Below are 57,671 nucleotides of genomic sequence, written 5' to 3' on the forward strand. Positions count from 1 at the left end.
CGTCAGCTGCTGGCGCGGCATATTCTGCAGAAGCAGGCACAGGACATACGCGCCGCCAAATCCACCTGAAAGGACCTCCGAGATGAAAGCTACCCCTTCATTGCTGTTATGCGCCTGCCTGGCTCTGGCCGGCGCCGCCCAGGCAGATACCCTGCGCATTCCCGTCGGCGAGCAGGCCGGCAGCCAGCACACGCCCCTGCCGCAGCGTGGCGCCAGTTTTGACAGCGTCACTGCGCGCTGGGGCGAGCCGAGCAGGCGCCACGCTGCGGTCGGCCAACCGCCAATTACCCGCTGGGACTATCCGGGCTTCAGTGTCTACTTCGAGTATGACAAGGTCATCGACAGCGTGCGTCAGCATACGCCAAAGGCCCCCTGATCCGACATGACACTGATTTACGGCCACCGCGGTGCAAGGGCAGAAGCACCGGAAAACACCCTGCCCAGCTTTCGCAAGGCGCTCGAGGCGGGCGTTACCCGGGTCGAGCTGGACCTTCATCTTTCCGCCGATCAGCAACTGGTCGTCATTCACGACCCGACCCTGAAACGGACAACCGGCCTGCGCGGCAAGGTTGCCCAGCATACGGCAGCGGAGCTGTCGCGCATCGACGCGCGTTTCGGTCTGCCCGGCTGGAAGACGCCCTGTGCTATTCCCACCCTTGCCCAACTCCTGCAGCAATGCCCGGAAATCGAGCATTACCAGCTTGAGGTAAAGAGCGGTTCAGAGCGTCAGTCACGGATCGTGCTGGATGCCATCGCCACGCTGACCGAACGATACAACCTGCACAACAAGGCCGTCGTCACCTCTTCCAGCCGAACATTGCTGCGCTATGCCAGGCGAAGCAACTTCATGCTGCCAACCGGGCTGGTCGAAGAATACGGACTGCTGGATCCGGTAAAAAGCGCTCGCCGCTACGGTTGCGACTATCTGATTCTGAACTGGAAACTATGCAGCCAACAGCGCCTGCGTGCAGCGCAGGCGGCCGGACTTCACGTGTCGGTATGGACAGTCAACGACGCTGCGCTCATGCAGCGACTTGCCGAAATGGGGGTCGACAGCCTGATTACCGACCTGCCGTCACTGGCGGTGAAGGTAATCAATCAGGGGCGCGCATAGCGCCCCGAACACTCAGAACAGCCTGTTCAGGCCATCCAGCGCAGCTACCCGGTAGGCTTCGGCCATGGTCGGATAGTTGAACGTAGTATTGACGAAGTAGTTGATGGTGTTGGCGCCATCTTTCTGGTTCATGATCGCCTGACCGATGTGCACGATCTCGGCGGCCTGGTCGCCAAAGCAATGGATACCCAGTACCTCGAGCGTCTCGCGGTGGAACAGGATCTTCAGCAGGCCGACCGGCTCACCACTGATCTGCGCACGCGCAATACTCTTGAAAAAGGCCTGGCCAATCTCATATGGCACACATGCATCGGTCAGCTCGCGTTCGGTTTTACCCAGCGAGCTGATTTCAGGAATCGTGTAAATGCCTGTCGGCACGTCATCGACAAAGCGCCAGCCGTCGTTGCTGACAATATTGCCCGCCGCTGAACGCCCCTGGTCAAAGGCTGCACTGGCCAGGCTTGGCCAGCCGATCACATCACCGACCGCATAGATATTCGGCACGCTGGTGCGGTAGTTTTCATCCACTTCCAGCTGGCCACGGCCGTTGGGATGCAGAGCCACATTCTCAAGGCCCAGTCCATCGGTGTTGCCGGTACGCCCGTTACACCACAGCAATGCATCGGCCTTCAGCCGCTTGCCGGACTTGAGCTGCAGGACAACGCCTCGGTTGTCCAGCCCTTCGATCTTTTCATACTCCTCGTTATGGCGAATCAGCACACTGCTGTTGCGCAGGTGATAACTCAGCGCATCGGAGATCTCATCGTCGAGGAAGCTGAGCAGCCGATCACGGGTATCGATCAGGTCAACCTTGACCCCAAGACCACAGAAAATCGAAGCGTACTCGCAACCAATGACACCCGCACCATAGATGATCAGCGTGCGCGGTGTATGGTTGAGCTTGAGAATGGTGTCACTGTCATAGATACGCGGGTGACTGAAGTTCACATCAGCCGGACGATATGGACGCGAGCCGGTGGCAATGATCACCTCCTTGGCGATCAGCTTTTCCACCGCGCCGGAGCCGTCTACCACCTCGATGGTATGTTCGTCGGCAAAGCTGCCCTTGCCAAAGAACACGTCAACCCGGTTGCGGGCGTAGTAGCTGGTGCGCGAAGCCACCTGCTTGTTCATCACCTTCTCGGCACTGCGCAGAACGTCCGGAAACGAGAACCAGCGCGGTTCACCAATCTGCCGGAACATCGGATTGGTGTTGAACTGAATGATCTGCTTGACCGAATAACGCAACGCCTTCGACGGGATGGTGCCAAGATGGGTGCAATTACCGCCCACTTCACGACGTTCTTCAACCACAGCCACCTTGCGACCATGCTTGGCGGCATTCATCGCCGCGCCCTCACCCGCCGGGCCGGAGCCCAGCACCACTACGTCGTAGTTGTATACGGCCATTCAGTCTGTTCCTTGTATCTCGCAAAAAGAGGGTGCCACGCGTCACCAACAGCGACTAGTCGACCTTGGTCGCGTCGCGGGCAAGATCAGCATTAAGCGGACGCTGCGGCGCACCGGCGTTGGCACTGGCCTCCTCACACTTGGTGACATCACCACCACAAATGCCGCAGGCCTTGTCGACACCTACCGCACCGATCCCGCCGCAGGAGCCGGCAATCGGCTTGCGGCCCATCATGACACCCACAGCCATGCCGGCCACACACAGCAGCATCACCACAAAGGCCATTAACCAAACCATGTTTTACTCCTTGCCCGGGGTCAGGGCATCAAAGCGGGGCGTCACCCTGGACTCGAACGTGTCACCCTCGCGAACAACAAAAAACGCGGCGATATCATGCGCCAGCGCATATTTCCATCCTGCCTCTTCGCCCATGATCATGAGCACGGTAGATAGCCCGTCAGCCTTCGCGGCAGAAGGATCAAGCACGGTTACCGACGCCAGGCGATGCATTACCGGACGCCCGTTACGCGCATCGAAGGTATGCGAGAACCGCTGTCCGTCGAGCTCGAAATAATTGCGGTAATCTCCAGAGGTCGAGACCCCTTCGCCGTCAAGCGAGACAATGATCTGGGCGACACGGTTGTCATCCCGCGGCTCCTCAACGGCGATACGCCAAGGCCGGTCACCGGGCTTGCGGCCAACGGCCTTTAGCTCACCGGTCAACTCCACCATATAACTTTTGATGCCGAACTGCTCAAGTCGTTCAGCTACCCGGTCAACCATGTAGCCAGCTCCCACACTGCTCAGGTCGACGGTTAACGCACGATCCTTGCAGAGCTGGGTGCCCTGCAGGTGCAGATGCTGCTGGCCAACCGATTGCATTGTCTCGGCAAGTGCCTGCGGGTCTGGCACGCTCTGTAACTGAGGGTCGCCGTGGAAGCCCCAAAGCTGGAGCAATGGCGCCACGGTAATATCGAATGCTCCGCCACTCTCCTTATGCAGCTGGTCTGTCAGAGCAACCAGTGTCAGAACCGACTCCGGCATATCCATACAGGTCCCGGCCGGTGCCGCATTGAAACGCGCCAGGTCGGAATCGGAGCGCCAGGTCGATACTTCATCGTCAAAACGCGCCAGCATGGCGTCAATATCGGCCTGCAGGGTCTCGACATCCGGCGAATCATCAACCGGCACCCACTTGATCGAATAGGTACTGCCCATGGTTGCACCATATATTTCCGCAACCGGGTCCACAGAATTGAAACAGCCCGTTAGGGCTGTTGCCAGGGCAACAGCAATAACGGGCCGGATAACGCTCAGCCGCATACTAGCCGCCGAAGTCGTCGAGCAGGATATTCTCGGGCTCGACACCCAGGTCCTGCAGCATCTTGATCACGGATGCGTTCATCATCGGCGGTCCACACATGTAGAACTCGCAGTCCTCGGGCGCCGGATGGTCCTTCAGATAGTTCTCGAACAGGACATTGTGGATAAAGCCGGTCGGGCCTTCCCAGTTGTCTTCAGGCAGCGGATCGGACAAAGCCAGATGCCACTCGAAGTTGTCGTTCTCGGCCGCCAGTTGATCGTACTCTTCGACATAGAACGCCTCGCGCAGCGAGCGCGCGCCGTACCAGAAGCTCATCTTGCGCGTGGAGTGCAGGCGCTTGAGCTGGTCGAAGATGTGCGAACGCATCGGAGCCATGCCGGCACCGCCACCGATAAAGACCATCTCGGCGTCGGTATCACGCGCAAAGAACTCACCAAAGGGACCGTACACGGTAACCTTGTCACCCGGTTTCAGCGAGAACACCCAAGAGGACATCTTGCCGGGCGGCAGGTCATCACGACCGGGCGGCGGCGAAGCCACACGGATATTGAACTTCACCAGCCCCTTTTCTTCCGGATAGTTCGCCATGGAATAGGCACGAATAGTCGTCTCATCGACCTTCGATACGTACTTCCACAGGTTGAACTTGTCCCAGTCACCACGGAATTCCGGCTGAATGTCGAAATCCTTGTAGTGGACGGTGTGCGGCGGACATTCCAGCTGCACATAACCACCGGCACGGAAGTCAACGTTCTCACCTTCGGGCAGCTTCAGGGTCAGTTCCTTGATGAAGGTTGCGACGTTCGGGTTGGAAGCGACAGTGCACTCCCACTTCTTCACGCCGAAGACTTCTTCAGGCACTTCAATTTCCATATCCTGCTTGACCGGAGTCTGGCAGGACAGGCGCCAGCCTTCCTTCGCTTCGCGCTTGGTGAAATGCGACTCCTCGGTCGGCAGCATCTCGCCGCCACCGCTTTTCACAATGCACTTGCACTGGGCACAGGTACCGCCACCGCCACAGGCAGAGGACAGGAACACGCCATTGCTGGCGAGGGTATTGAGCAGCTTGGAGCCGGCAGCCACAGTGACCTTGCGCTCACCGTTGATGTCGATGGTGACATCGCCGCTGCTGACCAGCTTGGAACGGGCGATCAGAATGATGGCCACCAGCGACAGCACGATCGCGGTAAACATTCCGACGCCCAGATAGATTTCCATGTTCATCAGTTACAGCTCCTCTTACAGTTGAACGCCGGAGAAGGACATGAAGCCCAGCGACATCAGACCAACAGTAATGAAGGTGATGCCCAGGCCACGAAGCCCGTCCGGTACATCGCTGTACTTGAGCTTTTCACGGATGCCCGCCAGGGCAACGATGGCCAGCGCCCAGCCGATACCGGCACCGGCGCCATACACCACGCTTTCACCGAAGGCGTAGTCACGTTCAACCATGAACAGGGAGGCACCCATGATCGCGCAGTTAACGGTAATCAGCGGCAGGAACACACCCAGCGCGTTGTAGAGCGCAGGCACGAACTTGTCGAGCAGCATCTCGAGGATCTGCACGATCGCCGCGATGACACCGATATAGCTGAGCAGACCCAGGAAGCTCAGATCAACGTTCGGCATGCCGGCCCAGGCCAGTGCACCATCCTTGAGCAAGTAGGTGTAGATCAGGTTGTTGGCCGGAACCGTGATGGTCAATACCACAACCACCGCAATACCCAAGCCCAGCGCAGTCTGAACCTTCTTGGAGATGGCGATAAAGGTACACATCCCCAGGAAGAAGGCCAGCGCCATGTTTTCGACGAAAATCGCCCGCACCAGCAGGCTGATGTAATGTTCAATCATGGCTTACATGGCCTCCTTCATGGCACGGCTTTGCGGCGCCATCTTGAACTCTGCAGCTTCCACCTGATCCTTCTTCCAGGAGCGCAGCGCCCAGATGATCAGACCAATGATGAAGAACGCAGACGGCGGCAGCAGCAGCAGGCCGTTGGGCTGATACCAGCCACCGGCACTGACCAGCGGCAGAACTTCGATGCCGAACAGCTTGCCGGCACCAAACAGCTCACGGATGACCGCAACGCAGATCAGAATGAAGCTGTAGCCCAGACCGTTACCCACACCATCAAGGAAGCTCATGTGCGGCGGATTCTGCATGGCAAAGGCTTCGGCGCGACCCATCACGATACAGTTGGTGATGATCAGACCGACGAAGACCGACAGCTGCTTGCTGATGCTGTAGGCGTAGGCCTTGAGCACCTGGTCTACCACGATTACCAGCGACGCGATGATCACCATCTGCACGATCATACGAATCGAGCTGGGGATCTGGTTACGCACGATCGAGATAAAGAAGTTCGACAGTGCCGTTACCGAGGTCAGCGCGATACACATGACCAGGGTCACGCTCAGGCTGGTGGTAACCGCCAGTGCCGAGCAGATCCCGAGGATCTGCAGGGCAATCGGGTTGTTGCTGAAAATAGGCTCGAACAGAACCTGTTTTGCAGTGGCCTTAGCCATGATTATGCCTCCCCTGCACGAAGATGTTCGAGGAACGGACCAAAGCCGTCTTCACCCAGCCAGAAACGCACCAGGTTTTCTACGCCCCGGCTGGTCAGTGTGGCGCCAGCCAGACCGTCCACCTGGTGTTCGGCATTGGGGTTACTCGGATCAACCGAACCCTTGACTACGCTAATCGCAGGCTTGCCGGACTCGTCAAAGACAACCTTGCCGGTCCATTGCGCCTTCCAGTTCGGGTTATCCACCTCACCGCCCAGACCGGGGGTTTCGGCATGCTGATAGAAGCCCAGACCCACGACGGTTTTCAGATCGCTTTCTAGCGCCATAAAGCCGTAGAGGGTGGACCACAGGCCATAACCGTGGATCGGCAGAATCAGGGTCTTGATGCTGCCATCGGGGTTTTCCACTACATACACAGTGGAGTAGTCAGCGCGGCGACGGATGCTGGCAATGTCCTGTTCGCCATCCAGCTGCTGGGACATGGCCGGATCTTTCGACGCTTTCTGCTGATCGAAGGTCAGCGCATCAAAGGCGTCACTGAACTCGCCGGTGCGCAGATCAACCAGACGCGGAGTAATCAGGGAAAACTGCTCCTGGATACTGCGGCCCTCATCATACAGACCGGCGATCTGCAGAATGTTGCGCTGCTTGTCCTGCAGTTTGTTGGTCGTCTGTACCGGTTTGAGCGCAACCGCGGCGGCGGATACCACGACGGAGCAGACCAGACAGACAAGCAGCGCGACCGTCAGCGTGCGGGCAACGGATTCTTTCTTAGCGGACATTACGTGCAAGCCTCCGTTTGATGTTGGCCTGAACCACGAAGTGGTCGATGAGCGGAGCAAACAGGTTGGCGAACAGAATCGCCAGCATCATGCCCTCGGGGAACGCCGGGTTGACGACACGGATCAAGATAACCATCAGACCGATCAGGGCACCAAAGAACCACTTGCCGGTGTTGGTCATCGACGCCGATACTGGATCGGTCGCCATGAAGATCATGCCGAAAGCGAACCCGCCCACAACCATGTGCCAGTACCAGGGCATGGCGAACATCGGGTTGGTGTCGGAGCCAATCATGTTGAACAGCAGGCTGGTGGCGACCATACCGAGCATCACGCCGGCAACGATGCGCCAGTTGGCGATCTTGGTCAGCAGCAGCACCGCACCACCGATGAAGATGGCCAGGGTAGACACTTCGCCCATGGAACCCTGCATGTTGCCGTAGAAGGCGTCCAGCCAGGTCAGGCCGCTGGCAACGATCTGCTCAACGCCGCCGGAGGCAGCCATGCTCAGCGCTGTAGCACCCGCGAAGCCGTCGACAGCAGTCCAGACCGCGTCACCAGACATCTGCGCCGGATAGGCGAAGAACAGGAACGCACGACCGGTCAGTGCCGGGTTGAGGAAGTTTTTACCGGTGCCGCCGAACACTTCCTTACCGATCACAACACCAAAGCTGATACCCAGCGCGACCTGCCACAGCGGAATGCTCGGCGGCACGATCAGGGCAAACAGGATGGAGGTCACGAAGAAACCTTCGTTGACTTCATGCTTGCGGATTGAGGCAAATACCACTTCCCAGAAACCGCCGACCAGGAAGGTCACGGCATAGACCGGGAGGAAGTAGGCTGCACCGTGGATCAGATTGTCCCACAGGCTGGCCGGATCAAATCCGGCGAACATGGCGATCAGCGCCAGACGCCAGTTATCCTGGGCAGCCAGCAGATCCGGGTTGCCGGCATAAATGCTGTTGGCCTGGAAACCGATGTTGTACATCCCGTAGAAAATTACCGGGAAGGTGCACAGCCATACGGTAATCATCATGCGCTTGAGGTCGAGACCGTCGCGCACGTGCGCAGTCGTCTTGGTGACGCTGCCCGGGCGGTAGAAGAAGGTATCAATGGCTTCGTAGAGGGCGTACCACTTTTCGTGCTTGCCGCCCTTCTCGAAGTTGTGCTCGATCTTGTCGAGGAATGAACGCAGGCTCATGTCAGCCCTCCTTCTCGATGCGAGTCAGGTTATCCCGAAGAATCGGGCCGTACTCGTACTTGCCGGCGCAGACGTAGCTGCACAGCGCCAGATCTTCTTCATCCAGCTCCAGTGCACCCAGCTTCTGGGCCATATCGGTGTCACCGACAACCAGATAACGCAGCAACTGGGTCGGCAGAATATCCAGCGGCATCACCAGTTCGTAGTTGCCTACCGGGACCATGGCACGCGGACTGCCGTTGGTGCTGGTATCAAAATTGAACAGGCGCGACGGCGCCAGCTTGGAAACGAAGATATTCAGCACAGAGTGCTTGTTCACACCCGCACGCAGATAGTGCAGCATCTGGCGCTCGTTGCCTTCCTTGAGAACCGACACCTGGGAGTGAAAGCGTCCCAGGTAAGCGATCGGACCACGAACGGCGCGACCACCGAACACCGAGCCGGAAATCACCCGGTTATTGCCGGCTTTCAGCTCGCCAGCGGTCAGCTCGTCCAGATTGGCACCCAGGCGAGTTTTCAGCAGACGGGGTTTCTCTACCTGCGGGCCAGCGAGGGCGACATAGCGATCAGTCCAGATACGACCCTGGGTGAACAGCACACCGAAGGCGATCACGTCCTGGTAGTTGATCTGCCAGACGCTCTTGCTCTCGTTAACCGGATCAAGGAAATGGATATGGGTACCGGGCAGGCCTGCAGGGTGCGGACCGGCAAAGCTCTCGGTACTGACACCACTGACCCCTTCGCCCGGCAGGCTGACACCATCAGCCTTGCACAGCCATACCTTGGCCAGCCGTGCCAGAACCTTCAGACCGTTTTCGAAGTCTGCAGCGTGCTCCTTGATGATGACAGCCGGATCGGCCGCCAGCGGATTGGAGTCCATTGCGGTGACAAAAATCGAACTGGGCTCAGCATCGACAGCCGGGGTCTTGCTGTAGGGGCGGGTGCGCAGCGCAGTCCACAGACCCGAGCCGATCAGCTGCTCGCGAATCTGCTGGGGCGCCAGGCCATCCAGCGCTTTGGCGTCATGGGCAGGAAAGGTCTCGGCGTCATCGCCGTCGATCTCGATAACGACCGACTGCAAAACACGCTTGTCACCACGATTGATTGCGCTGACGACACCAGCGGCAGGCGCGGTAAAGACCACACCAGGAGTTTTCTTGTCGCTGAACAGAACCTGTCCAAGTTTGACCCGATCTCCCTCACGCACTTCCATGGTCGGCTTCATGCCGTGGTAGTCGAAGCCGACGACGGCAACACTACGCACCGCACGAGCGTCTTCAATGCGCTGTTCGGGAGAACCGGTGATTGGCAGATCCAAGCCCCGTTTGATTTTTATCATACGAATAGCCTAATCACTGTTTGAAATCTTCACGGGCGGGGCTGCCAAAGCGAACGCAAATGCGTTGTCCCATCCGTGCTGACAGCCAACGCAGGCACGAATCGGAGCAGCCTCAAACCCCCATAAAAAATCCCGCCAAGTATAAAGAGCATGACTACTCAATGCTACCGAGCCCCGGGATTTTTCGGTTTTTAAATTACCCCCATTGATGAAATCGATAACACCGGCAGCCCTTTCGGGGCGATCCTGAAATACCCGGAAACACTGATCTTCAGACCCAGCGATCAGTTTGTCCGAAAAGCGGTCCAAACAACATAAACTGATCACAAATCATCCAACCAGGGAGATTCACATGTCACTGCCGAGCATCTTCCTCAGCGCTTTGCTGCTGCTCGCTTCAACCAGCGCCGCAGCAACCACCGAGACGACGCTGACTACCCGCAATCAGCACCTGTTTCGCTACCTGTTCGTGGATGTCTACACCGCCACACTGTACGCCCCGAGCAACAGCAACCTGACCGGTATTCTCGACAGCGGTCAACCGGTTCGACTAACCCTGCAGTATCACCGCTCGATAGACCGGGATGACATGATCAAGGCCGCGCAGGTCACACTGGAGCGCCAGCACCCGGCATCCCGACTTGCCCAACTGCAAGCCGACATCGACCAGTTGCACACCCATTTCGTCGACGTCAGCGAGGGAGACACCTACAGCCTGGCTCGCACTGCCGACGGAGAACTCCAGCTGTACCATAACAATCAGCTCAGTTTCAGCAGCAAGACGCCGGGGCTGGCCGATGCGTACCTTGGCATCTGGCTTGGCCAGAACGGGCTGTCTGACGACCTGCGCAGCGCCCTGCTGCGCTAGCAACACAGCAAAAGCAGAAACCAAGCAACAAAAAAGGCGCCGAAGCGCCTTTTTTGTTGCTGACATATCCGAAAATCAGACCGGGAACGCCGGCGGATTGACGTGAGCCATATCTTCCAGAATGCGCACAACCTGGCAGCTGTAACCGAACTCGTTGTCGTACCACACGTACAGAATCACACGATTGTCGTTGCAGATGGTTGCTTCGGCATCGACCACACCAGCGTGACGCGAACCCACGAAGTCAGTGGAAACCACTTCCTGCGAGTTGGTGAAGTCAATCTGCTTGTGCAGCTCGGAGTGCAGCGCCATGTGACGCAGGTAGTCGTTGACCTCATCGCGATTGGTCGACTTTTCCAGGTTCAGGTTCAGAATCGCCATCGAGACGTTCGGAGTCGGAACACGGATGGCGTTGCCGCTCAGCTTACCAGCCAGCTCCGGCAGTGCCTTGGCGACCGCCTTGGCTGCACCGGTCTCGGTGATAACCATGTTCAGCGCAGCACTGCGACCACGACGATTGCCCTTGTGGAAGTTGTCGATCAGATTCTGGTCGTTGGTGTACGAGTGAACCGTCTCAACGTGACCGTTGGCGATACCGAACTTGTCGTTGATCGCTTTCAGCACCGGCACGATGGCATTGGTGGTGCAGGACGCCGCAGAAATGATCTTGTCTTCGGGTGTAATGGCAGCGTGGTTGATGCCATGAACGATATTCTTCAGGTCGCCCTTGCCCGGCGCAGTCAGCACTACCTGGGACGCGCCATTGCACTGCAGGTGCTGGGACAGACCCGCTTCGTCACGCCACACACCGGTGTTGTCGACAACAATGGCGTCTTCGATACCGTAGGCTGTGTAATCGATGCTGGTCGGATCGCTGGCGTAGATAACCTGAATCAGGTTGCCGTTGGCAGTGATGGTGTTGTTTTCTTCATCAATGGTGATGGTGCCCTGGAAGGAGCCGTGAACCGAATCACGACGCAGCAGACTGGCACGCTTGGACAGGTCGTTGGCTGCGCCCTTGCGGACAACGATGGCGCGCAGGCGCAGGCCATCACCGGCACCGGCCTTCTCGATCATGATGCGCGCCAGCAGGCGACCGATGCGACCGAAGCCGTACAACACCACATCACGACCCTGACGGCGCTCGCCGGTCTTGCCGATAACACTGGCCAGCTCGACCCGCAGGAAGGCATTCAGGTCGTCGCTGCCGGAGGCACGGAACTTGTTGACCAGACGGGCAAGATCGATGGAGGCCGGGCCCAGGTTCAGGTCCAGCAGCTCCTTCAGAACCGGGAAGGTGTCATGAACCGACAGCTCATTGTCATCGATCTGACGAGCGAAACGGTGGGATTTCAGCAGGCTGATGACCGAGCGATTGACCAGGCCACGACCGTAGACGGAGGTGACAACGTTATGCTCACGGTACAGACGGCCAATCAGAGGAATCATCGCCTCAGCGGTGGCTTCACGGTCCGTCCAGTTTTCCAGACACTGCTCAAATTGGGCTTGAGTCACGGCTTTACCTTCCAAGTCTTGATAACTAAAGGGCGCATATTATGCTTTCAGCGCGCGCCATAGGCAATCTTCCGGACAAAATCCAGCCGGCGTGGGCACAAACGCAAGGAGCGCGGTAAACTGCATGCCGTTGCCAGCCGAGCATCGGCCAGCACGCCACCGAACCGACCTCAAGAGTTATCGCATGCCCGCATCAAAGCTGCTGCTATCTCCTCCATTGACGGCCGCCACCGGCAACCGCCTGTACTGGTCCGGCCTGCAGGGCGCCGCTCGCGCCCTGGCCATCGCCGAAGGTGCCCAGCAGCACGACGGCCTGAGCCTGGTGATCACACCCGACACCGCTGCCGCCGACAGTCTCGAGCAGGAGCTGCGCTTTTTCGCACCACAGCTCCCCGTCATCAGCTTCCCCGACTGGGAAACCCTGCCGTACGACCGTTTCTCTCCGCACCAGGACATCATCTCCCAGCGCCTTAAAACGCTGTTCCAGCTGCCTCGCATCGGCCAGGGCATCCTTGTTGTACCCATGACCACGGTGCTGCACCGGCTGCCGCCGCGTGAGTTTCTGGGCGGCTCGGTCCTGCTGCTGGAGATTGGCCAGCAACTGGACATCGACCGGATGCGCATCAACCTCGACGCGGCCGGCTACCGCTGCGTCGACACGGTCTACGAACACGGAGACTACGCGGTACGCGGAGCGCTGCTGGATCTCTATCCAATGGGTAGTGCACTGCCCTACCGCATCGACCTGCTGGACGACGAGATCGAGACGCTGCGCACCTTTGATCCGGAAACCCAGCGCTCGATCGACAAGGTAGACCGCATCCACCTGCTGCCGGCCAAGGAGTTCCCGCTCGACAAGTCTGCGCTGACTGGCTTTCGCGCGCGCTTTCGCGAACGCTTTGAAGTGGATCATCGGCGTTGCCCGCTGTACATGGACCTCAGCGAAGGCCTTGTTCCACCAGGCATTGAGTACTATCTGCCGCTGTTCTTCGACGAACTGGCCAGCCTGTTCGACTACCTGCCGAACAATACCCGGCTGTTCACCCTGCCCGGCATCGAGCAGAACGCCGAGCACTTCTGGCAGGACGTACGCGCCCGCCACAGCGAACAGGGCGTAGACCCAACTCGCCCGCTGCTGCCGCCAGGCGAATTGTTTCTGCCGGTAGAGGAAGCCTTTGCGCTGCTCAAACAGCATCCGCGCATTGTCTGCCATCAGGATCGTCCTGACGAATCGCAGGCCAGCGTATTTGATTGCCCGCTGCCGCCCGACCTGGCGATCGACAATAAGCTGGAAAACCCGCTGGCAGAGCTTCAACGCTTCCTGCAGCAGCACCCGGGCCGCACCCTGTTTGTCGCCGAGACCGCCGGACGCCGCGAAGCGCTGACCGAGCTGCTCGCCCGCATCCGGATCAAACCGGATGACGTCGACAGCTGGCCGGCCTTCAGCACCGGCAGCAGCCCCGTCGCCATCACTATCGCGCCGCTCGACCAAGGCATGCTGATCAACAGTGCCGCCGTTGCCCTGATTGCCGAAAGCCAGCTGTTCGGCCAGCGTGTCATGCAGCGCCGCCGCCGTGGCAAGGCGACCGATCTGGGCGACGCGGTCATCCGAAACCTGACCGAGCTGCGCGAAGGCGCGCCGGTGGTTCATATCAACCACGGCGTCGGCCGCTATCGGGGTCTTACCAACCTGACCGTTGAAGATCAGCAGGCCGAGTTTCTGGTACTGGAGTACGCCGACGAGGCAACCCTGTACGTGCCGGTCGCCAACCTGCACCTGATTGCCCGCTATTCCGGCAGCGATGACGACAGTGCGCCACTGCACCGCCTGGGCTCTGATCAATGGCAGAAGGCGCGTCGCAAGGCCGCCGAGAAAGTTCGCGACGTCGCTGCCGAACTGCTCGACGTATATGCCCGCCGCGCCGCGCGCCAGGGCTTCAGCTTCGCCGACCCGGAACAGGACTACCAGAGCTTTGCCGACGACTTCCCGTTTGAGGAAACCGCCGACCAGTTGGCCGCCATTGAGGCGGTATTCAAGGACATGACCAGCCCGCAGCCGATGGACCGCCTGGTCTGCGGCGATGTCGGCTTCGGCAAGACCGAGGTCGCCATGCGCGCGGCCTTCCTCGCAGTGCACAGCGGCAAGCAGGTTGCGGTGCTGGTGCCGACCACCCTGCTCGCCCAGCAACACTACAACAGCTTCAAGGACCGCTTCGCCAACTGGCCGGTGCGCGTGGAAGTCATGTCGCGCTTCAAATCCGCCAAGGAAGTCAAAGCCGCGGCCGCCGAACTGGCCGAGGGCAAGGTCGACATCATGATCGGCACCCACAAGCTGCTGCAGGGCGACGTCCAGTTCCAGGATCTCGGCCTGGTGATCATCGACGAAGAGCACCGCTTTGGCGTGCGCCAGAAGGAGGCACTGAAAGCACTGCGCAGCGAAGTCGATGTGCTGACCCTGACCGCCACCCCAATCCCGCGCACCCTGAACATGTCGTTTTCCGGCATGCGCGACCTGTCGATCATCGCCACACCGCCCGCACGCCGCCTGTCGGTCAAGACCTTTGTCATGGTCCAACAGAAGCCCGTGGTCAAGGAAGCGATCCTGCGTGAGCTGCTGCGCGGCGGCCAGGTCTACTATCTGCACAACGACGTCGAGACCATCGAAAAATGCGCTGCCGATCTGGCCGAACTGGTGCCGGAAGCGCGCATTGGCATCAGCCACGGCCAGATGCCCGAGCGTGCACTGGAACAGGTGATGCGCGATTTCTACCATCGCCGCTTCAATATTCTGGTTACCAGCACCATCATCGAAACCGGCATCGACGTACCCAGCGCCAACACCATCATCATTGAGCGCGCCGACAAGTTCGGCCTGGCCCAATTGCATCAGCTGCGCGGGCGCGTTGGCCGCAGCCACCACCAGGCCTATGCCTACCTGCTTACTCCGGAAGGCCGAAAGATAACCAGCGACGCAGAGAAACGCCTGGAAGCCATCGCCGCCGCCCAGGATCTGGGCGCCGGCTTCACTCTGGCCACCCACGACCTCGAAATTCGCGGCGCCGGCGAGCTGCTGGGCGAAGGCCAGAGCGGCCAGATTCAGGCGGTCGGCTTTACCCTGTACATGGAAATGCTCGAACGCGCCGTCAAGGCGATCAAGCAAGGCAAGCAGCCTGAGCTGGAACAACCACTGGGCGGCGGAACCGATATCAATCTGCGCCTGCCGGCGCTGATTCCCGAAGACTACCTGCCCGACGTGCACGCCCGCCTGATCCTCTACAAGCGCATCGCTAACGCCGCAGACGAGGATGCTCTGAAGGATCTTCAGGTTGAAATGATCGACCGCTTCGGCCTGCTGCCGGAACCGGTAAAAACCCTGTTCCGGATCACCTCGCTGAAACTGCGTTGCGAGCCGCTGGGCATTACCAAGATTGACGTGGGTGCCGAGCATGGCCGTATCGAGTTTGCTGCAGATACCCGCATCGATCCGATGGTGCTGGTGCGTATGATTCAGGACAACCCGCAGCGCTATCGACTTGAAGGCACTACGGTATTTCGCTTCAATTCGCCCATGGGCAATGCCGAGCTGCGCCTGAACACGGTCGAAGCCCTGTTCGAGCGCCTCGCCAACATCCCGAAAGACACCCCTCAAGGCAAAGGAAAACGCCCATGAAACTGCTGAGCAAACTGCTCTCGATTGCCCTGCTGTCCACCCTGGCCGGCTTCTCGCTGGTGGCCAGCGCCGAAGAGTATCTGGTCGAAGTCGTCTTTTTCGGTCAGCCGTCGGCACCGTTGGTACAGGGCAGCAATCCGGAGCTTGATTGGGAAGTAGACGCGGTAGATCTGGAAAACACTGCGCGAACCGATGTTCGCGCCATCGACCAGACCCGCTACCGCCTCAGTGACCAGGCCCGCAAGCTGGAGCAGAACGGCTATCAGATCTACCTGCATCGGGCATGGTCACAACCACTGGATAACGACCTGGTCGTCGCCCTGCACCGCGGCAATCCAGAAAACGGGGTTTATCCGATTCAGGGGCTGGTTAACCTGCGCCAGGCAACCCTGACCGAACTGAAGGTAGCGTTCTGGCGCAACCGCTCAGCGGCGGAACTGCAACTGCAGTCCGAGACGCCACTGATTTCCGAGTTCCTGCATCAAACCCGCGCATTGCGCCCGGGTGAAGTTCATTACCTGGACCATCAGAGCCTTGGCATGCTGGTCACCATCAGCCGCTGATCACCTCAGCCCGCCGCACACTCAGGCGTGTGGCGGGCCCTGCAGTAGCCGCTGCAGCACAGCCTTGACCTGCTGCATGCCTGCCACGACAACCGCCTCGATAGCTTCCATGGTAATCACCTCGGTCGCCTTGCCGGCCGCCGGATTGACCACCAGCGCCAGACAGGCGTAGGCGAGCCCCAGCTCTCGGGCCAGCGCCGCCTCGGGCATACCGGTCATGCCGACCAGATCCGCGCCATCGCGCTCCAACCTTCGAATCTCGGCCGCAGTTTCCAGCCGCGGCCCCTGGGTTGCCGCGTAGACGCCAAACGGCAGACAACCGATATTCTGCGCCTTGAGGGCGGCCAGCAGCTGCTCGCGCACTGGCTCGTCGTAGGGCGAGGTGAAATCAATGTGGGTGACGCTTTGCAGATCATCCTCGAAGTAAGTCGAGGCACGCCCCCACGTATAGTCGATCAGCTGATCCGGCACGCAGAACGTGCCGGTCTGCAACTGCGGGTGAATACCGCCGACCGCATTGACCGCAACGATGCGATCAACTCCGGCTTCCCGCAGCGCCCAGAGGTTTGCCCGGTAATTGACCCGATGCGGCGGTATCCGATGCGGATGACCATGCCGCGCCAGAAAACAGACCGCCTGCCCGTCAATACGGCCACGGACAACCGGCGCAGAAGGCGCACCCCAAGGAGTCTGAATCAGCTCTTCACTCTCGATTTCCAGACCGTCCAGGGCACTGAGGCCGGTACCACCGATAACACCCCAAATCCCGCTCACGCGTCACTCTCCTGCAGCTCACGCACAGAATCGCGCGGCCGCCCGTCGGCAAGCTGAGCGCTGCGCAACTCAAGCGCATCCGGCAAATGAATGGTCGACGTCGGAAATGCGACCTGAGCCTCATGCTTCTCGACGATCGCCAGAATCTTCAACAGCACATCCTCCTTCACCCGGTGGAACTCGGCCCATACCGGCGTCGTGAAGCAGTAGATAAAGAAATCCACCGACGACGGCGAGCAGCGATCAAAGAACACCATCAGAGTCTGTTCCTGATCGATATCCTCATGCGCCTGCAGCATCTTGCGCACATCCGCCACAATCGGCTCCATGCGCTTGATATCGTCATAGCGAATACCGATATGCTCGTAAATTCGCCGATGGGTCATGCGCGAGGGGTTTTCCACCACAATATTGGCGAACACCGCGTTGGGGATGTATAGCGGGCGCTTGTCGAAGGTGCGAATCCGGGTCAAACGCCAGCCGATATCCTCGACGGTACCTTCAATGTTGCGATCCGGCGAGCGTATCCAGTTGCCCACCACAAAGGGGCGATCCAGATAGATCATCAGCCCGCCGAAGAAGTTCGCAAGCAGATCCTTGGCAGCAAAGCCGACGGCAATACCACCAATACCACCAAATGCCAGCACCCCGGAAATGCTGTATCCGAGCGACTGCAACACGACCAGCGCCGCAGTGATGACCACCGAAGCCCTGAGCAACTTGCCAATCGCACCAACCGTCGTTTTGTCGGCCGGTGTCTCCCTGTAGGCAGGATCAACAAGCCGCTGCTCAACCTGCCGCATCATGCGCAGGATAAACCAGGTCAGCAGCACGATCAGCAGCACCCGCTGCACCTGATCCAGCACCGCTGCCAGGTCATCATCCATCTGCAGCGCAGTAATCCGCGCCGCCCAAAGCAGCCCCATACTCCAGATCAGCACCCAGGCCGGGCGCCGGGCCGCATCGACCAGCGCATCGTCCCAGATATTGCGGGTTTTCTCGGCACGCTTTTGCATGTGGTCCAGCACACGCTTGACGATATAGGCGGTCATCAGCGACGCCAGCACCACTGCAAACACCTGGTAGATCCAGGCCTCGCCGATCAGCGGAAGCTGATCGAGCTGCAACTGCTCCGGCAACTGTTCGATGAAATCATTCAAACCAGATCAAACTCCCTCAACAAGGAAACAGCCTGACGCCATTCTGGCGTCGCATGGTAATCGGCACCGGCCGGCCTGAGCGTCAGCATGCGAGCGATGCGGGCCGGGCATTGCAAGCCTTGCTTCTGCGCGTGCACCAGCCCTTCTTCCGCCGCCGCACGATCATTGCAAATCAGCAGCATGTCGCACCCCGCCGCCTGCGCGGCATCGATCCGCTCTGCCATACCGCCAACCGCATGCGCGCCGGCCATGGTCAGATCATCACTGAAGATAACGCCATCAAAACCCAGCTCTGCGCGCAGGATGTCCTGCAGCCAGCGGGTGGAAAACCCGGCAGGCAAAGGGTCGACCCGAGAATACACAACGTGCGCCGGCATGATGCCGTCCAGCTTGCCGGCCAGCGCCGCAAAGGGCACCAGATCGCTCTGGCGAATATCCTCCAGTGACCGGTCATCCACCGGCAGCGCAAAGTGCGAATCCGCCTCGGCCCAGCCGTGGCCAGGGAAGTGCTTGCCGGTGGCCGCCATACCCGCCGCGTGCAGACCATCAATATAGGCACTGGCGAGACGCGCCACCCGATCAGGATCGCCGCCCAGCGAGCGATTACCGATCACCTGACTGCGACCGTAATCAAGATCGAGAACCGGCGCAAAGCTGATATCGATACCACAGGCCAGCATCTCGGTCGCCATTACCCAGGCAGCAGCCCGGGCCACCGCGTCAGCCTGCGCGTCAGCCACCGCAGCGACGTCAGCCAGCGCGGGCAGCCTGAGTACGTCACGGCGCAGGCGCTGAACGCGCCCGCCTTCCTGGTCTATCGCTATCAGCATGTCCGGGCGCTCCTTGCGGATGGCCCTCACCAGCTCGGCGACCTGGCGCGGCGATTCTGTATTGCGCGCAAACAAGATCAAGCCGGCGACTTCCGGCTGACGCAACAACTGCCTGTCCTCTGCTTCCAGCCACAGGCCAGGCAGATCCAGCATCAAGGCACCCTGTTTCAATATTGCTTCTCCTGAAAACGACAGCGCATCATTACTGCGCGTCAATCTGAACGCTACAACCGACCGGCGTACGCTCGAACAGTTCCAGCATGTCGGCATTGCGCAGACGAATGCAGCCATGGGACAGCGGCGCACCCATCGGCTGATCGTCGCCGGTACCATGCAGATAGATATAGCGGCGCTGGGAATCAACCCGGCCACCACGGTTGAATCCGACCTGCTCACCGCAGAGCCAGAGAATTCGGGTCAGAATCCAGTCTCGCTCGGGAAATTGCTCCGCCAGCGCCCGGGTCCATACCTCCCCGGTGGGACGCCGGCCGATGAACACGGCCCCCAACGGCTGACCATCGCCGATTCGTGCGCGCACCCGATGGGCGCCGCGCGGCGTGCAGCCGGACCCTTCCTGCTCGCCAGGGCCATTAAGCGCTGTGGATACGGCATAACGACAGACAACCTCGCCAGCGCAGAAGCCAACCAGGGTCTGATCGTTCAGGGAAATATGAATATGATCGAGCTGCATGTCACCTCCAGCGCTGCGCACACCTTAGCGGACAGCGCAGCGGAGGTAAATGCAGGTTACAGCGCCATCGCCTCGGGCCGGCTCAACGTCGCGCTCTCGGCGCGCATTCCGGCTGCCAGGAACGGAACCATCAGCCGCAACACATCGTCGACCGGACGCGGCTCGCCCAGCTCCGCCTCCGCAATCGCACGCAGCGCCTTCATGCTGGACATGGTGAAGGCCGCGCTGCCGAGCATAAAGTGAACGCGCCAGAACAGCTCCTGCGGAGGGATGCCCGGCACAGCACTGACCAGAAGCTGCATATAACGCTGAAATACCTTGCCATACACCTCGCTGAGGTATTTGCGCAGATGGCCCTGGCTCTGGTTGAATGCGAGCCCTAGCAACCGCATGAAGGTTGAGAGGTCATGGCCGTTGCGCGGCTTCACTGCCAGCGCCTGCTGAACCAGCATTTCGAGCAGCACCTCAAGACTGGGTGGCGCGCCCTTGTCACGCGACTCGCGCAGATCCAGTTCCTTCTCAAGGCTGCTGACGAAGGGGTCCAGGAACCGGACGAACACGGCCTGAATCAATGCCTTCTTTGAGCCAAAATGGTAGTTGACCGCGGCCAGATTGACGCCTGCCTTGCTGGTGATCAGACGTAGAGAGGTTTCCGCGAAACCCTTTTCGGCAAAAAGCTGTTCTGCGGCGTCAAGTATTCGCTTGACCGTGTCGGACTGCGCCATGCGCTCCCCCAAGTGAGGCAAACATTCGTTTCAAACATACGTTTAAAACGATTTTAGTGTCAACCCCAGACTACCTCCCCGCCCACGTAAATCCCATCCTCCCTTTGGCAAACCGGTGAACAGCGACACGAAAATTAGGGGTTGCCGGAGCAAAACAACTGTATATAATCTCAGTTACTGGATAAAAACACAGGCAACCCGCCATGCAGAAACTTACCGCGCGACAACAGCAGGTTCTGGCGTTCATCAAGGAATACATGGACAGCAACGGCTACCCGCCGACGCGCGTCGATATTGCCAAGACTCTGGGCTTCAAGTCGCCCAACGCAGCCGAAGACCATCTGCGCGCCCTGGCCCGCAAGGGCGCTATCGAGATGATCCCCGGCGCCTCGCGCGGTATTCGCCTGCCGGAATCGGATAGCGAAGCCAGTGATGACCAGCTTCCGGTGATCGGTCGAGTGGCAGCCGGTGCGCCGATTCTGGCGCTTGAAAATATCGAAGACCATTGCCGTATCTCCCCCGACTTTTTCACTCCCCGCGCCGACTACCTGCTGCGGGTCCATGGGGAAAGCATGAAAGACATCGGCATCATGGACGGCGACCTGCTGGCAGTACACCGCACCAGCGAAGCCCGTAACGGGCAGGTCGTAGTGGCCCGCATAGGAGAAGAAGTCACGGTAAAACGCTTTCAGCGCCAGGGCCGCAAGGTCTCGCTGATTGCAGAAAACCCGGACTTCAGGCCGATTGAGATCGACCTTGCAGAACAGGAACTTACCATTGAAGGTTTAAGCGTCGGAGTTATCCGCCGCTGAGGAGCTGATCATGCAGTACGCCCGCACCGAGCAACAGACCCTGACCCAGACCGACCTGTTTCACAACGCCCTGATGGCAACACGCCTGAAGCACCGTGCCTTTGCGCAGCCAGCACAGGCACTGCCGCAGGATGATGAACAGGATGGCAGTTACAGCGAGATGACCCTGCAAGGCAGCGCCCGCCAGTGCCTGCAGTGGCTGGCCCCGGTGCTGCGCGAACTGAGCCAGAAAGACAGCCGGCGCTGGCTTACCCTGATCGACCCGCCCGCTGCACTCAGCCAGCAATGGCTTCGCGGCGCCAACCTCGACCCTCAACGCATCATGATCGTGCGCTCCAAGGCCGGCATGGACAGCCTCAAACTCTGCTGCGACCTGCTCAGGATGGGCGGCAGCCATACCGTTGTCAGCTGGCTTGATCACGACAGCTGCATTGCCCCGCGCCTGGAACGAGCGGCCCAGGCCGGCCGCTGCCACAGCCTGAACGTCCATCTGGGCTGAAAACAGATACAAAAAAGGCCAGCTCAATGCTGGCCTTTGAACTATCGCGGTGTCGATTAATGCAGGACACGGCTTTCAGGGATGGCGTCGCCGTCGTCATCCTCATCCATCATCTGGCCAGCGGCCTGCATGCCGGCACTGATCATCGCCTTGGCAACTTCAATATAGCTTTCCTGCAGATATTCCCGCGCATCGCGGGAAAACTCGATCACCACCAACGGCTCACCCTCTTCGTCGGAACGGCGCAGAGCAACCTTGCCATTGGCGAGCTCGACGATTTCAAGGAAGGGTGAAGGCATTGCGGATATCTCCTGTCTGAACTGCGCGCAGTGTAACACAGCGCCGTACTCACGGCATCCGCGATCCCGCCTTCACCATTCCTGCATGCCGTCGCGATAGGCACGTACGCGACGGGAAACCTCCTGCAGGACTTCCTCGGCTTGCACACTGGTCCACTCGGTGACCGGCGTGGCACTGGTGGCAATCAGCGAGTTGGTCGAGTTGTCGACCGGCTGCGGCGGTGCCTGCAATCGCTGCCAGGCGGCAATGACACCGGCCAGCCAGGTACCAGCGCTGTCAGCCAGCTCGGTGAGTTCCGCCAGCTCGGGACCGGGAAACCGACTGACTACCGCGGGTACCAGCACCGATTCGACCTGACGCGCATCAACCAGCGGCCAGCGGTACCGGTCTGCCACCTCATGAATCAGCGCCAATACGCCCCGGTAGAGATGAAAAACCGCATGCTCACGATGATACTGCGCCTGCGTCAGTGCATCGATCGCGTCGCTCTGCTCTGCCTGCTGCCAGGACTCGATCGCACGGCGGGCAAAATACAACGCCTGATTGGTGCGGGTATAGACTTCATTAGCCATGGTTGCCTGCCTTACCGCTTGGCCTTCTTGCTGCGGCCGTCATCCACCGACCACTGCTTGCCATCATGGAAAGCCCGCCACCCTGTGGGCTTGCCCTCAACTTCGGTCTGCACGTACTGCTCCTTGGTCTTGCGGCTGTAGCGCACGACAGTCGGATTGCCGTCAGGATCAGCCACCGGCGCATCCAGCAGGAAGTGGTATTTCGGATCAATCTCCGCCTTGTGCGGAATCAGCTCCTTGACCAGAGGCGCCCGGGTTTCCCGGTTTTTCGGGAACTGGCTTGCAGCCAGGAACAGGCCGGAAGCACCGTCGCGCAGTACGTATACATCATCAACCTTTTCACACTTGAGTTCCGGCATCGGCACCGGATCCGCTTTCGGCGGCGCGGCCTCACCGTTACGCAGCAGCTTGCGGGTGTTCTTGCACTCGCTGTTGGTACAGCCGAAATACTTGCCGAAACGGCCAGTCTTGAGCTGCATTTCGCTGCCGCACTTGTCGCACTCAAGGGTTGGACCGTCATAGCCCTTGATCTTGAACTGACCTGTCTCGATCTCGAAACCCGAGCAATCCGGGTTGTTACCACAGACATGCAACTTGCGCCGCTCGTCGATCAGATAACTGTCCATCGCGGTGCCGCAGATAGCGCAACGATGCTTGCCACGCAGCACGCGAGACTCGCCTTCTTCGTCATCTGCCGCCACTTCATTGCCCGGCACCAGGTTAATGGTCGCCTTGCAACGCTCTTTCGGTGGCAGGGCATAACCGGAACAGCCGAGGAACACACCCGTCGAGGCCGTACGAATCATCATCGGTCGACCACAATCCTGACACGGGATATCGGTCATCGTCGGCTGATTCGCGCGCATCCCCTTATCTTCACCAGACGCAGAGGCGGCACTCAACTTGGCACTGAAATCGGCATAGAAATTATTCAGCACCTGCTTCCACAGCACTTCACCGTGAGCGACGTCATCCAGTGACTCCTCCATCTTCGCGGTAAAGCCATAGTCCATCAGGTTCGGGAAGCTCTCGTTCAGGCGCTCGGTAACGATATCGCCCATCTTCTCGGCGTAGAACCGGCGGTTATTCAGGGTCACGTAGCCACGATCCTGAATCGTGGAAATAATCGACGCATAGGTCGAAGGGCGGCCAATGCCGCGTTTTTCCAGCTCCTTGACCAGGCTGGCTTCGGCGTAGCGCGCCGGCGGCTTGGTGAAGTGCTGCTTGGGGTCCAGGCCCTGCAGCGCCAGCACATCATCAACCTTGATCTCCGGCAACACCTCGTCTTCGCCGCCCTTGCCCTGCTGCGGCATCACCCGGGTATAGCCGTCAAACTTGAGAATGCGGCCCTTGGCACGCAACTCAAACTCGCCAGCGGCTACCTGGATACTGGTCGACAGGTACTTGGCCGGCGTCATCTGACACGCCACAAATTGACGCCAGATCAACTCATACAGACGTTCAGCATCGCGCTCCATGCCCTTGAGATCGGTCTGCTTGAGCTTGACGTCGGAAGGACGGATGGCTTCGTGTGCTTCCTGCGCGCCTTCCTTGCTGCTGTACAGGTTCGGCTTTTCCGGCAGGTAGGCGTCGCCAAAGTTGCTTTCGATATAGCTGCGCGCCATCGCAATGGCATCCGCCGACAGATTGGTCGAGTCGGTACGCATATAGGTGATGTAACCCGCCTCGTAGAGACGCTGGGCCATCATCATGGTTTTCTTCACACTGAAACCCAGGCGCGTACTGGCAGCCTGCTGCAGTGTGGAGGTAATAAAGGGCGCATTCGGACGCGAGCTGGTCGGCTTGTCCTCACGCTTGACCGCCTTGTAGGCCGCCTTTTCAAGCACCGCCAGCGCGGCATCGGTCTGCGCCTTGTTGGTCGGGCGGAAGGTCTCACCGTTCTGCTTGACCACCTCGAAGCGGACACTTTCTGCCTTGGGCGTGTTCAGGCGCGCATGCACCTCCCAGAACTCCTCAGGCACAAAGGCACGGATTTCGCGCTCACGATCAACGATCAGCTTGACCGCCACCGACTGCACGCGGCCAGCAGAAAGCCCGCGAGCAATCTTCTGCCACAACAGCGGCGAAACCATATAACCCACCACGCGATCAAGGAAACGACGCGCCTGCTGGGCATTGACACGGTTCATATCCAGCTCACCAGGCTGCGAGAACGCCTCCTGGATAGCCTTTTTGGTGATTTCGTTGAACACCACGCGCTTGTAGCGTGAATCGTCGCCACCGATGCTCTCGCGCAGGTGCCAGGCGATGGCTTCCCCTTCGCGGTCCAAGTCCGTTGCGAGATAGACGGTGTCGGCGTCCTTGGCCAGACGACGCAGCTCGTCGACGACCTTTTCCTTGCCGGGCAGAATTTCGTAGTGGGCCTTCCAGTCGTTCTCCGGATCGACACCCATGCGCTTGACCAGTTGCGCCCTGGCTTTCTGCTGCTTTTCCTGCTCGCTGGCAGCGGTCTTGCGCCCACCCCTGGGTTTGCTTTCGGTCTTGCCACTGCCGCTGGTGGGCAGGTCGCGAATATGGCCGATACTCGACTTCACCACATACTCGTTACCGAGATACTTGTTGATTGTCTTGGCCTTGGCTGGCGACTCCACAATGACCAGTGCTTTTCCCATGGATACTTTTTTTCCTGACCCGAACTGAACTCGAAACTGGCGACTCAGCCACATCACACGGCAAACTGCCGGATGGGCTGGAGGGGCCAGAGCCTACACGTCTTCGCTGATAAAGGTAAAGCGCGGATGTGACTCGCCGTCAACCTCGACCACTTCGTTGAACATGGCCAGCGGTCTTACCCAGAGGTCGAAGTCGCCGTACAGGGTTCGATACACGACGAGCGGCTCCTCGGTCTCCGAGTGCCGCGCCAGACCGATGACCTGATAGTCCTTTCCTTTATAGTGCCGATAACGTCCCGGACGCATTACTGCCCTCCTCTGTATCCAGTGTCAGCATCAATAAAAAAGCCGAGGCACAAGGCCTCGGCTTTCGCTACCACCTGCAGGCTTCAGACACGCTCGAAGACTGTGGTGATACCCTGACCCAGACCAACGCACATGGTAGAGATACCGATAGTGCCGCCGTTCTGTTTCATGACGTTCAGCAGAGTACCGGAGATACGTGCACCGGAGCAGCCAAACGGGTGACCCAGGGCGATCGCACCGCCGTGCAGGTTCACTTTCTCGTCCATCTTGTCCAGCAGCTTCAGGTCTTTCAGGACCGGCAGTGCCTGGGCAGCGAAGGCTTCGTTCAGTTCAACGAAGTCGACGTCATCCATGGTCAGGCCGGCGCGCTGCAGTGCCTTCTTGGTGGACGGTACCGGACCGTAACCCATGATCGCCGGATCAACACCGGCAACCGCCATGGAGCGAATGACCGCCAGCGGCTCAAGACCCAGGGCCTGGGCGCGCTCGGCAGACATCACGATCATGCAGGAAGCGCCGTCAGTGATCTGCGAGGAGGTACCCGCAGTGACGGTACCGCCTTTCGGGTTGAACGCCGGGCGCAGGGCAGCCAGGCTCTCGATGGTGGTTTCCGGGCGAATGGTTTCGTCCTCGGTGAACACCCGCAGGAAGCCGTTCTCGTCATGGCCTTCCATCGGGATGATTTCATCCTTGAAGTTACCTTCGACGGTGGCCTTGTGCGCCAGACGGTGAGAACGCTCACCGAAGGCGTCCTGCTGCTCGCGGGTGATGCCATGCATCTTGCCCAGCATTTCAGCAGTCAGACCCATCATGCCGGACGCCTTGGCAGCGTACAGCGACAGTGCCGGGTTCGGATCAACACCGTGCATCATGCCAACGTGACCCATGTGCTCGACGCCACCGACGACGAACACATCACCGTTACCGGTCATGATCGCCTGAGCAGCGGTGTGCAGCGCACTCATGGACGAACCACACAGACGGCTGACGGTTTGCGCGGCACTGGTGTGCGGAATCGGGGTCATCAGCGACGCCATGCGTGCGATGTTCCAACCCTGCTCCAGGGTCTGGTTTACACAGCCCCAGATCACATCTTCGACTTCTGCCGGATCGATCTTCGGGTTACGTGCCAGTACGCCGGTAATCAGGTTGGCGGACAGGGTTTCAGCACGCACGTTGCGATACATGCCGCCCTTGGAACGGCCCATCGGGGTGCGGCCGAAATCGACAATTACGACGTCTCTCGGATTCAGGCTCATAGATTTACTCTCGCTCTGTACGTTCCGCGGTTAACCGAAGAATTTCTGACCGTTCTTCGCCATTTCACGCAGCTTTTCAGTCGGTGCGTACATGGCGCCGAACTCGGCGTATTTATCAGCAATGGCAACAAACTCGGCCACGCCGATGGTGTCGATGTAACGCAGGGCGCCACCACGGAAGGGCGGGAAGCCGATACCGTAGACCAGACCCATATCTGCGTCAGCCGCGGACTCGACGATGCCATCTTCCAGGCAGCGTACGGTTTCCAGGCACAGCGGAACCATCATGATTTCGATGATTTCCTCGTCGGTGAACTCGCGCTGCTCCAGAACCACTTCTTTCAGCAGTTCATAAGCCTTGGCGTCGACAACCTTCTTCGGCTTGCCCTTCTTGTCCATCTCGTAGGCATAGAAGCCGCTGCCGGTCTTCTGACCCAGGCGGCCGGCGTCGTACATGACGTCAACAGCGGTGCGGGTCTTGTCGGCCATACGGTCCGGGTAGCCTTCAGCCATGACGTCACGGCCGTGGTGACCGGTGTCCATGCCGACAACGTCCATCAGGTAAGCCGGGCCCATCGGCCAGCCAAACTTTTCCATGACCTTGTCAACGCGCTGGAAGTCGGCACCCATGCCGATCAGGCGAGCAAAGCCACCGAAATACGGGAACAGGATACGATTGACCAGGAAGCCGGGGCAGTCGTTGACCACAACCGGGGTCTTGCCCATCTTCTTGGCGTAGGCAACAGTGGTGGCAACCGCTTTGTCGCTGGACTTCGCGCCACGGATAACCTCAACCAGCGGCATCATGTGTACCGGGTTGAAGAAGTGCATGCCGCAGAAGTTCTCCGGACGCTTGAGCGCCTCGGCCAGATAGGTGATGGAGATAGTCGAGGTATTGGAAGTGATGATGGTGTCTTCCGTTACCTGACCTTCCACTTCTGCCAGCACCGCGTGCTTGACCTTCGGATTCTCGACAACCGCTTCAACCACCAGGTCAACTTCCTTGAAGTCGCCGTAAGACATGGTCGGACGGATGGCATTCAGCGCCTTGGCCATTTGCTCAGGCTTCATGCGGCCTTTGGCAACACGCTTGCCCAGCAGCTTGGAGGCTTCGTCCAGACCCAGCTGGATGCCTTCCTCGCGGATATCCTTCATCAGGATCGGAGTGCCCTTGACGGCAGACTGGTAGGCGATACCGCCACCCATGATGCCTGCGCCCAGCACGGCAGCCAGCTTCACATCACCAGCCTGCTTGTCGTACTTCTTGGCTTTGTGCTTGAGCACCTGATCGTTCAGGAACAGACCAACGAGGCTGGCAGCAACAGAGGTCTTGGCCAGCTTGGCAAAACCGGCAGCTTCAATTTCCAGCGCCTTTTCACGGCCGTGGTTGGCGGCCTTCTGGATGGTCTTGATCGCTTCAACCGGGGCCGGGTAGTTCGGGCCAGCCTGACCGGCGACGAAACCCTTGGAGGTTTCAAACGCCATCATCTGCTCGATGGTGTTCAGCTTGACCTTTTCCAGTTTGGGCTGACGCTTGGCCTTGTAGTCCAGCTCGCCGGCGATGGCACGCTTGATCACGTCAATGGCAGCCGCCTTGAGCTGGTCATCGGCAACAACCGCATCAACTGCACCGGCTTTCAGAGCCTTGTCGGCACGCTGCTCGGTACCGCCGCAGATCCACTCGATGGCGTTGTCCACGCCGATCAGGCGCGGCAGGCGAACGGTGCCGCCGAAGCCCGGGTAGATACCCAGCTTGACCTCCGGCAGACCGATCTTGGCGCTGGCGGCCATGACACGGAAATCGGCAGCCAGACACATTTCCAGACCACCACCCAGCGCGATGCCATTGATGGCAGCAACGGTGGGAACGTTCAGGTCTTCAAATGCGTTGAAGATCTTGTTGGCTTCCAGGTTTCCGGCAACCAGATCTTCTTCCGGCAGCTTGAACGTACCAACGAATTCGGTGATGTCGGCGCCGACGATGAAAACGTCCTTGCCGCTGGTGACAACAACGCCGGTGACATCGGCATTGTTCTGGATGGCCTCTACCGCCGCCTGCAGCTCGGACAGAGTGGCGCTGTTGAACTTGTTGACCGACTCGCCCTGCAGATCAAATCTGAGCTCGACGATGCCGTCTTCAAGGCCTTGAACCGTGATGGCTTTACCTTCGTAAATCATCAACTGATCTCCACGCTATGAAAAGCACATGAGAAACACCGGCCAGCCACGTCTCTTTGCCGACACGTCGCCTGCCAGTGTCATGAACGATCCCGATAATCGGGGGACACGCTGAATCAAAAAATTCATACGACCGTTTGATTCGGGTGCGCACACCTTCTTTGAATTCAGCCCTGTTGTCAATTGGGGGGCGGCATCAGCGCCGCCAAAATAGCTGTCTCCCCCCAACAAAACAACAAATAAATTCTTTAAAAACAATTAGATAAAAAGAACACCCAATTCCAAACCAGACCATCAACTTTCTCTTCAAGCAATGCAGCCTGCAGCAAAAAACCCGTCTCCACAGCAGTCGCGGCTGCCGCCAGGCCATGAAAAAACGGACGGAAACAGTCTGCATCAACGCCCTGATCGGCGCTATGCTGAGAATAGACGAGGTTCGCCAGGCAGCCGCGGAAGCCCTCGAAGAAACGGGCTGCACCTTGCTCGACAAGACTGCTAGTATCGCTGCAAAAAAGGAGAAAGAGCCGATGCTGTACAAACACGTGCTGGTCGCGGTTGACCTGATCGAAGAGTGCCGCGCTGTCGCTGACCACGCTCTGCAGCTGGCCAAAGCCCTGAATGCAAAACTGTCATTGCTGCACGTGGTAGAACCGCTGGCAATGGCATACGGCGGAGATGTACCCATGGACCTGTCGATGCTGCAGCAACAGCAGTTCGAGCAGGCAAAGGAGCGCATGCAGCTGTTTGCTGCGGATTACGGCCTGCCTGAAGAACAGCTGCAGATTGCCTTCGGCCATCCGCGCCAGGAAATCCACCGGGTCGCCACCGAGCAGGATTGTGACCTTATCGTCGTAGGCAGCCACGGCCGCCACGGCCTGGCGCTGCTGCTGGGTTCAACCGCCAACGACGTACTGCACGGCGCGCCCTGCGACGTGATCGCCGTGCGGCTGGGGAAGAAGGGCTAGCGCCCCTGCGGGAGCTGCAAGCCACAAGCCTCAAGCTGCAGGAGAAACCCGGAAGACAGCCTTCCCTCGCTTGTAGCTTGTAGCTTGTAGCTTGTAGCTTGTAGCTTGTAGCTTGTAGCTTGTAGCTTGTAGCTTGTAGCCAGAGCGAGATGGCTTAGCCGCCCGCCATATCCTCCAGCTCCGCCCAGCGATCCATGGCGGCGTCCAGTTCGGCCTGTTTGGCTTCCACTGCCGCCAGCACCGGGGCAGTCACCTCATGGGACTGCAGGTAGAAATCGGGATCACCGACCTGCACCTGCAAGGCTTCCAGCTCCGCTTCCAGCTTTTCCAGCACCGCAGGCAAGCCATCCAGTTCGCGCTGCAACTTGTAGCTGAGTTTGGGCTTGGCGGCTGCTGCCGGTGCTGCCGGAACCGGCTCAGGGGTCGGCTCGGCAACAGGCGCACTCTGGGGCTGCGCCTTTTCACCCCACTCCGCGAGTTGGTCAACACTGCCGCCCTGCCGCAGCCAGTCGGCATAGCCGCCGACATACTCACGCACCCTGCCCTGACCTTCAAACACCAGACTGCTGGTGACCACGTTATCCAGAAACGCCCGGTCGTGGCTGACGATCAGCACGGTGCCGTCGAAACCGGCGAGCACTTCTTCCAGCAGTTCCAGGGTTTCCACGTCGAGATCGTTGGTCGGCTCATCGAGCACCAGCAGGTTGGCGGGCTTGCTGAACAAGCGCGCCAGCAGCAGCCTTGCGCGTTCGCCACCGGACAGTGCCTTGACCGGCGTACGGGCGCGCTCGGCAGAGAACAGAAAGTCCCCGAGATAGCTGATTATGTGGCGGCGATCGCCATTGATCTCGATGAAGTCGCGCCCTTCGGAAATATTGTCGATCACGGTCTTTTCCGGATCGAGCTGATCACGCAACTGATCGAAGTAGGCGACCTCCAGCCGCGTGCCGCTATGAATGCGGCCACTGGTTGGCTGCAACTGCCCCAGCAGCAGCTTGAGCAGGGTACTTTTGCCGGAACCGTTGTTGCCGATCAGACCGATCCGATCCCCGCGAATCACATTAAGCGACAGGTCACGCACCAGCGGCGCGCGGCCAGGCCAGGCAAAGCTGACATTCTCGACCTCAATAACCCGCTTGCCGGACGCCTCGGCAGTTTCCAGCTGAAAGCTCGCCTTGCCCTGACGCTCAATACGCTGGGCACGCTCTTCGCGCATCGCCTTGAGCGCGCGCACACGGCCTTCGTTACGGGTACGGCGGGCCTTGATGCCCTGACGAATCCAGACCTCTTCCTGCGCCAGCTTCTTGTCGAACAACGCATTGGCTGTCGCTTCGGCTGCCAGCTGCTGCTCCTTGTGCTCCAGGAAGCTGCGATAGTCACCCTGCCAATCAATCAGCTGACCGCGATCCAGCTCAAGAATGCGGGTCGCCAAGGCCTGCAGGAATGCCCGGTCGTGGGTGATAAACAGCACCGCACCACGGAACTCCAGCAGCACGCTTTCCAGCCAGGCGATGGTATGAATATCCAGGTGGTTGGTCGGTTCGTCCAGCAGCAGCACGTCCGGCTCTGCCACCAGCGCCTGCGCCAGCAGCACCCGGCGGCGCCAGCCACCGGAGAGCTCCGACATCTGCTTGTCGGCCGGCAATCCGAGCCGGGTCAGGGTGGTATCGACCAGTTGATCAAGACGCCAACCGTCCTTCGCCTCCAACTGCCCCTGCACCTTCTCCAGCCGCGCCAGCTCGGCGTCACCCATATCACCGGAGATCAGATGATGATACTCGGCAAGCAGCTCACCGACACCAGCCAGACCGGACGCCACCACGTCATAGACGGTCTTGTCATCGGCCGCCGGCAGCTCCTGCGGCAACTGCCCCACCTTCAATCCCGGGGCAAACCAGATCTCGCCTTCGTCGGCTGTCTGCTCACCGGTCACCAGGCGAAACAGGCTGGATTTACCCGCACCGTTGCGACCAATCAGGCAGACCCGCTCGCCACGATCGAGCTGAAAGCCCACTTTATCCAGCAGCGGATTGAGCCCGTAGGCCAGAGATACATCGGAAAACGAAAGCAGCGGCATAACTCACCTGTTGGCTATCAAGCCGGACATTCTACCCTGTGCGGCGGCAACACATAACCGCCACCCGGCGTTTGATTAAGGAAGCACTGATTAATTCCACATGCCCGCTGCGAGCGGAACCGAGCAAGTGCCCGCTTCCCCCTATGCCGATATCAGGCAAACCGCTAAGCTGTAGCAACAGCCTTGTCGTCCGTCGCACTCGCGACGAGCAGCTGACGTTCAATCGCGCTACACCGCCCTGCGGCAGGATCATCATGCGTTACCAAACCCGCTTCGCTCTTCGTCACACCCTTATCGTCATCAGCGCTCTGCTGCTGCCCGCGCTGTCGCACGCCGACGGTCGCATCGAAAGTCAGCGACTGGCCTATGACCGGGCCCTCGTCAGCATAGAAAAGCAGCAGTGGGCCGTGTTCCAGCAGCTCGAACCCGGTCTGCGCAGCTACATTCTTTACCCCTATGTGCGCCAGGCCTATCTGAATCAGACCTTTGCCAGCGCATCAGACGAAGATCTGGCCCGATTCGTTACCGAGCACAGCGACCTGCCGTTTGTCGCACGACTCAAGGACCGCTGGCTGACCCGGCTGGCCAGTGAGGGCAAGTGGGCACTGTTCGATCAGCACTACCTGCCCGGCGACAGAAACGCCAGCCAGGACTGTCGACGCGCCATGCACCAATGGGACCTGGGCGACCGCGCCGGCGCCATGCAGCAGGCCCGCACGCTTTGGACGGTTGGCCGCTCTCAGCCCAATGCCTGCGACCCCCTGTTTGAGCGCTGGCGCGCCGCTGGCGGCCTGACGGACGAGATCGTCTGGCAGCGTATTCGACTCGCCCTGCTCTACCGACAGGACGCGCTGGCGCGCTATCTGACCAAACTGATGCAACAGAATCAGGCACTGGCGACCCTGTTTGTCGACACTGCTACCCAGCCGGCCAAACTGGCCGATGCCGACCGCTACCGGGGCCTGCCGGCCAGCAAGATGGCAGATATCGCCACAGTCTCGCTGCGCCGCATGGGCCGTGACGACGCCAGTGGGGCCCTCGCCCTGTGGCCACATTACCGCGACCTGCCGTACAGCGACGAAGACCGCCTGGCCATCACCCGTGACATTGGCGTGCGTCTGGCCAAGAAGATCGACCCGGCGGCGCTGCCGTTCATGGCCGCCAACGATCCACGCATGCAGGACGACGATGTCAGCGAATGGCGTGTGCGACTGGCCTTGCGCACCCGCCAATGGGATACCGCCCGACAGCTGACTGAACAGCTGCCGGCGTCACTGGCCGAACAGAGCCGCTGGCGCTACTGGCGCCTGCGCAGCACCCAGCTGTCCTCCAGCTCCGCCGGTGAGCTGGTCAGCGAATACAAGTCACTCGCCCAGGAACGGGACTTTTACGGATTCCTGGCCGCCGAGCGTGCCCGCCAGCCCTACGCCCTCAATCACCAGCGCGCCAGTGTCGCCGACGAGGTAATGCGCAGCGTGCAACAGGATCCGGGCATCCTGCGTGCCCGCGAGTTCCTCGATCGCAACGACGTTATCAGCGCCCGGCGGGAGTGGTATCACGCCGGCGAACGCTTCAATCGCGAGCAACTGATTGCCCAGGCGGTGCTGGCAAACGACATGGCCTGGTACTTTCCGGCCATCCGTGGAGTCAGCCAGGCGCAGTACTGGGACGATCTGGATATCCGCTTCCCGATGGCCTACCAGCAACCGATTCAGGATCAGGCCCGTGCGCGCCAGATCAACTCCACCTGGGTCTACGCCATCACCCGCCAGGAAAGCGCCTTCATGGCCGACGCCCGCTCGCATGCCGGCGCCATGGGCTTGATGCAACTGATGCCCGCTACTGCACGGGAAACTGCACGTCGCTACGCCATTCCCTATTCAGGCAACCACGACGCGCTGATCCCGGAACGCAATATCGCACTGGGCGCCGCCTATCTGTCCGGTCTCAGCCAGCAGTTCCGTGGCAATCGCGTCCTCGCGTCTGCCGCCTACAATGCCGGCCCGGGGCGCGTGCGCCAGTGGACACGGGGCATGGGCAGCCTGCCCGCCGATGTCTGGATCGAATCCATCCCGTTTGATGAAACCCGCAAGTATGTGCAGAGCGTGCTGAGCTACGCGGTGATCTACGGCCAGAAACTCGGCATTCAGCAACCGGTGATGGAACAGCACGAGCGCTATCTGGAACCGTAAGGATGCCAAAGGGTTGGGGGCGCTACGCCCCCATGATGCGCAGGGTGGCCTAAGCCGAAGGCGTGTCCACCGCAATGGCTCAGGCGTCGAGAAGCTGCAGGCGCGTGCGCACGGTTTCTACCAGTTGATCAGGTTGGAACTTGGACAGAAATCCGTCACAGCCCACCTTCTCGACCATCGCCTTGTTGAAATTGCCAGACAGGGAGGTGTGCAGCACCACGTAGAGGTTCTTCAGGCGCGGATCCTGGCGAATCTCGGTGGTCAGGCGGTAGCCGTCCATCTCCGGCATTTCCGCGTCGGTAATCACCATCAGCAGCCGCTCGTTGATGTCTTCACCCGCATCAACCCAGGCTTTGAGCATCTTCAGGGCTTTCAGACCATCCGTTGCCACATGCAGTTTCAGGTCCAGCTGGGCCAGCGTGTCGCGCACCTGATTTACGCCGGTCGGAGAGTCATCCACTACCAGCACCTCACGTCCGCGAGCACGCTCCAGCAGCGGATCCTCCAGCAGCGCATCACTGACACGGGTATTGAACGGCACGATCTCGGCCAGCACTTTTTCCACGTCGATGATTTCAACCAGCCGCATATTCTCCAGACGGGTAATGGCGGTCAGATAATGCGCGCGACCTGCACCCCGCGGCGGGGGCTGCACGGCGTCCCAGTTGAGATTGAGAATACGGTCCACCGTGCGCACCAGGAAAGCCTGAACCGACAGGTTGTATTCGGTCACGATGATGGTGCTGTCGGGTTCGGCCTTCTGCGGCTGAAGGCCAATGGCTCCGGAGAGATCAATGACCGGAATGGTCTGTCCACGCAGATGAATCACACCAACGACGTGCGGATGGCGCTGCGGCATCTGAGTCAGAGCCGGCAGCGTGAGCACTTCGCGAATCTTGAACACGTTGAGGGCAAACAGCTGGGGGCCGGCCAGCTGAAACAGCAATATTTCCAGCCGGTTCTCGCCTACCAGGCGAGTCCGCTGATCGACCGTATCCAGTACCCCTGCCATAACTCGCCTCGCCAAACCGTAAACTCAGGGACTGGCAGGATGCCAGCCCGGTTCAGGCAGTATAGCGCCAGTCAGGCGAGGAAAGACAAGTCGTGCTCAGTAGTAGGCGTTTTCGGTTACCGAGTGGTCGGTAGCGTCACGCACCCCGTTAATCTCCGGAATCCGCGCGATCATGGTTTTCTCAATGCCTTCCTTGAGGGTCACGTCCACCATGCCGCAGCCCTGACAACCGCCGCCAAACTGCAGAATGGCAATACCGCCCTCGACAACATCGATCAGCTTGACCTCACCACCGTGGCTGGCCAGCCCCGGATTGATTTCAGTCTGCAGCAGATAGTTGATTCGGTCGTTCAACGGGCTGTCATCGTTGACCATCGGCACCTTGGCGTTTGGTGCCTTGATGGTCAGTTGACCGCCCATGCGGTCGGTGGCGAAGTCAACGAGCGCCTCCTCCAGAAAAGGCTCACTGACCGCATCGATCCAGACACGGAAGGACTCCAGCGCCAGCAGGCGGTCCTCGGGCTTCTCTTCACCAGGTTTGCAGTAGGCGATACAGGTCTCCGCGTAGGGCGTGCCCGGCTGCGTGATAAACACCCGGATGCCGACACCCTCGGTGTCCTGCTTTGACAGCAGATCAGCCAAATACTCTTCTGCTGCCTTGGTAAAGATAATGCCTGCCATGAAATGCCTCTTGCTCAATGACCAGAGGGTGCAAGTGTAAGGGATGCGGCAGCACGAATAAAGCCCTACCTTTTTGCTTGGTTATTACCGTCAGCGCACAGAGATTCAGCCTGCCCGCGCTCCGTGATATGCTTTGCGGCTTTTCAGCGCGCCATTTCGGAGTACCCATGTCTGACCGTAGCACCCGCCTGACCGCCCTGCGTACAGCACTGCAGCAGCGCATTCTGATCCTTGATGGCGGCATGGGGACAATGATCCAGAGCTACAAGCTGGAGGAACAGGACTACCGGGGCGCGCGTTTTGCGGACTGGCCAAGCGACGTCAAGGGCAACAATGACCTGCTGCTGCTGAGCAAACCGGAGGTCATTGCCGAGATCGAAAAGGCGTATCTGGACGCAGGCGCCGACATCATCGAAACCAATACCTTCAACGCCACGCGCATCTCCCAGGCTGATTACGGCATGCAGGAACTGGCGTACGAACTGAACGTCGCCGGCGCACGGGTTGCCCGCCAGGTTTGCGATGCCAAGACAGCAGAAACGCCGGATCGCCCGCGCTTTGTCGCCGGCGTACTCGGCCCGACCAGCCGCACCTGCTCCATTTCACCGGACGTCAACGACCCCGGTTATCGTAACGTCACCTTTGACGAGCTGGTCGAGAACTACACCGAGGCTACCCGCGGCCTGATCGAAGGCGGCGCCGACCTGATCCTGATCGAGACCATCTTCGACACCCTGAACGCCAAGGCTGCGATCTTTGCGGTTCAGCAAGTGTTCGAGGAAGATGGCGTCGAACTGCCGATCATGATTTCCGGCACCATCACCGACGCCTCCGGCCGCACCCTGTCCGGCCAGACCACCGAGGCATTCTGGAACTCGGTGCGCCACGCCAACCCGATCTCCGTTGGCCTTAACTGCGCCCTTGGCGCCAAAGAACTGCGCCCCTATCTGGAAGAGCTGTCGAACAAGGCCGGCACCCACGTATCCGCGCACCCCAATGCCGGCCTGCCGAACGAGTTTGGTGAATACGACGAAACTCCGGCGCAGATGGCTGTCGTGGTCGAGGAATTTGCCGCTGCAGGCTTCCTGAACATTATCGGCGGCTGCTGCGGTACAACCCCCGGCCACATCCAGGCCATCGCCGAAGCGGTTGCGAAGTATCCACCGCGCGTCATTCCCGACATCCCTCGTGCCTGCCGCCTGTCAGGCCTGGAGCCGTTCACCATCGATCGCAACTCGCTGTTCGTTAACGTCGGCGAACGCACCAACATTACCGGCAGCGCCAAGTTCGCCCGCCTGATCCGCGAAGAGAACTACGCCGAAGCGCTGGAAGTGGCCCAGCAGCAGGTCGAAGCCGGCGCCCAGATCATCGACATCAACATGGACGAGGGCATGCTCGACTCCAAGGCGGCGATGGTACGGTTCCTGAATCTGATCGCCTCCGAGCCGGACATCTCCCGTGTGCCGATCATGATCGACTCCTCAAAATGGGAAGTCATCGAAGCGGGCCTCAAGTGCATCCAGGGCAAGGGCATCGTCAACTCCATTTCCATGAAGGAAGGTGTTGAACAATTCAAGCAGCACGCTCGCCTGTGCAAGCGCTACGGCGCTGCGGTCGTGGTGATGGCCTTCGACGAAAAGGGCCAGGCAGACACAGAAGCACGCAAAACCGAAATATGTCAGCGCAGCTACGACATTCTGGTCAACGAAGTCGGCTTCCCGCCGGAAGACATCATCTTCGACCCGAACATCTTCGCCGTGGCCACCGGCATCGAAGAGCACAACAACTACGCCGTCGATTTCATCAACGCCTGTGCCTATATCCGTGACAACCTGCCCTACGCATTGAGTTCAGGGGGCGTATCCAACGTCTCGTTCTCGTTCCGTGGCAACAACCCGGTACGCGAAGCCATTCACTCGGTGTTCCTCTATTACGCCATCCGCAACGGCCTGAGCATGGGTATCGTCAATGCCGGCCAGCTGGAGATTTACGACGAGATTCCGCCGCTGCTGCGTGACCGGGTGGAAGACGTGGTGCTCAACCGGACTGCGGAAGCAACCGAAGCGCTGCTGGCGATTGCCGATCAGTTCAAGGGCGACGGCAGCGTCAAGGAAGCCGAAAACGAGGAATGGCGCAGCTGGCCGGTTGAAAAACGCCTTGAGCACTCGCTGGTCAAAGGCATCACGACCTGGATCGTCGAGGATACCGAGCTGGCCAGGCAGGCCTGCGCGCGCCCGATCGAGGTCATTGAAGGCCCCTTGATGGCCGGCATGAACGTAGTCGGCGACCTGTTCGGTTCCGGCAAGATGTTCCTGCCGCAGGTGGTCAAATCGGCCCGCGTCATGAAACAGGCCGTTGCCCATCTGATTCCGTTCATCGAGGAAGAAAAAGGCGACACCCCCGAGGCCAAGGGCAAGATCCTCATGGCTACGGTCAAGGGCGACGTACATGACATCGGCAAGAATATCGTTGGCGTGGTGCTCGGCTGCAACGGCTATGACGTGGTTGATCTGGGCGTGATGGTCCCGGCGGAAAAGATCCTGCAGACCGCCATCGACGAAAAGTGCGACATCATCGGCCTGTCCGGACTGATCACGCCGTCGCTGGACGAGATGGTCCACGTTGCCCGCGAAATGCAGCGTCGCGACTTCCACCTGCCGCTGATGATCGGTGGCGCCACCACCTCAAAGGCCCATACCGCAGTCAAGATCGAGCCGCACTACCAGAACGACGCCGTGGTCTACGTGACCGACGCCTCGCGCGCGGTCGGTGTCGCAACATCACTGCTGTCCAAAGAGCTGAAGAGCGGCTATGTCCAGCAGGTTCGCGAAGACTATGCGGTGGTGCGTGAGCGCACCGCCAACCGCTCGGCCCGTACCGAATACCTGAGTTATCAGCAGGCGCTCGACAACCGCCTGCAGCTCGACTGGAACGACTACACACCGCCAGCCCCCCGCGTACACGGCGTCCAACTGCTGGACAACATCGACCTGCGCACGCTGGCTGAGTACATCGACTGGACACCGTTCTTCATCGCCTGGGACCTGGCCGGAAAATACCCGCGCATCCTGCAGGACGACGTGGTTGGCGAAGCCGCCACCTCGCTGTTCAACGATGCTCAGGCGCTGCTGGAAAAAATCATCCGAGAGAAGCGCCTGACGGCCCGCGCCCTGTTCGGCTTCTGGCCGGCCAACCAGGTCGATGGCGACGACATTCAGCTGCGCGACGAGCAGGGTGCCCCCCTCGCCCGCCTGCATCATCTGCGCCAGCAGAACATCAAGCCGGACGGCAAGCCCAACCTGTCGCTGGCCGACTTTGTCGCCCCTGAAAACAGCGGCAAGACCGACTATGTAGGCGGTTTTATTACCACTGCCGGCATCGGCGCCGAGGAAATGGCCAGGGAATACGAAGCCAAGGGCGACGACTACAACGCGATCATGGTCAAGGCACTGGCAGACCGCCTGGCGGAAGCCTGCGCCGAATGGCTGCACGAACAGGTGCGCAAGACCTACTGGGGCTACGCCGACGACGAGAAGTTGGCAAACGATGACCTGATCCGCGAAAAATACCGCGGCATTCGTCCGGCACCGGGCTACCCTGCCTGCCCGGACCACACCGAAAAGGCCACCCTGTTCAGCCTGCTTGACCCCCAACAGCAATGCGGCGTCAGCCTGACCGAGCACTTTGCCATGTACCCGGCGGCGTCGGTCAGCGGCTGGTACTTCTCGCACCCGCAGAGCCAATACTTTGCGGTTGGCAAAATCGGTCGCGATCAGGTCGAGCGCTACAGTCAGCGCAAACAGCAGGAGCTGGACGGTGTCGAGCGCTGGCTCGCCCCGAACCTGAACTACGACCGCTGAGCCGATGGCCCTGCTGCCGGCGCGCGAGCGGCTGACACGCATCACCACCCTCGGTCTGCCGATCATGGGTGGCATGCTCAGCCAGAGCCTGCTCAACCTGATTGATGCCGCCATGGTCGGCAGCCTGGGCAGCGAGGCACTGGCCGGCGTCGGCCTGGGGAGCTACGCCAACTTCATGGCTGTTGCGCTGGTCATGGGCCTGGGTGCCGGGGTGCAGGCCATGGTCGCCCGCCGCAAGGGCGCCGGCGCAACCGGCGAGATCGCCGGACCACTGAATGAAGGCCTGCTGATCGCCCTGCTGCTGGCCATTCCCCTGACGCTGATTGGCTGGACCCAGGCTGACGCCATCATCCGTTTTCTGGCCGACGACCCGGCGGTCATAGAGGTCGGCACCCATTATTTTCAGTGGCGCGTGCTGGCGATTGCAGCCGTTGGCGCCAACTTTGCGTTCCGCGGCTACTGGAACGGTATCCACAACGCCGGCCGCTATCTGCAGATCCTGGTGATCATGCATCTGGCCAACATTGGCATAAGCTACGGCCTGATCTTCGGCCACTTCGGTCTGCCGGAGATGGGCGCCGAAGGCTCCGGCGCCGGTACGGCGATCGCTATGCTGATCGGCTGCGCGCTCTACTTTGCCACCACCCTCTACAGCGGCCGCAAACACGGCTTTCTGCGCGCCCGCCCCCGCTGGCGGGACATCCGCGCCATGCTCCGGCTGGCGGTGCCGAACTCACTGCAGCAATTCTTTTTTGCCACCGGTATCACTACGTTGTTCTGGATCATTGCCCAGATAGGCACCGACGAACTGGCAATCGCCCACGTGCTGATCAACCTGGCATTGTTCCTCATCCTTCCCGGCGTGGGCCTGGGTATGGCCGCAACCACGCTGGTAAGCCATAGTCTGGGCCAGAATGATGCAGAGGAAGCCTATCGCTGGGGTTGGGACGTGGTGCGGGTAGCAGCATGCACCCTGTTTCTGCTTGGCATGCCCTTCTGGCTGGCGCCGCACCTGATTCTCGGCCTGTTCACCCCGGATGCAGACCTGATCGCCCTCGGCGAATGGCCACTGCGCATCACGGGCCTGGGCATGAGTCTGGATGCAACTGCCCTGGTACTGACCCAGGCGTTGCTCGGGGCCGGTGCAAGCCGCACCGTGATGGGCGTCAACATGGGCAGTCAGTGGCTGCTGTTTCTGCCCTGCGCCTATCTGATTGGCCCGGTGCTGGGGGGCGGGCTGCTGGCGGTCTGGCTGCTGCAATCAGTCTATCGCTGCATCAACTCGCTGATATTTGCCTTCATGTGGCGCAGACGGCACTGGGCCGCAATCGATATCTGACCTGCGCCAAGGCGCAGGAGCGACTAAGCTGCTGAGAACGGATAACGTGGAGGCAGCATGAACGACTCACGGGACAAACCACAACACGAAGAACCGATGCGCCTGCGCGACACCTTGCAGAGCGTGCTTGCCGCGGCCTTGGGCGTGCAGAGCAATCGCGCCAGGGAGCGCGACTTCTCAAAGGGCAAACCCAGCCATTTCATCGCCCTTGGCGTGGCCTTTACCCTGCTGTTTGTGATGGTAGTTCTGGGCGTCGTAAAGCTCGTGCTCTACCTCGCCGGAGTCTGAATCCGGCGCACCTACTGGCCGCTTACCCAGAATACCGCCGCCACCACTACGATAACGATCAGCGCAACCGATGCCACCGCATCGAGTGAAGACTGGTTGTTCTGTGACTGCTGGTCAGCCATGGCCTGGCCCCCTGATTATTGTTATGGTCACCCCCCAGTAAAGACCATGGTACCGGGCCGTACAAGGCGGTTTTCTATGTGCATTTTCAATCTAAAGATATAGATAAACATTCCTTTTGTGCATATTCAAAAACTGCTATTGTCTGCCCGCCCAAGCCTGATGGGCCATGACTAGCGAAGGGCCGTCAGTGCCCGATGAACAGGTTTCTGTATGTATATCTACGACGAATATGATCAGCAGATCGTCGAGGACCGCGTAAAGCAGTTCCGCGATCAGACCCGCCGCTTTCTCGCAGGCGAGCTGAGCGAGAGTGAGTTCCTGCCGCTGCGACTGCAGAACGGCCTGTACGTCCAGCGCTACGCCCCAATGCTGCGCGTTGCCATTCCCTACGGGCTGATTTCCGCCCGGCAGGTACGCAAGCTGGCCTTCATCGCCCGTACCTACGACAAGGGCTATGTTCACTTCAGCACCCGCCAGAACGTCCAGTTCAACTGGCCGGCCCTGGAGGATGTGCCGGACATTCTGGCCCACCTGGCTGAAGTGCAGATGCATGCCATTCAAACCAGCGGCAACTGTATCCGCAACACCACCACCGACCAATTTGCCGGCGTTGCCGCAGATGAGCTGGTCGATCCGCGTCCGTGGTGCGAGATCATTCGTCAGTGGTCCACTTTCCATCCCGAATTTGCCTTCCTGCCGCGCAAGTTCAAGATCGCAGTCAACGGCGCCGAGGCGGATCGTGCCGCCATCGGCGTACACGACATTGGTCTGAACGTCGTGCGCAACGCCGCTGGCGAAATCGGCTTCCGCGTCCTGGTTGGTGGCGGCCTCGGCCGCACCCCGATGGTGGGCTCGCAGATCTGCGAGTTCCTGCCTTGGCAGCACCTGCTGACCTACCTCGATGCCATCCTGCGTGTGTACAACCGCTATGGCCGTCGTGACAACAAGTACAAGGCGCGCATCAAGATTCTGGTCAAGGCATTGACCCCTGAAGTGTTTGCCGAAAAGGTCAACGCAGAATGGGCGCACACCAAGGATGGCCCGGCCACCCTGACCCAGCAGGAGCTGGATCGCGTTGCCGGCCACTTCTCCGCCCCTGCCTACGAGCAGTTCAGCGGTGACGATGCGGGCTACCTGGCCAAGCGCGAAGCCGAAAAGGGCTTCAACAACTGGGCCATGCGCAACGTTCAGGCGCACAAGGTGCCGGGCTACGCCGCCGTCACCCTGTCGCTGAAACCGACCGCGGTTGCCCCGGGCGATGCTGACGACAAGCAGCTTGAAGCCATTGCCGACCTGGCCGACCAGTTCAGCTTCGGCGAACTGCGCGTTACCCACCAGCAGAACCTGGTGCTGGCCGACGTGCGCCAGAGCGACCTGTATGACCTCTGGCAAGCCTGCCGCAAGCACGGCTTCGCAACCCCGAACATCGGCCTGTTGACCGACATCATCTGCTGCCCCGGCGGCGATTTCTGTGCCCTGGCCAACGCCAAGTCGATTCCGATTGCCGAAGCCATCCAGCGCACCTTTGATGACCTGGATTACCTGCACGACATCGGCGATCTGGACCTGAACATCTCCGGCTGCATGAACGCCTGCGGCCACCACCACGTCGGCCACATCGGCGTACTGGGTGTCGACAAGAAAGGTCAGGAGTTCTATCAGGTCTCCCTCGGCGGCAACAGCGGCCGTGATGCCAGCATCGGTCAGATCCTCGGCCCGTCCTTCTCGGCCGAAGACATGCCCAGCGTGATGACCAAGGTAATCGATGTGTACATCGAGAACCGCACCCCCGAAGAACAGTTCCTCGATACCTTCAAGCGTATCGGCATGGCACCTTTCAAGGAGCGCGTGTATGCAGCGACTAATTAAGAACGGTGCAGTCGTTAACGACAGCTGGCACGTTCTGGACAAGGACGCCACGCTGGACGGCCTGCCCAACAGTGACAGCATCATCGTCCCGCTGGCCCTGTGGCTGGAACACAGCCATGCGCTGAAAGCCCGCGACGGTGGTCTGGGTGTCTGGCTGGACAGCGACGAGGAAGTGGAAAGCATCGCCGGCGATCTGGATCAGTTCCAGGTCATCGCGCTGAACTTCCCGGTCTTCAGCGACGGCCGCAATTACTCCAACGCCCGCCTGCTGCGTGATCGTTACCAGTACCAGGGCGAGGTACGCGCCATAGGCGACGTACTGCGCGACCAGCTGTTCTTCATGCAGCGCTGCGGCTTTGACGCCTTTGCCCTGCGTGCCGACCGTAATGCCGAGGAAGCACTGGAAAGCCTGAAAGACTTTTCCAACTGCTACCAGGCTGCGACGGACCAGCCCTTGCCGCTGTTCCGCCGCCGCGCCTGATACGCAAATAAAAAAACCGGGGCACACTGCCCCGGTTTTTTTGTGCCTGCTGCAGGGCTGCCGATCAGCCCAGATTAACGACTACCCGACCGATCATCTTGCCGGCCAGAATGCGCTCGATCTCGGCGGGCAACTGCTCCAGCGTCACCTCGCGCTCAAGATTGTGCAGATCGGTCTTCCATTGCAGTGACAACCGATCCCACATCGAGGCCTTGACCACCAGCGGCAGCTCTACCGAGTCGACGCCCAGCAGGTTCACATTGCGCAAAATGAACGGGAACACACTGGCTGCAAACCCACCGCCAGCGGTCATTCCGCAGGTCGCAACACTGGCGCCATAACGCAGTGACTTGACCACATTGAACAGAATGTCGCCACCGACGGTATCCACCGCGCCAGCCCACTGTTCCTTGAGCAACATTTTCTCGACACCCGCCGCCAGCGCAGCGCGATCAACGATCTGGCTGGCACCCAGGCTCTTGAGCATATCCACCTGATCAACCTTGCCGGTCGAGGCTGCCACCTCGTAACCCAGAGATGCCAGCATGGCCACCGCAATGCTGCCTACACCACCGGTGGCGCCGGTTACCAGCACCGGGCCCTGCCCCGGCGTCAGGCCCGCCTGCTCCAGCTTGTCGATACACAGCGCCGCCGTCAGGCCGGCAGTACCCAGCACCATGCTGTCACGCAGCGACAGCCCTTCCGGACGCTTGATCACCCAGCCGGCCGGCACGCGGATGTATTGACCAAAGCCGCCAGCGGTATTCATGCCGAGGTCGTAGCCGGTGACGATTACCTCATCACCGACTGCCAATTCAGGCACCGAGCTGGCCTCCACCACACCGGCCGCATCAATACCCGGGGTGTGGGGGAAGTTCCGCGTCACACCCTTGTTACCGGTGGCCGAGAGCGCGTCCTTGTAGTTCAGGGAGGAGTAGCGCACACGAATGAGCACATCCCCTGCAGGCAGCTCATCCACATGCCGTTGCTTGATCTCGGTGACATACCGGCCGTCCTGCTCCGACACCACCAGCGCCTTGAATTCAGACATATCCACTCCTACCAGAAACGTTGATTGTTGAAGCGCGACACCCAGGTCAGCAACAGTCGGTCCGCCGCCTGGGCCAGCCCGCCGGACAACCGGTCCTGCAGGCGCTTGCGCTGCTCAAACTGCACCTCAAATACATCAGCCTGCCTGACCCGCTCACACAGGTACTGGTCACTGGTCTTGATCTCGTCGGCCAGCCCGCGCAGCAAGGCCTCGCTGCCGAACCAGACCTCACCTGTGGCGACCGTCTCAATGTCCAGGCTTGGGCGATAGCGCGCAACAAACTGCTTGAACAGGCGGTGAATGTTTTCCAGGTCATCCTGAAACTTTTCCCGCGCCTTGTCACTGTTCTCGCCAAATACCGTCAGTGTGCGCTTGTACTCCCCCGCAGTCAGCATTTCAAAATCAATATCGTGCTTTTTCAGCAATCGATTGAAGTTGGGCAACTGCGCGACAACGCCGATCGAGCCCAGCATGGCGAAGGGTGCCGCCAGAATCCGATCAGCGATACAGGCCATCATATAGCCGCCACTGGCTGCCACCTTGTCGACGGAGATGGTCAGCGGGATACCCGCCTCGCGCACACGCACCAGCTGCGATGACGCAAGCCCGTACGCATGCACCATGCCGCCACCACTTTCCAGGCGAACAACGACCTCATCCTGCGGACGCGCCAGCTCCAGCACCGCCGTCACTTCATGGCGCAGATTTTCCAGCGCACTGGCCTTGATGTCGCCATGAAAGTTGAGCACATAAACGCGCCCGCGCTCATCCTGGGCTGCATCCTTGTCGCGGGCCTTCGCCTCCTGCTTGAGCTGCTTCTGCCGGGCCTTGCGAGCGCCCTTGCTGAGCACCATCAGCCCAAGCTGCTCGTGCATGCGCTGCAGACGGTCGTTCAGGCGAGTCACACTCAGTGTACCCTCGGTACGCTTGCTGCGCGCCTTGCCGGCAGCAATCATCGCCAGAATCAGCGCCACTACCACCAGCACCGTCAGGGCCTTGGCAAGAAAATAGACATATTGATCAAACCATTCCACAGTGTTCTCCCGTCTCTGCACAACCCGCTAAGCACAGCAAGCATACAGGATCATCAGGGCATGGGCGCAGGCCGTCCGGGGAAAATTCAAACGCCCGTATGATTTTTGGTTGACAGCTTCGCGAGCTTGCCCCTAACCTCCGTCTACATAACATTACAAGGCGGCAGATTGTGGGCAGTATCTATCTGATCAGGCACGGACAGGCATCACTTGGCGCAGCCAACTACGACGTCCTGTCCCCCCTCGGCATCCGCCAGTCACAGCTGTGCGGCGAACATTTCGGCGCGCTCGGCCTGCAGTTTGATGCCTGCTACGCCGGCACCCTGCAACGCCAGATCGATACCGCCCGCCACGCGCTCGACGCGATGAATCAGTCCTCCCTCGCGGTCCAGAGCGACGCCAGCTTTAACGAATACCACTCTGACCAGGTGCTTGAAAGCTACCTGCCGCAGGTGCTCGAAGCCATCCCCGACGCCGAGCACTACCTGAAGAACGCAGGACAGTTCCGCAAGGAGTTTCAGCGCGTATTCAGTCACGCCGTGACACTCTGGATCACCGACACCCGCGAGCGCCCGGGCTGTCCGTCCTGGCAGAGCTATGTCGAGCAAGTTGGCACAGGCCTGCGCCGGGTTATCGATGACAACCGCGGCAGCGGCCAGAACATCGCCGTATTCGCATCGGGCGGCACCATTACCGCCGCCCTGCAACTGATCACGCAAATGCCGGCCACCAGCGCCTTTGAGCTGAACTGGCAAATCGTGAATACCTCTGTAAGCCGCCTGCAGTACCGTGCAGACAAGCTGAGTCTGGCCTACTTCAACAGCCAGGCACATCTTGAGATTCACCGCCAACCCGAGTGGATCAGCTTCAGATGAGTCGCAGTGCGCATCCCGCGCCCTGCATTACCTAGCAAAGGAACCACCAATGACTACCGTTGCAGAAATCACCAGCCAAATGGAATCCAAGTTCAACTCAGCCGCTGCAGCCGGTCTGGATCTGGTATTCCAGTTCAACATCACCGACGACGAGAACTTCAACGTGACCGTCAAGGACGGCAGCTGCGCTGTAGCTCAGGGCGAAGCCGCCGATCCGAACGTGACCCTGATCATGGACAAGGAAACCCTGGTCGGCGTGATGACCGGTGAAACCGACGGCATGCAGGCCTTCATGGGCGGCAAACTGCGCGCCGAAGGCGACATGATGCTGGCACTCAAGCTGGGCGAACTGTTCCCGGCCTGATCCCATGCAGACCGGCAGGCCGCCGCTCATTGGCACCTGCCGGTCCCTGCACCACAATTGCACTTCGTACTGCAGACCTGCACCAGCAATCCTCACTTCTTCGCCTGCCCCCTGACCAAAAACTCAAAAAAACAATATAAACCTCTGTTTTTATTGATAAATAAAAAACAGGCACGACGATTGCTCTGTAAATACCAACTTGTATCCAAGATGGTATTCAGACATGACACAACAGACCCTCGGCTTTACCCTCTCCGACTGGCAACAGGCATATCAACAGGAAGGTCTCGCTCCTGCAGCAGTGCTCGGTGCCCTGCGCAACGAGCTGAGCACCGACGATAACGCCTGGATCAGCCTTGCCAACGAGGCCCAGCTCAACGAGCAGTTAGCCGCTCTGGATGAGCGCCTGCAACAGGTGGAAGGCAACGTCGCATCGCTGCCACTGTACGGCGTCCCCTTCGCGGTAAAGGACAACATCGACGCAGCTGGCTGGGACACCACTGCCGCCTGCCCGGCCTTCGCTCACCAGGCTAGTGCCGATGCCACCGTCGTTGCCCGCCTGCGCGCGGCAGGAGCCATTCTGATTGGCAAGACCAATCTGGACCAATTCGCCACCGGCCTGGTCGGCACCCGTTCCCCGTATGGCGCCGTCAGCAACAGCTTCAACGCCGATTACGTCAGCGGCGGCTCCAGCTCCGGCTCGGCCAGTGTGGTCGCCCGCGGTCTGGTACCCTTTGCGCTCGGCACCGACACCGCCGGGTCCGGCCGCGTGCCGGCCGGCTTCAACAATATTGTCGGCCTCAAACCGACCCGCGGCTGGCTCTCCAATACCGGACTGGTACCGGCCTGCCGAACCCTCGATTGCATCTCGGTATTCGCCCTGACTGTTGCCGACGCCCAGGCAGTCGCCACCATCGCCGGCGGCTTCGATCCCAGCGACGCCTACAGCCGCGCCAACCCCTGTAGCGCGCCGGTCGGCTTGCCGGTCAGGCCGAAACTGGCCATACCGGCCAATCCCGAGTTCTTCGACGACACGCAGATGCAGACATCCTATGAGGCAGCGCTCGAGAAGTGGCGCGCGTTTGGCGCAGAGCTGGTCGAGATTGACTTCAGCCCCTTTGCGGACCTGGCGGCACAGCTGTATCAGGGCTCGTGGGTGGCCGAACGCACCGTCGCTGTTGGCGAGATGGACCCGGATAAAATGGATCCGGTCGTACGCGGCATCGTCGACGGCGGTCATAAATACAGCGCCTGCGAGGCCTATCAGGCCGAATACATCCGTGCCGAGTTGTCACGCCAGATCAGCCTGATCCTGGCCGACTTTGATGCCCTGCTGGTGCCAACCTCGCCGACCATTCGCCGGATCAGCGAGATGGCGGAGGAACCGGTACTCTACAACAGCCAGTTCGGCACCTATACCAACTTCACCAACCTGGCCGACCTTTGCGCACTGGCCTTGCCCGCAGGGATGCGCGAAGACGGCCTGCCCGCCGGCGTCACCCTGATTGCACCGGCCTGGCACGATCACGCCCTGGCCGAGCTGGGCAAACGCTGGCAGCAAGCCCAGGCACTGCCACTGGGCGCAACCGGCAAGCCCTGTCCGGGTGCGCAACAGACTATTCAAGCGCCGGGTAGCGTGCGCGTAGCGGTGGTCGGCGCGCACCTGACCGGCATGCCGCTGAACTTCCAGCTGACCAGTCGCGACGCCGTGCTGGTCGAACAAACCCTGACCTGTCCGGATTACCGGCTGTATGCCCTGCCCGGCACCGTTCCGCCCAAGCCTGGTCTGGCGCGGGTTGCGCAGGATGGCGCACAGATTATTGTCGAGCTGTGGGATATCCCGCTGGCCCGCTTCGGGGAATTCGTCGCCGAGATTCCGCCGCCGCTGGGCATTGGCAACCTGCAGCTGGCAGATGGTCGCTGGGTGAAGGGCTTTATTTGTGAACCGGCCGCACTCGCCGACGCCCGCGACATTACCGCCTTCGGCGGCTGGCGTGCATTCATTGCCAGCCTCAGTGCAGCCTGAGCAGGTCACACCGTGCAACTGAGCCAGCCATCCAATACAGCAGCTCGGCGGGAGAACCTCGCCGAGCGCATCCACGCGCGGCTCAAGGAGGACATCTTGTCCTTCCGGCTGCTGCCCGGTGACCGCTTTTCCGAGGGCGAAATCGCCGCACGCATGAACGCCAGCCGCACACCGGTGCGCCAGGCACTCTACCAGCTTGAGCGCGAAGGCTATCTGGAGGTGCGTTTTCGCAGTGGCTGGCAGGTCAGAAGCTTCGACTTTACCCGCTTCGAGGAGCTCTATGACCTGCGCATCGTGCTGGAGATGGAAGCGCTCAGGCGTCTTTGCACCGGCCAGCCCGGCACGGCAGCAGAGCACATACTGAAAACCCTGCATGACACCTGGTGCGTAGCGCCCGCGCTGCGCACTGGTGACGGCCAGCAGGTGTTCGTCATGGATGAGCACTTTCACTGCCAACTGGTGGAAGCCGCCGGCAACGGCGAGATGACGCGTCTGCACGCCGAGATCTGCGAGCGCATACGCGTTGTTCGCAAACTGGATTTCGAGCGTGCCGAGCGGCTCGACAAGACCTGGGAAGAACATGGGCAAATCCTGCGGCACATTCGCGCCGGCGAACTGCAACAGGCCCAGCACCTGCTGACCGCGCACATAGAGGCAAGCAAGGCAGAAGTACGCAAAGTCACCCTGCACATGCTGCAACAAGCTCGCCAGCGCGCCCTGCAGGCAACAGACAGCATCCCTTCTGCGCCGGATACTCTCGCCCCCTCAGACACTCATTGATCAAGACAATGGCCGGCCAACACCGGACCTGATGCATTCCCGGTTTTCTTGTTCGCACCCTGCCACTGCTTTAAATTAGGCGACCAAGCCGTGTCGCAGACAGCCTTGCTATAAGCAACTGCCCGACACCCACTGACAGCCTCGTGAGCCGGGGCAGCACGACAACAAGGATTCATCATGGAAAAGACCCAACTGTTCGACCTCGACGGCAAAGTTGCCCTGGTAACCGGCGCCAGCCGCGGTATCGGCGAGGCGATTGCCAAGCTACTGGCCCAGCAGGGTGCGCACGTGATCATCTCCAGCCGCAAGATCGATGACTGCCAGGCCGTTGCCGACGCCATCGTCGCCGCCGGCGGCAAAGCCTCCGCACTCGCCTGCCACATCGGCGACATGGATCAGATCGTTGCCACCGTTGCCGCCATTCGCGAGCAGTTCGGCAAGCTGGATATCCTGGTTAACAACGCCGCTGCCAACCCCTACTTCGGCAACGTGCTGGACACCGATCTGGGCGCTTTCCAGAAGACCGTAGACGTCAACATCCGCGGCTACTTCTTCATGTCGGTTGAAGCGGGCAAACTGATGCGCGAAAACGGCGGCGGCAACATCCTCAACGTAGCCTCCGTCAACGGTGTGGTTCCCGGTCAGCTGCAGGGTATCTACTCGATCACCAAGGCAGCAGTCATCAACATGACCAAGGTATTCGCCAAGGAGTGCGCTCAGTTCGGCATTCGCTGCAACGCCCTGCTGCCGGGCCTGACCGACACCAAGTTCGCCTCCGCCCTGACTACCAACGACGCTATCCTCAAGCCGGCACTGCAGCGCATCCCGCTGGCCCGTGCAGCGGATCCGACCGAAATGGCAGGCACCGTGCTGTATCTGGTCAGCGACGCCTCAAGCTACACCACTGGCGCTGCGATCAACGTCGACGGCGGCATGCTCGCATAAACCTGCGGCATAAAGCAGAAAGGCTGCCCTGGGGCAGCCTTTTTTGTTTCCGCAACGGTATTACTGAAAGCGCTTGAGCGCGGCTTTGGCCTGTGTATTGAGCGGCTCGGGGGTCAAACCGGTCGGCCCGATTTCCAGCGAAAAGCGGGCGCCATCTACCAACGGAACAAAACGCACCTCGAAGGCGTCCGCATGCACCAGCGACGCGCCACCCACACGATCAAGCCACAGCCAAAGGTCACGCCAGACCGGCGTCGAGTTCAGATTCGCCGCCAGCGCAGAACTGGCCCCGCGCTGCTGCTCAAGGGCAAGATAACGACCCAGCAGGCGGTGCAGTCGATATCCATCTTCCAGACCAATCAGCGAAGCCAGCCCCTGCCAACGCAAAACCTGAACTTCCAGCTCCCACAGATCACCGGCCAGACGCACGCGCTGCTCGCCCGCCGAGGTCGTAATCACTGCATCGTATTGCTGGGGCGCAACCTGGGTAAAACTCAAGGTCCCTGCGGTGCCCTTGCCGTCAATGACACGGAAAGACTGGAGGTCCCAGGCCGCCAGCCCGAGAACCGCGGCCAGTGCCAGCGCTGCCAGCAGCAAATTGCCGCGCAGCCAACCCGCCAGCCAGCGCAGGCGCCAACCCTGACTCAACGTCAGCAGCACCAGAACGGCGGCAATGATTGCCGCAATCAGGGCCAATCCCGGAAATTGCATCGTGGCTCCTCGCCCGAATCAGCTTGGCACTGGCGGGGCTTCAACACCCGCCTGCCGCGCAAGATAGCAATCAATAAGCCAGCGCGAGATGGTGCCGCGCGGCGGTATCTTCGGCAACTCATCTATCGACCACCAGTGGGCCGCTTCAATCTCGCCCTCCTGAGGGATGATGTCGCCACCGGCATATTCGGCGTGGAAACCCAGCATCAGCGAATTGGGGAACGGCCAGCTCTGGCTGCCCAGGTACTCAAGGTTGCTGACCTCAAGATTGACCTCTTCCTTCACCTCGCGGTGCAGGCATTGCTCTACCGACTCGCCCGGCTCGATAAAACCGGCCAGCGTACTGAAAAATCCGGGAGGAAAGTGCGGAGAACGGGCCAGCAGAATCTCACTGCCACGGGTGATCAGCACAATGATGCAAGGTGCCAGCTTGGGATACTCGCGCCGCTCACAGCGCACGCACTCCATCGCCCGCTCCTCTTCACGCGGCTGCATGGGCTCGCCGCAGCAGCCGCAGAAACGGTGACTCTGATACCAGGCATTCAGTTGCTGGGCGACGCCCAACACACGAAACAGCTGATCGTCGACCTGCCCGACCAGCGTGCGCAGTCCGTGCCAACTCAGGCCCGGCATGTCCAGGCTGTCGCTCAGGTGAATCAGCTCGCAGGCCCGACCGTCGACCAGACCAAGAGGCAAACGGTGGCTCACATCGCCAAAGTACAACGCCTGATCCGGGTCATGCAGCAAGCTGCCGTCGTACATGGCAAATTGATTCTGATAAAACACCACGACCACGCCCTGCTGCTGCGCAGCAGCATCCAGGCGCGAGGCGGGTTGAAACACACGAAAGGATCTCATTCGGACGTATTCCCCGATACAGCGTATCCCAGCTCAGCCATGCTGTCCTCGGCCAGCGCCAGCACATCGCCTGAGGCTACCGTTGCACGCTCAGCTGACTCCAGATAGAACTCGATACTGGTCAAGGCATCGGCCAGCACCTCCAATTGCGCATCCGTCGGTACCTGCTTGCGCTCGAGCATGGTTTCACGGATGAAGTTCGCTGCCATGCTGATAATTCTGGCGGCACGCCCCATGCCCAGGAACAGCAGACCCCCGCGAACCGTCTCCAGCGAGGGTGGCACGTTGAGTAAATGCATGGCGTCGTTACCGGATTCCATGTACGCCGTGATGGACCGTTTCGCCAGTGCCAGGCCGGCTTGTGACTCCTCGATCAGAACGATGCGGGCCTCTTTCAGCTCCAGCGGTTCGGCAAACTCACCCTCGGCACCGGCAGCCGTATCGCCTGCGAAAGCCGAAGAGTCGAGTCGATTGACTGCTGTTTCAGCGCGCAACACCGCATCGGCGACCTGTTCCAGCACAGCAACGTCACCAGGCTGCCAACCGGCAAGACGACCGGAAATGGCGTGAATCGCCTCGGACTCGGCCTTGAGGTCAAGCATCGACAGCGTTTTCCACAGTCGCTCCAGTCCAGACGACAGGCTTTCCAGTGACTGTTCGGCATCCCCGGCATTGCGCGCCAACAGATCCAGCAGATCCTTCAGGGCGTTAACCTCTTCCCGCAACGCTTCGGCCACAGAGCGCATGACATCAATGCCGGGACCATGCAGCTTGGCAAAGGCGTCGTTCAACTCGTATTCGGTAAAGCCGGGATCCGGCAACTGATAGGCCGTGCTCACTTCGGCGCAACGATCACAACCGGCATCGGCCAGTGCAACGAGAAACAACAGCTCGCGCAACAGCCCTTCATTGAGTCGGTGCTCGGCGGCATTGAGCAGGGCTCCCCGAATTTCGCGATCCAGCAGCGCGAACAGGCGCTTGCGCGCGGGGGTCAGATTCAGCGGCGTTTGCTCAATGGCCTCCAGGGCCGCCCCGGCAACCCAGCACAGGGTCGCCATGCGTGAGGCAAGGCTGCCCTCAAAGCGTGCCAGCGCGCGCTGCATCAGCGGTACAGACGCCGCCAGCCCGTCATCGCGCAGCAACCCCAGCAGACCCAGTTGATACATCTGGCGCAGTCGGCCGGCGACCTTGGGTTCAACGGGCCCGGTTGCACCCTTGCGGAACCCGGCTGGCAAGCCGGCCACCGGCAGCGGATAAAAATGACTGTCAGGCAACGCGGGGACACCCGGCCGGTGCTGACGCATCTGATTGATCATCGGCAGCAGCAACTCGGGGCGTTCACGCCCCTGCTGGCGTGCCTGATCCAGATAGCGCTCCAGCAAAAACAGTGCATCGCACAACGACGACAGCGGCTCATTGCGCTCTTCCCCGTCGTGAACGGGAATATCCATCGCCAGACTGATCATCTCGTCCAGCAGCAATGCAGCGCCCTTGAGCTCTATCAAGGCCAGGGTACCGCGCAACTGCTGAAGCCCTTCGATGGACTGCTGCAGCAGGCTGCCGTCCTGACGATCCTCGAGGAACTGCTGCAACAGGTTTTCCACTTCACCCATGCTGGCGAAGAGTTCGTCCCTGACAAGATCCAGTGAAGTGGTACCGGTCAACATGGCATTCAGTCTCCCACCATCCCTGCGTAGCGCGGTTGTCGATCAGTCTGCAAACTCGGGCGTCTGCTTGCTCATATGCGCCATGACCGCAACCTTGAGGTCATCGGACTGCAGCATTGCGGCGTTCCAGGTCGCGATGTAGTTCAGGCCGTCTTCCACACTGTGGTCACGGGCAAAGCGGATCATTTCCTTGGTGCCACGAATAGCGAGCGGCGACTTGGAAGCAATTTCCTGGGCCAGCTCCATGACACCCGCCATCAGCTGGACGTGATCGCTCCAGGTACGATTGACCAGGCCGATACGGGCCGCCTCATGACCATCGACGAAGCGACCGGTATAGGCCAGCTCCCGCATCATGCCATCGCTGATAAGACGCGGCAAACGCTGAAGGGTGCCGACGTCTGCGGCCATCCCCATATCGATTTCCTTGATCGAGAAACTGGCGTCCTCGGTGCTGTAACGCATATCGCAGGCGGAGATCAGGTCAATCGCCCCACCGATGCAGTAGCCGTGAATAGCGGCGATGACCGGCTTGCGGCAGCGATCGATCACGTTGAAGGACTCTTGCAACTGCAGCACGTTGCGACGAATGGCCTCTGCCTTGCGGCCGATGTCCTTGTCCATGCCACTTGAGGCTTCGGCAAGCATCTGCAGGTCGATCCCCGCAGAGAAGTGTTTGCCCGCTCCGGATATCACAGCACAACGAACCTCGGGGGTTTCATCAACCCACTTGAAAACGTCGATGATCTCCAGCCAGAACGCGCGGTTCATGGCATTGATCTTCTCCGGGCGGTTGATCTGGATGTGGGCGACCTTGCCAACTTGCTCAACCAGCAGCGTCTCGTATTGCGACATATACGGCCTTTTTCTTGTAGGTAACAACCGGCACCTGACACGAATCCGATTCGAATCAAATACCACCTTGGACTATTTGCATTGGCATGACTATATCAAGCTGACACTCAAACTCCATAACCAATTACTCAGCAAGCTCGCCTAAGATACTGAAAATGCGACGCGCTTGGACTACCAGGCAGCTTCCAAAGTAGGGCAAACAAAGACCTGCGTCGGGGCAGCCATGAAGGAAGCAGTAGTTTATGCTTGCCTCGGGTCAGCGAGAGCATGTCGAACAGCCCCCTTGCCGGAACGGCAGACAAGGGGGCTGTTCGACACACTTTCCCCTAATAGAAACAGGACCTTCACCATGTCTGAAGCCATGTTGCCGGCGCTGGCGCACAACTTTCTGGGCCAGGCGCCCGGCTGGTACAAGCGCACCATCATTGCCTTCCTGCTGCTCAACCCCCTCGCAATGTGGCTGCTGGGCCCTTACATGACCGGCTGGCTGCTGATCATCGAGTTCATCTTCACCCTGGCGATGGCGCTTAAATGCTACCCATTGCTGCCCGGCGGCCTGCTCGCACTGGAAGCCCTAGCCATCGGTATGACCTCACCGGAAGCCCTCTACAAGGAGGTGCTCGGAAATTTCCCGGTGATTCTGCTGCTGATGTTCATGGTCGCCGGCATCTATTTCATGAAGGACCTGCTGCTGCTGACCTTCACCAAGCTGATCCTTGGGGTGCGTTCCAAATCGACCCTTGCGCTGCTGTTCAGTCTGGTCGCCGCAGTGCTTTCGGCCTTCCTCGACGCACTCACGGTAACCGCAGTGATCATCACCGTCGCTGTCGGCTTTTACGGTGTGTATCACAAGGTGGCCTCAGCCGGCCCGAGCGAAGGCGCCAGCGTTGACCCCGACGAAAACCCGCTGCACCGCGAGCACCTGGAAGAGTTCCGTGCCTTTCTGCGCAGTCTGCTGATGCACGGCGCGGTCGGCACTGCTCTGGGCGGTGTGTGCACGCTGGTCGGTGAGCCTCAGAATCTGCTGATCGCAGGTGTTGCCGGCTGGGACTTTATTCAGTTCTTCACCCTGATGGCCCCGGTCAGCATGCCGGTGCTGGCCGCCGGCCTGCTGACCTGCCTGCTGCTGGAGAAAACCAGCTGGTTCGGTTACGGCGCACGCCTGCCTCGCCCGGTTCGCAGGGTGCTTGAGGACTTTGCCGCCGCCGAGCAGGCCAAGCGCCGGGCGCCGCAAAAAGCCGCCCTGCTGATTCAGGCCATCGCTGCCGTGCTGCTGGTCATTGGCCTGGCACTGCACCTGGCTGAAGTCGGCTTTATCGGTCTGATGGTGATCATCCTGATTGCCTCGTTCAACGGCATCATTGACGAACACCAGATCGGCAAATCCTTCCAGGAAGCCCTGCCGTTCACCTCGCTGCTGGTCGTGTTCTTTGCCATCGTGGCGGTGATCCACGAGCAGCACCTGTTCAGCCCGATCATCCACGCGGTACTGGCATTGCCACCCGAACAACAGCCCAGCATGTTCTTTATCGCCAACGGTGTACTGTCGATGATCAGCGATAACGTGTTCGTGGCCACCGTCTACATCAGCGAGGTCAAACAGAGTCTGGATGCGGGTGAAATCACCCGCGCCCAATTCGAGCAACTGGCAATCGCCATCAACACCGGCACCAATCTGCCGAGTGTTGCCACCCCGAACGGCCAGGCCGCCTTCCTGTTCCTGCTGACCTCGGCGATCGCGCCGCTGGTGCGTCTATCCTATGGCCGCATGGTATTCATGGCCCTGCCCTACACCCTGGTGCTGGGGGGCGTCGGCCTGATTGCCGTGACCTGGTGGCTGTAGAAACAAGAATGCCCCGCTGATGTCAGCGGGGCATTCTTTTACGTCAGCACTTACTCAGCTCACTGCTCGGGCGCACCGCGCCACAGGGCAAACCCCGCCGACTTCTCGACCGCCGCCAGGCGCTGATCATGGGCCTCCAGCTCTTCGGCGCTGGCACGCAGCACCCGCAGCTGTTCGCGCAGAGCAGGGTCTATCCGCCGAATCGCGCTCACCGAGCTGCCATCCCCACCCTCACCCTGACCGTGTGCTGCCAGCGACAGCGCCGTCTGGCCACCGGTCATGGTCAGGTAAACGTCGGCAAGAATCTCGGCGTCGAGCAAGGCGCCGTGCAGCTCGCGCTGCGAGTTGTCTACCCCGTAGCGCTTGCACAGCGCATCCAGGCTGTTGCGCTGACCGGGGTGTTTCTCCCGCGCCATGGCCAGGGTGTCGAGTACGCTGCAGTGATCGGCAATCAGGCCATGCCCGCGATTGAGGCGGGTCAGCTCGCTGTCCAGAAAGCCGACGTCAAACGCGGCGTTATGGATGACCAGCCGCGCGCCGCTGATAAAGTTCATGAAATCATCGGCGATATCGGCAAACACCGGCTTGTCGGCGAGAAACTCCAGCGAAATCCCGTGAACGGCCTGCGCGCCTTCGTCAATCTCACGCTGCGGATTGATATACACATGGTAGTGACGGCCGGTCAGGCGTCGATCAATGACCTCGACACAGCCGATCTCG

Annotated in this window: 53 protein-coding genes (2 of these 53 cut by a window edge); 21 read left to right on the forward strand and 32 right to left on the reverse strand. The window is 60.2% G+C overall.

The features are described from left to right. The 3 genes in view from AC13EY_RS17250 to AC13EY_RS17260 are tightly spaced (at most 13 nt apart) and all read left to right on the forward strand, a layout consistent with a single transcriptional unit that may run on beyond the window. On the forward strand, window positions 1–69 hold the final stretch of the coding sequence (locus AC13EY_RS17250) for a PilZ domain-containing protein (protein ID WP_482876938.1). Its footprint begins 492 nt before the window's first position; the window shows 69 of its 561 coding nt (coding positions 493–561); the start codon falls outside the window, past its left edge; the stop codon is at window positions 67–69. A 13-nt stretch (window positions 70–82) separates the two neighbouring features. Continuing rightward, complete coding sequence (locus tag AC13EY_RS17255; RefSeq protein WP_482876940.1) at window positions 83–376, forward strand: phosphodiesterase; 294 nt, start codon at window positions 83–85, stop codon at window positions 374–376. Window positions 377–382: 6 nt separating this feature from the next. After that, window positions 383–1,114 carry a glycerophosphodiester phosphodiesterase gene (locus AC13EY_RS17260; protein ID WP_482876942.1) on the forward strand — a complete coding sequence of 244 codons (732 nt, stop codon included), beginning with the start codon at window positions 383–385 and terminating at the stop codon, window positions 1,112–1,114. Window positions 1,115–1,126: 12 nt separating this feature from the next. Here the strand turns inward: AC13EY_RS17260 and sthA are convergent, their stop codons facing one another. The 9 genes from sthA to AC13EY_RS17305 are packed head-to-tail and all read right to left on the reverse strand — an operon-like array spanning window position 1,127 to window position 9,700. Continuing rightward, entirely contained in the window at window positions 1,127–2,524 is a 1,398-nt protein-coding gene (gene sthA / locus AC13EY_RS17265) for a Si-specific NAD(P)(+) transhydrogenase (protein ID WP_088276476.1), read from the reverse strand. A 55-nt stretch (window positions 2,525–2,579) separates the two neighbouring features. Next, window positions 2,580–2,822 carry a (Na+)-NQR maturation NqrM gene (nqrM, locus tag AC13EY_RS17270; RefSeq protein WP_228246193.1) on the reverse strand — a complete coding sequence of 81 codons (243 nt, stop codon included), beginning with the start codon at window positions 2,820–2,822 and terminating at the stop codon, window positions 2,580–2,582. A gap of 3 nt (window positions 2,823–2,825) precedes the next feature. Further along, window positions 2,826–3,848: an FAD:protein FMN transferase gene (locus AC13EY_RS17275; RefSeq protein WP_373315050.1), complete on the reverse strand. Its 1,023-nt coding sequence runs from the start codon at window positions 3,846–3,848 to the stop codon at window positions 2,826–2,828. Between the two features lies 1 nt (window position 3,849). Continuing rightward, a complete protein-coding gene (nqrF, locus tag AC13EY_RS17280; RefSeq protein WP_373315049.1) occupies window positions 3,850–5,073 on the reverse strand; it encodes an NADH:ubiquinone reductase (Na(+)-transporting) subunit F in 1,224 nt (407 codons plus the stop codon). Between the two features lie 15 nt (window positions 5,074–5,088). After that, window positions 5,089–5,697: an NADH:ubiquinone reductase (Na(+)-transporting) subunit E gene (nqrE, locus tag AC13EY_RS17285; protein WP_083726043.1), complete on the reverse strand. Its 609-nt coding sequence runs from the start codon at window positions 5,695–5,697 to the stop codon at window positions 5,089–5,091. A gap of 6 nt (window positions 5,698–5,703) precedes the next feature. Then, window positions 5,704–6,375, reverse strand: coding sequence for an NADH:ubiquinone reductase (Na(+)-transporting) subunit D (locus tag AC13EY_RS17290; RefSeq protein WP_373315048.1), 672 nt, complete (start codon window positions 6,373–6,375; stop codon window positions 5,704–5,706). A gap of 2 nt (window positions 6,376–6,377) precedes the next feature. After that, window positions 6,378–7,157, reverse strand: a complete 780-nt coding sequence (locus AC13EY_RS17295; protein ID WP_228246191.1) for a Na(+)-translocating NADH-quinone reductase subunit C — start codon at window positions 7,155–7,157, stop codon at window positions 6,378–6,380. Beyond that, entirely contained in the window at window positions 7,147–8,361 is a 1,215-nt protein-coding gene (locus AC13EY_RS17300) for an NADH:ubiquinone reductase (Na(+)-transporting) subunit B (protein WP_228246190.1), read from the reverse strand. The genes AC13EY_RS17295 and AC13EY_RS17300 overlap by 11 nt, the downstream gene beginning before the upstream one ends. 1 nt (window position 8,362) lies before the next feature. After that, window positions 8,363–9,700, reverse strand: a complete 1,338-nt coding sequence (locus AC13EY_RS17305; RefSeq protein ID WP_228246189.1) for a Na(+)-translocating NADH-quinone reductase subunit A — start codon at window positions 9,698–9,700, stop codon at window positions 8,363–8,365. Between the two features lie 352 nt (window positions 9,701–10,052). On the opposite strand from AC13EY_RS17305, the gene AC13EY_RS17310 reads away from it, so the two are divergent. Beyond that, the gene (locus tag AC13EY_RS17310) at window positions 10,053–10,568 is read left to right on the forward strand and encodes a chalcone isomerase family protein (RefSeq protein ID WP_088276492.1); all 516 of its coding nucleotides are present in this window, start codon (window positions 10,053–10,055) and stop codon (window positions 10,566–10,568) included. A 75-nt stretch (window positions 10,569–10,643) separates the two neighbouring features. On the opposite strand, the gene AC13EY_RS17315 is transcribed toward AC13EY_RS17310, so the two are convergent. Next, on the reverse strand, window positions 10,644–12,083 hold the full coding sequence (locus AC13EY_RS17315) for a glyceraldehyde-3-phosphate dehydrogenase (protein ID WP_482876946.1): 1,440 nt from the start codon (window positions 12,081–12,083) through the stop codon (window positions 10,644–10,646). Window positions 12,084–12,267: 184 nt separating this feature from the next. Here AC13EY_RS17315 and mfd point away from each other — a divergent pair, with 184 nt between their 5' ends. Both mfd and AC13EY_RS17325 read left to right on the forward strand, forming a co-directional pair. Next, window positions 12,268–15,753, forward strand: coding sequence for a transcription-repair coupling factor (mfd, locus tag AC13EY_RS17320; RefSeq protein ID WP_482876948.1), 3,486 nt, complete (start codon window positions 12,268–12,270; stop codon window positions 15,751–15,753). Then, on the forward strand, window positions 15,750–16,316 hold the full coding sequence (locus tag AC13EY_RS17325) for a CsiV family protein (protein ID WP_482876950.1): 567 nt from the start codon (window positions 15,750–15,752) through the stop codon (window positions 16,314–16,316). The genes mfd and AC13EY_RS17325 overlap by 4 nt, the downstream gene beginning before the upstream one ends. A gap of 21 nt (window positions 16,317–16,337) precedes the next feature. On the opposite strand, the gene AC13EY_RS17330 is transcribed toward AC13EY_RS17325, so the two are convergent. From AC13EY_RS17330 to AC13EY_RS17350, 5 genes are read right to left on the reverse strand one after another with little or no spacing between them, the layout of a single operon-like run. Then, a complete protein-coding gene (locus tag AC13EY_RS17330; protein WP_228246185.1) occupies window positions 16,338–17,090 on the reverse strand; it encodes an S-methyl-5'-thioinosine phosphorylase in 753 nt (250 codons plus the stop codon). Then, entirely contained in the window at window positions 17,087–18,250 is a 1,164-nt protein-coding gene (locus tag AC13EY_RS17335; RefSeq protein WP_482876953.1) for a mechanosensitive ion channel family protein, read from the reverse strand. Before AC13EY_RS17335 ends, AC13EY_RS17330 begins: the two co-directional genes overlap by 4 nt. After that, the gene (gene nagZ / locus AC13EY_RS17340) at window positions 18,247–19,233 is read right to left on the reverse strand and encodes a beta-N-acetylhexosaminidase (protein ID WP_482877045.1); all 987 of its coding nucleotides are present in this window, start codon (window positions 19,231–19,233) and stop codon (window positions 18,247–18,249) included. The genes AC13EY_RS17335 and nagZ overlap by 4 nt, the downstream gene beginning before the upstream one ends. Before the next feature lie 49 nt (window positions 19,234–19,282). Further along, complete coding sequence (locus AC13EY_RS17345; RefSeq protein ID WP_088276502.1) at window positions 19,283–19,771, reverse strand: L,D-transpeptidase; 489 nt, start codon at window positions 19,769–19,771, stop codon at window positions 19,283–19,285. Between the two features lie 56 nt (window positions 19,772–19,827). Further along, entirely contained in the window at window positions 19,828–20,496 is a 669-nt protein-coding gene (locus AC13EY_RS17350; protein WP_088276504.1) for a TetR/AcrR family transcriptional regulator, read from the reverse strand. A gap of 203 nt (window positions 20,497–20,699) precedes the next feature. Here AC13EY_RS17350 and lexA point away from each other — a divergent pair, with 203 nt between their 5' ends. Together lexA and sulA are read left to right on the forward strand one after the other, a co-directional pair. Next, window positions 20,700–21,308 carry a transcriptional repressor LexA gene (lexA, locus tag AC13EY_RS17355; RefSeq protein ID WP_228246694.1) on the forward strand — a complete coding sequence of 203 codons (609 nt, stop codon included), beginning with the start codon at window positions 20,700–20,702 and terminating at the stop codon, window positions 21,306–21,308. 10 nt (window positions 21,309–21,318) lie between these two features. Continuing rightward, on the forward strand, window positions 21,319–21,807 hold the full coding sequence (gene sulA, locus AC13EY_RS17360; RefSeq protein WP_228246695.1) for an SOS-induced cell division inhibitor SulA: 489 nt from the start codon (window positions 21,319–21,321) through the stop codon (window positions 21,805–21,807). A 56-nt stretch (window positions 21,808–21,863) separates the two neighbouring features. Here the strand turns inward: sulA and AC13EY_RS17365 are convergent, their stop codons facing one another. The 7 genes from AC13EY_RS17365 to AC13EY_RS17395 form a co-directional block, all read right to left on the reverse strand. Then, window positions 21,864–22,106, reverse strand: coding sequence for a hypothetical protein (locus AC13EY_RS17365; protein WP_088276508.1), 243 nt, complete (start codon window positions 22,104–22,106; stop codon window positions 21,864–21,866). A 72-nt stretch (window positions 22,107–22,178) separates the two neighbouring features. After that, complete coding sequence (locus AC13EY_RS17370) at window positions 22,179–22,679, reverse strand: DUF6586 family protein (protein ID WP_482876957.1); 501 nt, start codon at window positions 22,677–22,679, stop codon at window positions 22,179–22,181. 11 nt (window positions 22,680–22,690) lie between these two features. Further along, window positions 22,691–25,312 carry a type I DNA topoisomerase gene (gene topA / locus AC13EY_RS17375; RefSeq protein ID WP_233049402.1) on the reverse strand — a complete coding sequence of 874 codons (2,622 nt, stop codon included), beginning with the start codon at window positions 25,310–25,312 and terminating at the stop codon, window positions 22,691–22,693. Between the two features lie 93 nt (window positions 25,313–25,405). Then, a complete protein-coding gene (locus AC13EY_RS17380) occupies window positions 25,406–25,618 on the reverse strand; it encodes a DUF1653 domain-containing protein (RefSeq protein ID WP_088276511.1) in 213 nt (70 codons plus the stop codon). 83 nt (window positions 25,619–25,701) lie between these two features. After that, window positions 25,702–26,877 carry an acetyl-CoA C-acyltransferase FadA gene (gene fadA / locus AC13EY_RS17385; RefSeq protein ID WP_228246698.1) on the reverse strand — a complete coding sequence of 392 codons (1,176 nt, stop codon included), beginning with the start codon at window positions 26,875–26,877 and terminating at the stop codon, window positions 25,702–25,704. 30 nt (window positions 26,878–26,907) lie between these two features. Next, a complete protein-coding gene (gene fadB / locus AC13EY_RS17390; RefSeq protein ID WP_228246699.1) occupies window positions 26,908–29,055 on the reverse strand; it encodes a fatty acid oxidation complex subunit alpha FadB in 2,148 nt (715 codons plus the stop codon). A gap of 248 nt (window positions 29,056–29,303) precedes the next feature. After that, complete coding sequence (locus AC13EY_RS17395) at window positions 29,304–29,597, reverse strand: hypothetical protein (protein ID WP_228246700.1); 294 nt, start codon at window positions 29,595–29,597, stop codon at window positions 29,304–29,306. Between AC13EY_RS17395 and AC13EY_RS17400 the strand changes: the two genes are divergently transcribed. Continuing rightward, window positions 29,583–30,020 carry a universal stress protein gene (locus AC13EY_RS17400; protein ID WP_233049401.1) on the forward strand — a complete coding sequence of 146 codons (438 nt, stop codon included), beginning with the start codon at window positions 29,583–29,585 and terminating at the stop codon, window positions 30,018–30,020. The two genes, AC13EY_RS17395 and AC13EY_RS17400, sit on opposite strands and share 15 nt — an antisense overlap. 154 nt (window positions 30,021–30,174) lie before the next feature. Here AC13EY_RS17400 and AC13EY_RS17405 read toward each other — a convergent pair whose 3' ends face one another. Next, the gene (locus tag AC13EY_RS17405; protein ID WP_233049400.1) at window positions 30,175–32,097 is read right to left on the reverse strand and encodes an ATP-binding cassette domain-containing protein; all 1,923 of its coding nucleotides are present in this window, start codon (window positions 32,095–32,097) and stop codon (window positions 30,175–30,177) included. 254 nt (window positions 32,098–32,351) lie between these two features. Here AC13EY_RS17405 and AC13EY_RS17410 point away from each other — a divergent pair, with 254 nt between their 5' ends. Next, window positions 32,352–34,289 (forward strand): transglycosylase SLT domain-containing protein, encoded by a 1,938-nt coding sequence (locus AC13EY_RS17410; RefSeq protein ID WP_228246702.1) that lies wholly within the window; start codon window positions 32,352–32,354, stop codon window positions 34,287–34,289. Between the two features lie 79 nt (window positions 34,290–34,368). Here the strand turns inward: AC13EY_RS17410 and AC13EY_RS17415 are convergent, their stop codons facing one another. Both AC13EY_RS17415 and nfuA read right to left on the reverse strand, forming a co-directional pair. After that, on the reverse strand, window positions 34,369–35,301 hold the full coding sequence (locus AC13EY_RS17415; protein ID WP_088276518.1) for a chemotaxis protein CheV: 933 nt from the start codon (window positions 35,299–35,301) through the stop codon (window positions 34,369–34,371). 96 nt (window positions 35,302–35,397) lie between these two features. Further along, a complete protein-coding gene (nfuA, locus tag AC13EY_RS17420; protein WP_088276519.1) occupies window positions 35,398–35,982 on the reverse strand; it encodes a Fe-S biogenesis protein NfuA in 585 nt (194 codons plus the stop codon). Between the two features lie 128 nt (window positions 35,983–36,110). Between nfuA and metH the strand changes: the two genes are divergently transcribed. The 5 genes from metH (at window position 36,111) to AC13EY_RS17445 (ending at window position 43,942) form a co-directional block, all read left to right on the forward strand. Then, window positions 36,111–39,842 carry a methionine synthase gene (gene metH, locus AC13EY_RS17425; protein ID WP_228246703.1) on the forward strand — a complete coding sequence of 1,244 codons (3,732 nt, stop codon included), beginning with the start codon at window positions 36,111–36,113 and terminating at the stop codon, window positions 39,840–39,842. Window positions 39,843–39,846: 4 nt separating this feature from the next. Beyond that, window positions 39,847–41,181: an MATE family efflux transporter gene (locus AC13EY_RS17430; RefSeq protein ID WP_228246704.1), complete on the forward strand. Its 1,335-nt coding sequence runs from the start codon at window positions 39,847–39,849 to the stop codon at window positions 41,179–41,181. Between the two features lie 57 nt (window positions 41,182–41,238). Beyond that, window positions 41,239–41,469: a DUF2970 domain-containing protein gene (locus AC13EY_RS17435; protein ID WP_228246705.1), complete on the forward strand. Its 231-nt coding sequence runs from the start codon at window positions 41,239–41,241 to the stop codon at window positions 41,467–41,469. Window positions 41,470–41,802: 333 nt separating this feature from the next. Next, entirely contained in the window at window positions 41,803–43,461 is a 1,659-nt protein-coding gene (locus AC13EY_RS17440) for a nitrite/sulfite reductase (protein WP_088276523.1), read from the forward strand. Further along, window positions 43,445–43,942 carry a DUF934 domain-containing protein gene (locus AC13EY_RS17445; protein WP_228246706.1) on the forward strand — a complete coding sequence of 166 codons (498 nt, stop codon included), beginning with the start codon at window positions 43,445–43,447 and terminating at the stop codon, window positions 43,940–43,942. Before AC13EY_RS17440 ends, AC13EY_RS17445 begins: the two co-directional genes overlap by 17 nt. A gap of 64 nt (window positions 43,943–44,006) precedes the next feature. On the opposite strand, the gene AC13EY_RS17450 is transcribed toward AC13EY_RS17445, so the two are convergent. Beyond that, window positions 44,007–44,993: a YhdH/YhfP family quinone oxidoreductase gene (locus AC13EY_RS17450; RefSeq protein ID WP_228246707.1), complete on the reverse strand. Its 987-nt coding sequence runs from the start codon at window positions 44,991–44,993 to the stop codon at window positions 44,007–44,009. An 8-nt stretch (window positions 44,994–45,001) separates the two neighbouring features. Next, a complete protein-coding gene (gene sohB, locus AC13EY_RS17455) occupies window positions 45,002–46,027 on the reverse strand; it encodes a protease SohB (protein WP_228246708.1) in 1,026 nt (341 codons plus the stop codon). Between the two features lie 170 nt (window positions 46,028–46,197). Between sohB and AC13EY_RS17460 the strand changes: the two genes are divergently transcribed. The 5 genes from AC13EY_RS17460 to AC13EY_RS17480 all read left to right on the forward strand — a co-directional run bounded on the left by AC13EY_RS17460 (window position 46,198) and on the right by AC13EY_RS17480 (window position 51,017). Continuing rightward, window positions 46,198–46,902: a histidine phosphatase family protein gene (locus AC13EY_RS17460; RefSeq protein WP_233049395.1), complete on the forward strand. Its 705-nt coding sequence runs from the start codon at window positions 46,198–46,200 to the stop codon at window positions 46,900–46,902. A gap of 49 nt (window positions 46,903–46,951) precedes the next feature. After that, window positions 46,952–47,266: an SCP2 sterol-binding domain-containing protein gene (locus AC13EY_RS17465; RefSeq protein ID WP_088276529.1), complete on the forward strand. Its 315-nt coding sequence runs from the start codon at window positions 46,952–46,954 to the stop codon at window positions 47,264–47,266. 223 nt (window positions 47,267–47,489) lie between these two features. Then, window positions 47,490–49,292, forward strand: a complete 1,803-nt coding sequence (atzF, locus tag AC13EY_RS17470) for an allophanate hydrolase (RefSeq protein WP_474121688.1) — start codon at window positions 47,490–47,492, stop codon at window positions 49,290–49,292. Between the two features lie 12 nt (window positions 49,293–49,304). After that, the gene (locus AC13EY_RS17475; RefSeq protein WP_228246711.1) at window positions 49,305–50,072 is read left to right on the forward strand and encodes a GntR family transcriptional regulator; all 768 of its coding nucleotides are present in this window, start codon (window positions 49,305–49,307) and stop codon (window positions 50,070–50,072) included. A gap of 177 nt (window positions 50,073–50,249) precedes the next feature. After that, on the forward strand, window positions 50,250–51,017 hold the full coding sequence (locus AC13EY_RS17480) for an SDR family oxidoreductase (protein WP_088276532.1): 768 nt from the start codon (window positions 50,250–50,252) through the stop codon (window positions 51,015–51,017). 60 nt (window positions 51,018–51,077) lie between these two features. On the opposite strand, the gene AC13EY_RS17485 is transcribed toward AC13EY_RS17480, so the two are convergent. The 4 genes from AC13EY_RS17485 to AC13EY_RS17500 are packed head-to-tail and all read right to left on the reverse strand — an operon-like array spanning window position 51,078 to window position 55,108. Beyond that, window positions 51,078–51,728 (reverse strand): hypothetical protein, encoded by a 651-nt coding sequence (locus AC13EY_RS17485; protein ID WP_228246712.1) that lies wholly within the window; start codon window positions 51,726–51,728, stop codon window positions 51,078–51,080. Window positions 51,729–51,746: 18 nt separating this feature from the next. Beyond that, entirely contained in the window at window positions 51,747–52,586 is an 840-nt protein-coding gene (gene nudC, locus AC13EY_RS17490; protein WP_482876965.1) for an NAD(+) diphosphatase, read from the reverse strand. Beyond that, window positions 52,583–54,253: a FimL-related protein gene (locus AC13EY_RS17495; protein ID WP_088276536.1), complete on the reverse strand. Its 1,671-nt coding sequence runs from the start codon at window positions 54,251–54,253 to the stop codon at window positions 52,583–52,585. Before AC13EY_RS17495 ends, nudC begins: the two co-directional genes overlap by 4 nt. A 42-nt stretch (window positions 54,254–54,295) precedes the next feature. Then, complete coding sequence (locus tag AC13EY_RS17500; RefSeq protein WP_285677725.1) at window positions 54,296–55,108, reverse strand: crotonase/enoyl-CoA hydratase family protein; 813 nt, start codon at window positions 55,106–55,108, stop codon at window positions 54,296–54,298. Between the two features lie 349 nt (window positions 55,109–55,457). On the opposite strand from AC13EY_RS17500, the gene nhaB reads away from it, so the two are divergent. Next, window positions 55,458–56,951, forward strand: a complete 1,494-nt coding sequence (gene nhaB, locus AC13EY_RS17505; protein ID WP_228246716.1) for a sodium/proton antiporter NhaB — start codon at window positions 55,458–55,460, stop codon at window positions 56,949–56,951. Between the two features lie 59 nt (window positions 56,952–57,010). Here nhaB and dnaQ read toward each other — a convergent pair whose 3' ends face one another. Beyond that, on the reverse strand, window positions 57,011–57,671 hold the 3' portion of the coding sequence (dnaQ, locus tag AC13EY_RS17510) for a DNA polymerase III subunit epsilon (protein WP_088276539.1). The gene runs 65 nt beyond the window's last position; 661 of the gene's 726 nt are visible here — the last part of the coding sequence; the start codon falls outside the window, past its right edge; it ends in the stop codon at window positions 57,011–57,013.

It is taken from the genome of Halopseudomonas sp. L-58 (assembly GCF_056859475.1).

Coding starts and splice junctions, on each gene's coding strand:
- AC13EY_RS17255 (WP_482876940.1), top strand. CDS start 83: ATGAAAGCTACCCCTTCATTGCTGTTATGCGCCTGCCTGGCTCTGGCC.
- AC13EY_RS17260 (WP_482876942.1), top strand. CDS start 383: ATGACACTGATTTACGGCCACCGCGGTGCAAGGGCAGAAGCACCGGAA.
- sthA (WP_088276476.1), bottom strand. CDS start 2,524: ATGGCCGTATACAACTACGACGTAGTGGTGCTGGGCTCCGGCCCGGCG.
- nqrM (WP_228246193.1), bottom strand. CDS start 2,822: ATGGTTTGGTTAATGGCCTTTGTGGTGATGCTGCTGTGTGTGGCCGGC.
- AC13EY_RS17275 (WP_373315050.1), bottom strand. CDS start 3,848: ATGCGGCTGAGCGTTATCCGGCCCGTTATTGCTGTTGCCCTGGCAACA.
- nqrF (WP_373315049.1), bottom strand. CDS start 5,073: ATGAACATGGAAATCTATCTGGGCGTCGGAATGTTTACCGCGATCGTG.
- AC13EY_RS17290 (WP_373315048.1), bottom strand. CDS start 6,375: ATGGCTAAGGCCACTGCAAAACAGGTTCTGTTCGAGCCTATTTTCAGC.
- AC13EY_RS17295 (WP_228246191.1), bottom strand. CDS start 7,157: ATGTCCGCTAAGAAAGAATCCGTTGCCCGCACGCTGACGGTCGCGCTG.
- AC13EY_RS17300 (WP_228246190.1), bottom strand. CDS start 8,361: ATGAGCCTGCGTTCATTCCTCGACAAGATCGAGCACAACTTCGAGAAG.
- AC13EY_RS17305 (WP_228246189.1), bottom strand. CDS start 9,700: ATGATAAAAATCAAACGGGGCTTGGATCTGCCAATCACCGGTTCTCCC.
- AC13EY_RS17310 (WP_088276492.1), top strand. CDS start 10,053: ATGTCACTGCCGAGCATCTTCCTCAGCGCTTTGCTGCTGCTCGCTTCA.
- mfd (WP_482876948.1), top strand. CDS start 12,268: ATGCCCGCATCAAAGCTGCTGCTATCTCCTCCATTGACGGCCGCCACC.
- AC13EY_RS17325 (WP_482876950.1), top strand. CDS start 15,750: ATGAAACTGCTGAGCAAACTGCTCTCGATTGCCCTGCTGTCCACCCTG.
- nagZ (WP_482877045.1), bottom strand. CDS start 19,233: ATGCTGGATCTGCCTGGCCTGTGGCTGGAAGCAGAGGACAGGCAGTTG.
- AC13EY_RS17345 (WP_088276502.1), bottom strand. CDS start 19,771: ATGCAGCTCGATCATATTCATATTTCCCTGAACGATCAGACCCTGGTT.
- AC13EY_RS17350 (WP_088276504.1), bottom strand. CDS start 20,496: ATGGCGCAGTCCGACACGGTCAAGCGAATACTTGACGCCGCAGAACAG.
- lexA (WP_228246694.1), top strand. CDS start 20,700: ATGCAGAAACTTACCGCGCGACAACAGCAGGTTCTGGCGTTCATCAAG.
- sulA (WP_228246695.1), top strand. CDS start 21,319: ATGCAGTACGCCCGCACCGAGCAACAGACCCTGACCCAGACCGACCTG.
- AC13EY_RS17365 (WP_088276508.1), bottom strand. CDS start 22,106: ATGCCTTCACCCTTCCTTGAAATCGTCGAGCTCGCCAATGGCAAGGTT.
- AC13EY_RS17370 (WP_482876957.1), bottom strand. CDS start 22,679: ATGGCTAATGAAGTCTATACCCGCACCAATCAGGCGTTGTATTTTGCC.
- topA (WP_233049402.1), bottom strand. CDS start 25,312: ATGGGAAAAGCACTGGTCATTGTGGAGTCGCCAGCCAAGGCCAAGACA.
- AC13EY_RS17380 (WP_088276511.1), bottom strand. CDS start 25,618: ATGCGTCCGGGACGTTATCGGCACTATAAAGGAAAGGACTATCAGGTC.
- fadA (WP_228246698.1), bottom strand. CDS start 26,877: ATGAGCCTGAATCCGAGAGACGTCGTAATTGTCGATTTCGGCCGCACC.
- fadB (WP_228246699.1), bottom strand. CDS start 29,055: ATGATTTACGAAGGTAAAGCCATCACGGTTCAAGGCCTTGAAGACGGC.
- AC13EY_RS17400 (WP_233049401.1), top strand. CDS start 29,583: ATGCTGTACAAACACGTGCTGGTCGCGGTTGACCTGATCGAAGAGTGC.
- AC13EY_RS17405 (WP_233049400.1), bottom strand. CDS start 32,097: ATGCCGCTGCTTTCGTTTTCCGATGTATCTCTGGCCTACGGGCTCAAT.
- AC13EY_RS17410 (WP_228246702.1), top strand. CDS start 32,352: ATGCGTTACCAAACCCGCTTCGCTCTTCGTCACACCCTTATCGTCATC.
- AC13EY_RS17415 (WP_088276518.1), bottom strand. CDS start 35,301: ATGGCAGGGGTACTGGATACGGTCGATCAGCGGACTCGCCTGGTAGGC.
- nfuA (WP_088276519.1), bottom strand. CDS start 35,982: ATGGCAGGCATTATCTTTACCAAGGCAGCAGAAGAGTATTTGGCTGAT.
- metH (WP_228246703.1), top strand. CDS start 36,111: ATGCTTTGCGGCTTTTCAGCGCGCCATTTCGGAGTACCCATGTCTGAC.
- AC13EY_RS17430 (WP_228246704.1), top strand. CDS start 39,847: ATGGCCCTGCTGCCGGCGCGCGAGCGGCTGACACGCATCACCACCCTC.
- AC13EY_RS17435 (WP_228246705.1), top strand. CDS start 41,239: ATGAACGACTCACGGGACAAACCACAACACGAAGAACCGATGCGCCTG.
- AC13EY_RS17440 (WP_088276523.1), top strand. CDS start 41,803: ATGTATATCTACGACGAATATGATCAGCAGATCGTCGAGGACCGCGTA.
- AC13EY_RS17445 (WP_228246706.1), top strand. CDS start 43,445: ATGCAGCGACTAATTAAGAACGGTGCAGTCGTTAACGACAGCTGGCAC.
- AC13EY_RS17450 (WP_228246707.1), bottom strand. CDS start 44,993: ATGTCTGAATTCAAGGCGCTGGTGGTGTCGGAGCAGGACGGCCGGTAT.
- AC13EY_RS17465 (WP_088276529.1), top strand. CDS start 46,952: ATGACTACCGTTGCAGAAATCACCAGCCAAATGGAATCCAAGTTCAAC.
- atzF (WP_474121688.1), top strand. CDS start 47,490: ATGACACAACAGACCCTCGGCTTTACCCTCTCCGACTGGCAACAGGCA.
- AC13EY_RS17480 (WP_088276532.1), top strand. CDS start 50,250: ATGGAAAAGACCCAACTGTTCGACCTCGACGGCAAAGTTGCCCTGGTA.
- AC13EY_RS17485 (WP_228246712.1), bottom strand. CDS start 51,728: ATGCAATTTCCGGGATTGGCCCTGATTGCGGCAATCATTGCCGCCGTT.
- nudC (WP_482876965.1), bottom strand. CDS start 52,586: ATGAGATCCTTTCGTGTGTTTCAACCCGCCTCGCGCCTGGATGCTGCT.
- AC13EY_RS17495 (WP_088276536.1), bottom strand. CDS start 54,253: ATGTTGACCGGTACCACTTCACTGGATCTTGTCAGGGACGAACTCTTC.
- AC13EY_RS17500 (WP_285677725.1), bottom strand. CDS start 55,108: ATGTCGCAATACGAGACGCTGCTGGTTGAGCAAGTTGGCAAGGTCGCC.
- nhaB (WP_228246716.1), top strand. CDS start 55,458: ATGTCTGAAGCCATGTTGCCGGCGCTGGCGCACAACTTTCTGGGCCAG.